This is a genomic window from Proteiniphilum sp. (assembly GCF_040307845.1).
Lineage (GTDB): Bacteria > Bacteroidota > Bacteroidia > Bacteroidales > Dysgonomonadaceae > Proteiniphilum.
This window is the reverse complement of record NZ_JAWRIS010000008.1, coordinates 1-44,560: the sequence shown is the minus strand read 5'-3', so window position 1 is coordinate 44,560 and position 44,560 is coordinate 1. Positions and strand designations below refer to the sequence as shown.

Below are 44,560 nucleotides of genomic sequence, written 5' to 3'. Positions count from 1 at the left end.
TGCTACTGCCAGAATAATTACTACACCTATCCATCCCCAGAGCAGCGGTGTTTTCACGGTCATCCTGAAACTGGCACTTTTGTTTACCTCAGGCGTATTAGCACTGATATTCAACACATAATCGCCGGGGATAGCTTTTTTAGAAGCCCTGACAACCGCTTGGATATTGGCGGTCTCACCGGCCTTTAACGTCTCCACAGAAGCCGGTTCAAAGCTCACTTCCCAATCGACGGGTTTGTTCGACGACAGTTTTATATCCTTCAACTCTGCCGATCCGGCATTGTTTACTACCAAATCAATACGTTTTGTATCTCCGGCCGTGATGTCCGAACTTAACAACCCCCTGGGAGTAGTAAGCTCCATATCGTAAGACCCGGTCACCACAACTTCGAGTTCCAATTCGTCGGAAGTGCTTCCGGTGGTCGCCTGCACAGGGATTTTATAGGTTCCCGCCTCCACGTTTCCCGGCGGTGTGATCTCAATGCTGATATTCTCCGTGGTGTTCGGCTCCACCTGTGCCGACGTGGCCTGTTTTCCTCCTGCGCGGAAAACAACATTCCACCCCCGTGGCGCGGTCGCCATCAAGGCATAAAGCTGCGTTTCCGCAGTCTTGTTGTTCAGATTGGCATTGAAGTTGAAATTCGACTTGGCATTGCCCTGCATATTGGGTTGACCAGTGGTGAACTCGGTTTTAAAAGTCCCTTGCGAGGATACCGTCACCGAGAGAGGCAGTTCAGCTTCTCCCGCACGCACCATAAAACGATAGGTTCCCTTGTTCACCTGCAGGGGGACTGTCACCTGAAGGTTAAACGATTTTTTATCATTGGGCATGACGGCAAGCTGTGTGACGATATAACTGCCCGATGTCACTTCCCATTCCCATCCGCGGGGTATGCCGCTGACGGAAATATCGGGATTTTTGAGACGCTCCGTCTCATTCACAATGTCGATACTGTAATTGATGGTTTCTCCCGGCGGAACAGAAATCCTGGTGTAAGGTGTGTAGAGTAGCATCTGCTTTTCAATCTCTTCCGCATGCATGAGGGCCGTGAAGCCCATAAAAAAAATCATCCAAAATTTCAATCTACATTTCATCATAGCTCATTCACAATTACGATATATTATAATAGAATTTTATTGCCTATACCGCAAAAATATTAATGCAACGCCCCCAAGGGCATGCATCAAAAAATACTGATCAAAGAGAACCAGTCAAAAAATAAAACTGTTATTCAGAATGAAAGCTGCGAAAACAGCGATACAAAGTTAAGAAGAAGAAAAAAGCGAAGCTGTTATTTTTTACAAAAAAGGTCCGTGATGACATTTAAATATTTCTAAAAAACAGAAAGATAAGGAGGGGAAGCGTCATGCCGCCTATCATGACAGGAGGGAATCGGATATATGGGTTTTGGCTGTTTTAAAACTTATATTAACTTTGCGTGATTAACTGGATAAAATCACATAAAAATATTCTCTTATGAAGTCTATCGCGATTATTTACGGTTCGAGCACCGAACACACCAAGAATGCGGCGGAAAAGATGGCCGAACTGTTGGCTGATTACTCTCCCACCCTTGTAGATATCTATGAAGGCGATGAAACGCCGTTCCTTACCCATGACGTATTGATCCTGGGTGTGTCCACCTGGGGCGTACAGGACTTACAGGACGATTGGAATGATTTCTATCCCAAGTTTGAAAAGCTGGATTTGTCAGAAAAGACCATCGCCATTTTTGGACTAGGTGACGCATCTATTTATCCCAGTTCATATGTGGATGCGATAGGCATATTGTATGAAATCGTCGTTCAGAAAGGGGCTACCGTCATAGGTGAGGTATCTCCCGAAGGATATGATTTTGAATACTCCAGAGCATTCAAAGACGGGAAATTTGTAGGACTGCCGTTGGATGATGATTATGAGCCTGAGTTGACCGAAGAGCGTATCGTCAACTGGCTGGAAACTCTGAAACCCTATTTCGAGTAGACCCTGTATTCCCAGGGGTTCAGTTTCATTTCATCCACGGGAAGTGCCTTGGAATCACCGGGAAAAGAAGAAAAGCCTTTGCCCGGCACTTTCCCGTTAAATTTCACGTTTACCGTTTTCCCGCTGAGATTGAAAACACAAACCACCTCGTTTTCCTTATTCACACGCCTGAACGACCAGACGCTTCCGGGAGAGTCGTTGGCTATTTCTGTCATCTCTCCGTCTTGCTCCTGGGCTAATAAAGCCTTATGTTTCTTTTTGAACGAGTTCAACTCTCTATAAAATCCGCTGAATCCACCCTTATCCTTCCATTCGATAAGGTCTTTTTCGAAAAATTCCAACCGGTGATCCAATCCCACTTCCTGCCCACTATATATTAAAGGCATCCCGGGAAGCATATAGGTCAGTACGGCAAACGATCTTGCCGCTTCACCCATCCGTTCGAACTCGGTGCCGTTCCAAGAATTCTCATCATGATTAGAAGTAAAATACATCGGTATGGCATGGGATGAAAAACGGTCGTTCATCCTTTGCAGGGCAACCCGCAATGAATCGACCGGCTCTTTCCCTTGTGCCACTCTATTCATCTTGTGATGGAAATCCCATGCATAGTATGCATCGAACACCGATTCGTTCAGTTCCGGCTTTTCCGCTTCGGCCAGCATGAAAATATCGGGATTAAGAAGAATCAGTGAATCTTTTGCCGCCTCCCAGAAATCGGTGGGGATTTCACCGGCCACATCACAACGGAACCCGTCGATACCGGTCTCCCGGATCCAGAATTTCATCGCCTCTATCATTGCTTCCCGCATCCCGGGAACAGAATAATCCAATTGCGCGATATCAGTCCAGTCATACATGATATTCAAGTTACCCAGACTATCCCGCACGTACCAATCGGGATGGGCATCCACCCATACGGCATCCCGGGAAGTATGGTTGGCTACCCAGTCGAGGATCACTCTCATCCCCCTATCCTGCGCCTGTTGAACGACTGACTTAAAATCCTCCAACGTTCCAAATTCGTTGTTTACTCCGGTATAATCCTTGATGGAATAATAACTGCCCAATGTTCCTTTCCTGTCTTCTTCTCCAATGGATTGTATTGGCATAAACCAAAGGATGTTCACCCCCATCTCCTGTAACCTGGGCAGATGTTCCGAAAAAGCCCTGAAAGTACCTTCCGGCGTATATTGCCGGGTATTCACTTCATATATTACCGCATTGTACGCCCATTCCGGATGCGCGCTTTTGGCTCCGGTTACGTTCCCCTGCCGCCGGTTTTGATTACCGCACGCCATCAACAGTGCCGGCACAAGCAATAATAGAAATATTTTTTTCATCTGTTTTTTATTGAGAGACAAGACTATTAGAACAAAGAATCAAGATTTTTAGAACTAAAAATGGAAAACTAAGAATGGAAAACTAAAAACTAAGAATAAAAAACTAAAAACTGGAAACTGGAAAGTGGAAAGTGAAGAAGTCTGAAGTCTCCCAGTCCTCCAGTCCTCCAGTCCTCCAGTCCCCCACTGTTCTGCCTAATCACTTCTTCAGTCGGTAGACATCATCCCTGTCCTGTACAAAGAATACGGAAAGTCCTCCCAGGATAAGGGAAAAACCGGCAAGCACCATAGTCAGTATCACTTGTCCATGAAACAGGTCCCGGGTAATAGAACCCAAAATACTTGCCGCCAGTATCTGTGGAATCACGATAAAGAAATTGAATATGCCCATGTAAGTACCCATTTTAGCTGCAGGCAAAGCCCCGGTAAGGATCGCATAAGGCATACAGAGGATGCTACCCCAGGCGAATCCCACTCCTATCATCGGGATAAGCAACATATTGGGATCTGTGATAAAATAAAGCGATATGAAGGAAATCCCTCCCAATGCCAATGCCACTGCATGGGTAGCTTTCCGTCCTATCTGGCGGGCAATCAGGGGTAAGAGAAAGGCGCTTAAAGCCGAGACTGCGTTATACACGGCAAACAACACTCCCACCCAATTAGCACCCTGATTGTACAATTCCGTTGTGGAATCGGTCGTACCGTACACATGTTGCGTAATGGCCGGTGTAGTATATATCCACATGGCATAAAATGCCAGCCAGGAAAAGAATTGCACCACCGCCAATTGTCCCATCGTCCTGGGCATATGCAACAGGTCATTCATGATCCCCACCAGTCCGGCCGGTTCGCCCGACTTATCCCTGATAAGGCCGGAGATAATCAGTATAAGGCCAAAAATAAGCAGCAGCCCTCCCACGATATAAAGCTGTCCGTTTTGATTTCCCAAATCGGTAAATAGGATCAGCAAAGTGGCGGCAAGACCTATTGCCGTCCATATAACTCCGTTTTTTAAAAATTGGGATGAGGACACCGGAGTTTTTATTTCTGCTTTCACCCCGGAGACTCTCTCCTTCTCCTCCTCAAAGGCAACCAATTCTTCCGGAGAATATTCTTTCGATGTAAAAACGGTATAAAGCACTGATAAAAGGAGTACTACGCCGCCAATGTAGAATGAAAGTTTTACCGACTGCGGGATGCTCCCCTCTTCAGCTATATTGGGGACACCAAACCAGTTGGTCAGCATATAGGGTAATGCCGAAGCCACTACAGCCCCGGTACCGATAAAAAAACTCTGCATGGCAAATCCCATCGTCCGCTGTTCGGTAGGGAGATTATCTCCCACAAACGCCCTGAATGGCTCCATGGAGATATTGATGGAGGCATCCATGATCCATAGCATCCCGGCAGCGATCCACAGGGAGGGGGAGTTCGGCATAAAGAACAGCGCCAACGTAGTGAAAAGAGCACCTATCATGAAATAAGGGCGTCGTCGTCCGAAACGGTTCCAGGTCTTATCGCTCAAATGCCCGATGATGGGTTGCACGATCAATCCGGTGATGGGTGCCGCAATCCACAGGATGGGTATATCTTCCACCCTTGCTCCGAGTGTTTCAAAAATACGGCTCACGTTCGCGTTCTGCAAAGCAAAACCGAATTGAATACCCAAAAACCCGAAACTCATGTTCCAGATCTCCCAAAAAGATAAATGCCTTTTCTTCATGTTATCAATGATATAAATTTAGAGAAGTAAATGTACACTTCTACCGGTAGCGATAAACAATTCTTCTGGAAAATTACCCATTTTTTTTATGCAATCGATTGTTATCCGCTGCGCCGTTTCTATTCAATCGTTATTCGGCTACGCCGTTATTCTATTCAATTGTTATTCGGCTGCGCCGTTATTTGCACTTCGTGCGTTATTCGCTTCGCGTTATTCAATTGTTATTAGATCGCTTCGCTCACGTTATTCAGTTGCGCTGTTATTTCCCGCTTTGCGGAATAGTACAATCGAATTACCACTGAATAACAATCGAATTACCACTGAATAACAATTGAATAACCACTGAATAACAATCGAATTACTACCGAATAACTACCGAGTAGATCCCTTAATCACCAGGTCGGTCTTGATCACCCGACTAACGATACCGGGTTTTGTTTCTTTGCCTTCAATACGGTTAATCAACAATCGGGCAGCGACTTTTCCCATCTCGAATCCATGCTGGTCCACCGAAGTCAGCGTGGGATCCGTCACTTCGGTGATATAACTGTTGGTAAAACCGCACACCGATATCTCCTCCGGTATTGTATAACCGGCAGATTTTGCGATTTGGACACAATAGGCAGCCACCTCGTCATTCACACAGAAGAAGGCATCCGGATGCGGGTTGAGTTGCAACATCTGAGGAACCACTTCCTTTGCCATATCAATGGTATCACAAACCCGGCTCATCTCTTTTGGGATAGGAAGTTTATGTTTGCGTAACGCATCTTCATACCCCATACGCCGATTGTTGGCGATAGGCATCGACGGAGAAGAGCCAAGAAAAGCAATCCGCTGACACCCGGTTCCTATGAGATGTTCCACTGCATGAAAGGCGCCCGCATAGTCATCCACAACCACCTTGTCCGTATTGATCCCCGTACAGATCCGATCAAAAAAAACAAGATGAATGTTATTATCGATGATCTCCTGAAAATGCCCATATTGCTGTGTTTCTTTCGACTGTGAAGCCAAAATACCACACACCCGGGCATCAAGAAGAGTTTCCACGCTTTTCACTTCCCGTTCATAATCTTCCTGTGAATGGCAAAAAAGAAGTTTGTATCCTTCACTCTCAGCCTCCTGCTGAATTCCTGAAAGTACTGTAGAAAAAAAATAATGCACGATTTCAGGCACAATGACTCCGATGGTATTATTACGCTTTGTACGGAGTTGCATAGCCAGGGCATTGGGTTTGTACCTGTGTTCTTCCGCATATTTCTGCACAAGCCTTCTTGTATCCACACTGATAGCAGGATGATTTTTCATCGCCCTTGAAACGGTGGATGGAGAGAGATTAAGAGCCTGGGCAATATCTTTCAGGGTTATTTGTCCCATACAAATATCTTTACAAAATAGTTCACCTCAAAAATAAACAAAAAAAGGATAGAAAGCAACAGATATTTCCTACTTTTGTCTTAATAATGAGTTTATGGATATGACCGAGAACAGAAAATGCACACTCCAGATCCAGTCCGAGACGGGAAAACTGGAAGCCGTACTGGTTCATTACCCCGGTGCCGAGGTGGAGAATATGACTCCCCGGCATGCACAGAGGGCTTTATACAGCGACATCCTGAACCTTTCCATTGCCCGCAGGGAATATGACCAACTGCTGGCCGTATTGAAAAAAACATCAGCTGTTTACGAAGTGGCGGACCTGCTGGCAGAGGTATTGGAACAGGAGCATCTGAAAGACGATCTGGTCCGCAGGGTATGTACCACGGAACAGGCAATGGAATATATTGATTACCTGATGGATCTCCCTGTCCCCAATCTCACCAAAGTACTGATTGAGGGACTTCCCCTCAGGGTGAACACCCTGACCGATTTCCTGCGTGATGAATATTACGCGCTGAAACCGCTCTACAACTATTATTTCACGCGCGACCCCTCGGCCGTTATCGGGAATAACGCACTGGTCTGCAAGATGGCCAACAGTGTTCGTATACGGGAATCACTGATTATGGATGCTATTTTCAAAAGCAACCTCTTTTTCAATGGAAATGTGGTGAATGGTTATGACCTGTCACAAAACGACCCTATGGCAAAAATGGAAGGTGGAGACATCCTGGTAATACGGGAAGATATCCTATTGATTGGCAATGGGATGAGGACAAGCACCCAGGGGATTGACCTGCTGACACGGGAATTCTGCAAAACCGGTTCGGGGAAAAAACATATTATCGTGCAACAACTACCGGAATCACCTGAATCGTTCATCCATCTCGACATGGTCTTCACGATGCTTGACGACGACAAGGCGATGGTTTACAAACCGTTGATCATGAACAACACTCCCTATCAGACTGTACACATGCAGATTGACAATGGCAAAGTGACGAAAATCTCTTCAGCAAGCGGCATCCTGAGCCTCCTACGGAAATTGGGGATCGACCTGCTGCCGATAGTATGCGGCGGCAAATCCGACGATTGGGATCAGGAACGGGAACAGTGGCATAGCGGTGCCAATTTTTTAGCACTTGCTCCCGGCAAAGTGATTTCCTATGCACGGAATATCCACACATTGGAAGAGTTGAACAAGAACGGGTTTGAAGTGGTGAAAGCCGCCGATATCATCAACGGTCAGCGGGATATTGCTTCCTCGGGCAATTGCGTGATTACCCTGGAAGGATCGGAGCTGCCCCGCGGTGGGGGTGGCCCAAGGTGTATGACCATGCCGCTACGGAGGACAATTGAATAACAACCGAATAACCACTGAACAACAACTGAATAACAACTGAATAACAACCGAATAACTACAGAATCTCCTTTATTTCTTCCAGTGTCCGCACGGTATAAGTAGGTTCAAAACCATCCGGGGATATCCCTTCGGGATTAAACCATATCTGTGCAATCCGGCTTTGATATGCCCCTATGATATCGGCATCCCAACTGTCGCCGATCATCACTGTCTGGTCGCGCCGGGAATTGGTATTTTTCAGTGCATAGGTAAATATATCGGGGTGTGGCTTATTGATGGCTGCATCCTCAGAAAGGATTATCTTATCAAAATAGGACTTTAGTCCTGAATTTTCGATCTTTTTGAATTGCACCTCCCTGAATCCGTTAGAGAGAATATGCATCCGGTATTTAGGTTTCAGGTAATCCAACAGTTCCAGTGTTCCATTGATCAGCCTCGTTTTGCGGGTGGTCCTTTCCAGAAAATCGTCGCTCAATCTCTTTGCATAGTCCGGGTCTTCAATCCCGAACGCCCTCACCGGTGCCAGGAATCGCTCCACAATAAGTGCTTCTTTGGTGATCTCCCCCTGCCTGTATAATCCCCACAGGTGGTGATTGCCGGGCATATAGACATCATAATAAGCTTCGAACGTAGGATAGAACTCTTCGTATCCGTAATCACGATAAATCTCCTCCAGACACTCTTTCCCGTTTCTATGGATATCCCAGAGGGTATCGTCCAGATCTATAAAAAGATTTTTATATTGCATTCGTAAAAGATCACGGAGTGGCCTGAAGCCACTCCGCGACGTTTATTTTTTTAAATTTATTGTTATCAGTTCACTTCAATAATCAGGTATTTCGTGAGGCTCCAGAAACGCTGGGTATCGGTAATCAGGAAAGTGAGATTTCCATCACTCCCTTTTACAAACTCATAGGTCCCTTCAGGATGGGTAGACCAAAGTTTTCCTTTCGAGGAGTACAATGGTATTTCAGTGACCTCACGCACATCTATCTTCAGGAAATAATCCTTATTGAATGTATCCTGCAACACACGTGTCTGCTGGAGAAATCCACCGGACAGTATCTTCTGGTCTTTCAGCTCGCTGGCCGTACCAAAAACGTAATACGCGGTATGCAATGAGCGGTCCTGTTCCCGGATAGTGTGTGATTGCTGTTCAGCTTCCACGGCAAGGGACGCAATATCCTGCGAAAGTTGGGTGATTTGCTCATCTTTCTGCGCCAGTTGGGTCTGCAATTCTACCAGACGTGCTGAACTCTCCTTCATCTCGTTATTCAACCGGTTAATGGTATTCTTCAACGAAGCTATCTCCTTGTTACTTCCGCTATATTTCCTATTCAGTTCATCCAGCTGGGTCTTGTTCCGTTGAAGGATCTCGTTAATCATCTTGAAATTATCATTCACCTTGTCGCGGGTAGCCTGATTCATTTCCCCTCCCTGCGCCGATTGTGTGGAGATATATTTTTCCGCTTCCCTGATCCTGGCGAAATTGTCCTCCACCTCGCTGATCACAGCCATCATTTCAGCGGCCTCAGCTTCCGTCCCTGCAGACTGCTGCAACAAAGAATCACGCTGCGCCTGAAGCTCTTTATACTCCTTCGATTCTCTTACATTTGTACATGAGACAATGAGTCCGATGACAAAAAACAGTATTCCAATCTTTTTCATACGATTAAATAATTTTTCTTCTTTAATTAACGATTGACTCAATAAAATAGTTTGATTTGTAGATGTTACTTTTATTTTCCTGCCACTACAATAACAAATTCTCCCCTTGGTTCATTCCCGGTAAAATGGGAGATTAACTCACCAAGAGTACCTCTTAGCGTTTCCGCATAGAGTTTCGATATCTCTCTCGACACCGAAGCCGGACGATCATCGCCCATATTTTCGGCCAGTTGGGAGAGCGTTTTCACCACCCGATACGGTGATTCATAGAAAATCATAGTACGGCTTTCATCCGACAATTGCTTCAACCGGGTTTGTCTTCCTTTTTTCTGTGGAAGAAAGCCTTCAAAGCAAAAACGATCGGATGCCAACCCCGATTCCACAAGGGCAGGCACAAAAGCGGTCGCCCCGGGAAGACACTCAACCTCTATCCCTTCCTGCACACAAGCACGTACAAGCAAAAAGCCGGGGTCGGAGATGGATGGCGTACCGGCATCCGATATCAAAGCGATACAATCTCCTGTTTTTATCCTCTCCACGATATGCGCCACCGCCCGATGTTCATTGAATTTATGGTGAGACTGCATGTGAGTTTCTATACCGAAATGCTTCAACAGTTTACCGCTGGTGCGTGTATCTTCCGCCAGCAGCAGATCACATTCCTTCAGTATTCTGATCGCTCTCAGCGTCATATCTTCCAAATTACCTATCGGTGTGGGCACTATATACAGTCTTCCCATGTTCACTGCTTTTGCACTCACTCAAACCCTTTTTTAATAATCAGGAGGAACTCCTTTACTGTTTGATTTTCGAAATTCCAATTCTTCTCATTCTTCAAATAGTTTTCAGCTTCGTCAAAACTACCCAGTTTATTTAACGCCTCCACTACGCTATCCATCTCCGACCGACTGTTATTGAACAACTCCCTCTGGAACAGAAAACGATCGTTAAGACTGATTCCCCGTTTCAAATCCAGTAAAGCAGGAGGTACCTGGATTGTATCATTCAAAGAACGTGTGATCTGCTTTTCCCCCATTTCACTTATTCGCGGATCGCGGTATTCAGGCAAAATGATTTTTCCTGTAAAGCTCACTCTTTCTTCTTTTATAGCTGTCTCACACGTTTCCTGAGAAGGTATTTCCGGCAATTCGGATTGTCCGGGTTGCATCGGCACCTCCGATTGATACGCGTGGCTTGGCCGACTATCCATCATTCCTTCCCTGTTTTCAGATACTTCTGATTCTTCTTTCGGTGAGGGTTCCGTCTCTTTTTTCGGTGAAGGCTCCGTCTCTTTTTTCGGTGAGGGCTCCGTCTCTTCTTTCGGTGAAGGTTCTGCTTCCCTGACAGGATTGCCCCGTCCGTCCGATTCTGACAAGAATTGTACTAACCGCTCCATCTGTTCTTTCATCTCCCCGATCTGCATTAGCTCCAGTTCATGAAGCGACCGTGAAATCTTCTCTACCCGGTCGAAAGAGGCACTGAAAAATGAGAAAGGCAGCGTATCGTTTTCTTTGACAGAAAGGAGGCCTTGTTCCAATAATTTCAGATCACTCAAAAGCTGATCAATATATTCATTCCTTTTTATCGACATCTGACATCTTTTTTCTGTGACTTCCACTACAGGCTCACTTGAGTAATGAGCCCGTTTTACAACTCACAAAAGTAATCATTATTTGGCAAGTGCCACAAAATCATCCGGCAAATTCACAAGAAATAACTTCCTTGCACTACGGGTAATAGAGGTATAAAGCCACCGGTAAAAGTTCTCACCCATATAAGATTGCTGGATATATCCCAGATCAAGGAATACATTCTTCCATTCTCCTCCCTGCGCCTTATGGCAGGTAACGGCATACCCGTACTTCACCTGTAAGGCATTGAACCATGGATTCAATTTCACCTTCTTATATCTTTCCCGCTTACGGGGTATATCGGCATAATCTTCCATCACATTAAAAAAGAGTTGGTCATTCTGTTCCCGCGTAAGGCCGGGAACTTCGGTATGTAACACATCAAGAATGATTTTCGCTTCAAATTCAATTTCATAATCCCGATGATACAATAACACATTACAGAACCTGAACCCATACATCTCTTCCTCACCCCTGACACGCTGTACTTCCACAAACTCACCGTTCGCCAGAAAATCAAGATGTACATAGTCCTCTATCCAGAAGTAGTTATTCTTGGTGATCATGAGGATGTCTCCCGCAGAGATCTCCTCTTCACGGTACAATACCCTATTCCTGATTCCATTATTATAGGCATTCACCCGTTTATTGGAGCGGGATATGACAATGGTCTCCTCCATACCATCGCTTTGATAAGCGGAGGCTATCTCATCGATCAACTCTGTCCCGGTAATGCGCGCTACATCGGCAAAACCGTCCACCTTCAATTTCGGATACCCTTCCGTCAACTGAGCCCTCAGCGCATTCCTTAGCATGGTTGCATTATACAGTATACCCGACTCTTCCTGCTGGCGTACGATTTGGGTGAGTGTCGCCTCCGTTACCTGCAGGGAATATGAACGTAGCATATCCCTATCGAGTGCCGGACTGTTTTCCTGTTTTACCGGTGGCAACTGGGCACTGTCACCCACAAACAGTATCCTGCATCCTTGTGCGGAATAGACATATTCTATCAGGTCGTCCAATAATCGACCTGTTCCGAAAACAGAGAAATCGGGCGATTCATTACTGATCATCGAGGCTTCATCCACAATGAAAAGAGTATGCTTATGCAGATTCTCGGAAAGCGAAAAACGGGGTGATCCTTCCGCAAATTTCTGTTGACGGTATATTTTTTTATGGATAGTAAATGCTTGCTGGGCAGCATAACCCGAAAAAACCTTAGCCGCCCTGCCGGTAGGGGCCAGTAAGACGGTCTTTTGCCTGAACTCGTTCATCGTCTTCACAAGACTACCGATCAGTGAGGATTTTCCCGTACCTGCATACCCTGTCAGTAAAAAAACATGATCGTCGATCCCTGAAAAAAGAAAACCTGCAATCTTTTCCAGCGCTTTCTCCTGGTCATCCGTGAAGTTAAACGGGAAATTCTCTCCGATTTTCTCAATAAAAAACCGATTTACCATTTTTTTTGGTATTTTTTCCCGTAAAAGTAGCACAATTATCATTCTTTTTCTAAATTTGTAGTCTAAAATCAGAAAATCAGAATTAAAACAGTATAAATATTAAAAAGGAAAAGTCCATGAAAGTTGTAATGAGAGTGCTTTTAGCAGTGGCCATTATTCTTTTGGCTTATGTCAGCTGGAGAAGTATCCAAGGACAGGTTGATTTTGATGCTGAAGTAGCAAAACGTGACAAAGCAGTTATCCAGCGCCTGGTGGATATCCGTACTGCACAGGTTGCCCTGCGCGCCCAATCCGGTTCTTACACAGCCAGTTTTGACACACTAACCCAGTTCGTAAAAGATGGGAGAATTGCTACTGTAGTAAAAGCAGGGGATCTCACCGAGGCTCAGTTGGAAGCAGGTATGACAGAAGCAAAAGCTATGCAGATTATCAGATCAGGAAACGAAAAAGCCATAAAGGACGCCGGTCTTTGGGATGAAACAAAGAATGCACCCCAATTAGTGAGAGATTCTATCTACTCCCCTGCCAGTGGGGTCTTGTATCCGAATCGCCGCAATTTCTCCGCCGATTCTCTGGCATTCGTACCTTATGGGAATGGCGTTAAATTCGAGATGGGAGTCGACTCACTGATTACAGCATCAGGTTACCCCATCCAGGTATTCGAAGCAAAAACACCCTACTCGGTCTATTTAGAAGATCTTGACAAAAGGTTAGTGGATCGGAAAATCCAGGAAGTGCTTGATCGTCCGGGTAACAGATATCCCGGAATGCAGGTAGGCTCACTTGAAGTGGCCAACAATAATGCAGGTAACTGGGAATAAAAACCTCCCGGCATCAATCTATGTTTTTACCTGAAAATATCGATCTGGCATATTCGGAAAGATACAATTTATCCATTCGGCTGTTGCCGAATGGATTTTCTTTTTGTATTTATTGTCCGGGAGACCCTACTATTTTTCATTTTCAGGAAACCGGACTAAGCGGCAAACTCTCCTATATAGATAATATCAAGAAGCTGATTTTTGACTTCGGCTTTTTCAGCCAGGCATTCAATCAGATTAGAGTGATAGTCGTTTCTCCTTTCCATACACTTGTTCCCGAAGCATACTTTGAAAAGAAGCGGGTTGAAGAGCTCTTCCGTTTCAATTTTCATGAAGCAAAGGGGATTGTTCTCACAGATAATACACCGGGCAATGATCTCCAAACCCTCTTCAATATCGATGAAGAGGTATATTCATTCCTTTCACGGAATTTATGGAACCCCGCATTCCATCATCACTCTTCTCTTCTCACCCAACTATTTATGTATCAAAGGGATAATGAAACCGGAAAGTGTTGCTTCGCCGATTTTCACGACAATTATGTCACTATTATCTCTTTCTCAGGGAAACAACTACTTTCTATAAATACGTTTCAGGCAATAGACCCATACGAGGCCATTTATTTTATCGCAAGTGTATGGGAAAAACTGGGCTTCGATCAATCGAGGGACAGGCTTATCCTTTCCGGTGACACCGATTCCCAAAGGGCTACAGTTGATATGCTCAGAAAACTGATACGACAGGTAGAATATTTGGAGTTGAGTCCAAAAGTGATATTGACAGAAAAACAGAAGAGCACGCTTCCCACTGATATATTAGCAGGCTTATGCGTATAATCGGAGGAAAATACAAATCCAGGAGAATCCAGGTTCCCTCGAACCTGAAGGCACGCCCTACTACCGATTTCGCGAAAGAGGGGCTTTTTAATGTGCTCAACAACCTCCTTGACTGGGAAGAAATAACGGCCTTGGATCTCTTTTCCGGCACAGGCAGCATCGCTTTTGAATTGATTTCGAGGGGATGCCCCTACGTGATGAGTGTGGAGCAGAACCAAAATCACTTTAACTTTATCTGTCTGGCACAGGAAAAACTCGGAGCAAAGGAATTGTTTCCGGTAAAAGCGGATGTTTTTAAATTCCTGCCATCAGTCAAACAACCATTCGATTTCATCTTTGCCGATCCTCCTTATGATCTGCCCGCCGCGGGAAATATTCCCGAAATCATTATCAATCAACAATTGGTCAAGGAGGGGGGATTTTTTGTCATGGAACATTCCAAAAACCTCAATTTCTCACATCTCCCGCATTTCAAAGAAGAACGTAAATATGGAAATGTACATTTTTCCTTCTTTGAGTTTTAATCCTGCTTTGTTTTAATCCTGCTTTGTTACACAGACCAAAGAAAAGAGGCATTTTATCTTTTTTCGCCCGCCCTTTGCCGCCCATTCCAAAAAAATAGCGTATATTTGCCACACTTTAATAACAAATTGTCAAATGGACGAAGATTCCCGAAAATATAATCAATGTAAAATCTTTGACCTGTAAGTGAATACCCTCCTTTCAGGCAAAGTAGAAAGGAGAGTGTGATGACAGATACCCAATTCAATTTTCAGAAGCTCATAAAAGAGAGGGCATGGACTACCCTGAAAACGGAACTCATTAAACTGGATGTTCCCGATATTACCTATCTCATTGAGCATAGCAACCCATTTCAATCCATCATTCTTTTCCGCCTTCTTCCCGGGAAAGAAGCTACAGAAGTCTTCAGCGAACTCCATCCCGACAAGCAAGTTGAAATCATCGACGGGCTGGCGCACCATGCATCACGCCTTACCGACCTGATGAATGACATGAATCCGGATGACCGTACTGCACTGTTTGAGGAGTTACCCGGCAAAGTGGCCCAACAATTGATGCAGTTGCTGAGCACCGAAAACCTGAAAAAAACCACGCAGCTTCTTGGATATCCCGAAGAGAGTATCGGGCGATTGATGACTCCCCAGTATGTGGCAGTGAAGTCCCACTTTACCGTCGCGGAGACATTGCAACATATCCGCCGCTTCGGGAAAGAGGCCGAGACCCTGGAAGTGGTTTATGTGGTAAACCAGCACTGGAGATTGATTGCCGACCTCCCTATCCGCGATATATTACTCGCCGGCCAGGATGAAAAGATAGAGGACCTGATCGATCATAAAGTTATGGTACTAAACGCTTTTGATGATCAGGAAACAGCCATACAGGTCTTTAAGGATTACAATCGTGTAGCTTTACCCGTTGTGGACAGTACCAATACACTACTCGGTATTGTTACGATTGATGATATTTTTGATGTGGCAGAAGAAGAAGACACGGAAGATTTCCACAAATTTGGGGCAGTTCAGGATGCCATTATCAATCCTGTGTTGGCTACCGTCTCCTTCCTTTACAAGAAACGGGTAGGATGGTTGATGGTGCTGGTGTTTATGAATGTTTTCTCAGGGTATGCCATGTCTCGATTTGAGAATGTAATTGAAACAGTCGTTGCTTTGGTATTTTTCCTACCTCTCCTGATAGACAGCGGAGGGAATGCAGGATCACAATCCGCCACGCTAATGATCCGTGCCCTGGCCATGGGCGACGTCCGACGGCAGGACTGGATACGTTTGCTGAGCAAAGAGTTTACAGTTTCCTTGATGCTGGGGATAACTATGGCGGCCGGAGTGTCTCTCATAGCCTCCTTCCGGGCACCGGACATTATTCCTGTGGTGGCCATCACTATGGTTGCCACAGTAATGGTGGGCAGTGTGATAGGTATGATGTTGCCGCTTATCTTTACACGGATGAAATTAGACCCTGCCACGGCCAGTGCACCCATGATTACCACCATCGCCGATATAATGGGTGTACTCATTTATTTCTCTATGGCTAAATGGTTCTTTGGGTTGTAGTGTTTTTATTCTTATTTTTGCACCGCATTCTTACAAAATCAAATAGAATATGCTTAAAAAACAATTCAAGACGACCAGGGTATTTCGTTTCAAACGGTTCGCCCGCAAGTCGTACAGCGTTTTCAACAGCCTGCACAAGACAGTCACGATAGGTGTGCTCTCCGGTTGTGCGTTGATAAGCGCCCATGCGACTACGGTAGAGCCTGCGGAACGGGTATATACCCAAACATCCACAGATTCCATTCCTCCCACGGAATTGGACGAAGTGGTGGTTACCGCTTCAAAGGTCGACCTGCCATTGAACCTGGCAGCGAAGCAGGTAACCGTTATCTCGAGACAGGAAATTGAGCGGGCACCCGTTCGCAGTATTGAAGACCTCCTGAATTATGTGGCAGGCGTAGATATCCTGCAACGCGGACCGCACGGCGTACAGGCGGACATCTCCCTCCGTGGCGGGTCATTCGACCAGACAGCCATCCTCCTCAACGGTGTAAACCTCACCAATCCTCACACAGGACATTACAGTTTTGACATTCCCATCAACCTTTCCGACATCGAACGCATCGAGATCGTACAGGGGCCATCCTCATTGGTCTTCGGTGCCAGCGCCTTTTCCGGCGGGGTGAATATCATCACCCGGAAAGACCCCGAGTCAAACGGTTTTGCCAAATTAGAAGGCGGTATGTATGGGCTTTTTGGGGCAGAGGCAAGAGGTGCTTATAAAACTGAAAACTCCTTGCACAGCTTATCCGCAGGATATAAACACTCAGACGGATATATCGCGAACAGTGATTACAATATCGTCAACCTGCTCTGGCAAAGCCGGTTCGATATCAACGGTTCAAATCTCGACGTCATGGCGGGACTGAATGACAAAAAACAGGGAGCCAACACTTTTTATTCGGCTGCCCATCCTAACCAGTTTGATGATACGCAGGGCATCTTTGCTTCCATACGTGGTGAGACCGGCGGGCGACTCAAATTTATCCCACACATCTATTGGAGTCGCCACTATGACGAATTTCAACTCTACCGCGATGGCACGCCTGATATACCCGCCACTTATAAAGGTCATAATTATCACCGGAGCGACGTCTTTGGCATGAACCTCAACATGCAATACGCTTCACGATGGGGGATTACCAGCTTTGGAGGTGAGTTTCGCAATGAAGGTATTATGAGCAACGTGCTGGGTAAGCCGATGGATGATACTATCGGGAAGTACACCAAATCCGATAGCCGCACCAATATCAGCTATTTCCTGGAGCACAATTTCATTTTTAACCGGTTCACTCTCTCGGTGGGTGGCTTGCTGAACTACAACACGGCGGTAGTGGATAAATTCAACCTCTACCCCGCACTGAACGCGTCATATAGACCGTCAAAGTCGCTGAAACTTTACGCATCCTGGAACAAAGCCACCCGTATGCCCACTTTCACCGACCTCTATTATACAACTTCCACCCATACCGGCAACAGTAATCTTGAAGCCGAAACGTCGGAAGCATTCGAGACCGGACTGAAATATATCCATCCCGTCATCAAGGGTAGCATTGCCGCTTTTTATATGAAGGGGAGGAATATGATCGACTGGGTAAAAACGTCTTCCGATGCCCTGTGGGAATCGAGAAACCACACGAAGATCAATACAAAAGGATTGGATGCCACGTTGGGGCTCGATCTCAAAGAGTGGTTCGGCGCAAACCAGCCATTCCATTCCTTCAGTATGGGATTTATGGTTCTCGACCAGAATATGGTGGAAAGCGGATTGATATCCAATTATGTCCTGAATCCTCTTCATTACAAGTTCACCGCCGCACTGCATCACGATGTGCTGAAAAACCTCAGCCTGTCGTGGAATTTTCGCTGGCAGGAGAGAGAGGGATCTTATGTGCAGTATGTAGATTCACAGCCCGGGGAACGGGTAGATTTCACACCTTTCTCCCTTTTGGACGTGAAAGCCAGTTACAGGTTTCCACATGTGGATCTGTTTGTCAATGCCAACAATATTTTCAATACTACTCATGTAGATTTCGGGAACATTCCCCAGCCGGGATTCTGGTTGTCGGGAGGAGCAAGTATACGGTTTTAAATTAATTTTTCAACAGTAAGAATGCATTGCTGCTGCAGGAGAGATAACCGCCCGACCGTGGTGGGATATCCGCTCCTGTAGCAGCTTTTTTTGGTTTTTCACTCGGCTTTCACTATATTTGTAGAATTAAACAATATCTGTTATGTTCCAAAAATTAGTCGCTATAGAACCCATCAGTTTAATTCCATCCGCAGAACAAAAATTGCATTTATTCGCAGAGGAGGTGATCCTCTATCGCGACATACCCAGGAATGATAACGAGATTGCAGCACGAATCGGAAATGCCGATGCTGTATTGGTTAGCTATACGTCTCAACTTGGTAAATCCGCTCTGGAACAATGTCCTAATGTAAAATACATCGGTATGTGCTGCTCCCTCTACTCCCCGGAAAGCGCCAACGTGGATATCCGTTATGCCAACAGCAGGGGAATCACCGTCACGGGTATCCGTGATTACGGAGATGAAGGCGTCGTTGAGTATGTGATCAGTGAGTTGGTGCGCTGCCTGCACGGGTTCGACCAGGAACCCTGGGACGGTATGGCACGTGAGATCACCGGACTCAAAGCGGGTATCGTGGGTCTCGGCAAGTCGGGGGGTATGATCGCGGACGCGCTTCATTTTTTCGGGGCAGAAATCTCCTATTTTGCCCGGAGTGAAAAAGAGGATGCCAAGGCAAAGGGATACCGTTTCATGCCGTTGAACGATTTGCTCTGCGAATCGGAAGTGGTCTGCTGCTGCCTCAACAGGAATACGGTATTATTGCATGGCCCCCAGTTTAAAAAATTAGGGAATAACAAGATACTGTTCAATACAGGACTCTCTCCGGCATGGGATGAGGCCCCCTTTCTGCAATGGCTCGAAGGGGATAACCGCTGCTATTGCGACACGGTCGGGGCATTGGGCGGCGAACATCTTCTCAATCACCCGAATGTGCGCTGCATGCAGGTATCTACCGGACGTACACGCCAGGCGTTCGACCGACTGAGTGAAAAGGTACTCTGGAACTTGTCTGATTTTACAGGAATAAATATATAATCAAAAGATTGAGACTACCTTCCATATCAATCCCCATCCAATAAACTGTCTAAATATTGTACACAAAACGTTTTTCAAAACACAATAGGAGAATTAATATTCCGGAGGGTACTCACCACCGACCAAGCGGCAATTTCCGGTGTAGCGCTGTAGACATCCACCACGGCATGCACCTGTTCATTTTTGATCTCCACCCGCTGCCTGTCTCCCACAAAGTCGGGAGTCGACTCCATCGTGACTTGCAATTTCTCAGGGCCTACTGTTGCCAATGAAGCGGCCACAGCCACATTGAGTCCGGTCGGAAAAGTATTGATCGCCTCCCTGGCTGTCCCGGAAAAAACGATTCTATTGGCTGTTTCCATCTCAGAAGTATAAAAAGGTGATTTTCTCAGTGCCCTCACTCCTTTCTCGTTAAGAAATCTCGCAGAAACATTTCCCATCAACGTAGCCGTTCTGAGTACATCGAATCCGCCAGTGGCACCGGAAGCGATATAGACACGCGCACCGTGGCTGGCAGCAGTTTTTTTCACCTCCTCATAAAAATGGGTATCGGCTAAAGCTCCTATTGACAAGGTAACAATCGATATCCCGTTTTTAAGTGTAGCCAATGCCAACTCTTTCATTGCCGCCGGAGAAGCAGCCTCGACCAGGAAATCCGGCTTCAAATCCAACAGTTCTTCCAATGTTGGGCACACTTTACAGGGACAGCCACCAGCCTCCATTTTAGAAGCAAGCCGTTCAGCCTTTGAAATCGTCCGGGAATGTATACCTACCAGATCATAACCGGGTAATAACCCCTGCAAAAGAGCGCCTGCCACAATATCTGCCAGATAACCGCAACCAACAATCACTAATTTCTTCATGCCCGCAAAGGTACTCACTTTCTGATGGAAATCCAATAATCGATCCTTGTCGTTATTCGCATCTACATATATTCGTTCCTAAAAATGCAACCTATCACACTTTTTTCGTTCCTAAAAATGTAAATTCATACAATTTTCCGTTTCGGTTGATGCAAAAAAATAAAATTCTTTATTCCGATATTTTTCACTTAATTTGTATTTTAGTCGGATAATGCCTGCTACAAACATCAGTGAAAAAACAAAACGACATTGCTGCCATTTACATCCTATATGTGGACGATCTGTTCACGTATGGTTGTTATCTCGGTTTTGAAAGAGAAACCGTAAAAGATGCCATTCATGATGTTTTCGTAAAGATCGCCACCCACAGTGATAACCTTGATAATATATCCAACATCAAGTTCTATCTTTTCAGATCGTTGAAAAACAGGCTTCTCGATATCTACAAAAGCCAAAAGGAACATATTGAACTGGAAAATATAGATCCTTCCCTTGGAATACCATTCAATATAGAAGTAAATGTGGAAGAGCTGATGATTGAAAAAGAGGAGCAGACAGAGATAAAAACGGAGATTGAACAACTATTAGGATCTCTCACAGACCGTCAGCGTGAAATCATCTATCTCCGATATGTCCAGGAATATGATTACCCGCAGATTGCCGAACTACTCCAGATTTCCATACACGGATGCAGAAAATTGGTATCAAAAGCCATCCTCAGCCTAAGGGAAAAATATGGCATCTTTTTCTTTCTCCTCCTATCGTAACCCCTCGCCTACCAGCACACCCGAAATGCACCAGTAACTCCGACTATTTTCAGCAGGGTCACCTACCGGAATAGCCACCTTGAGTTGGTGATTACCCGCCTTCATGTCACCCACATGAATATATACCGGATAGCTCACCGTTCCCGGACACCATCCCGACCGGCTCAGGTCGGATGAGGAAAGTCCGTTTGCGAAATTACCGGAAGCAGGATTGCGCTCGCGGTAACTGCCGCAATCTTCCCGCCATGGGGTATAGGCGATGATTCGTTCTCCGTTCAGGAAGATCTCGTTCAGTTTCGGGTTGAACTCGTCACCACCGCCCCAACCTCCATGTCCTGTGGAGATATAACGAATATATCCATCCTTCAAATCCTTGTCGACTGTAAAATTGACCGTCAGCGAATCGTTCCGGAACATATTTTCGGGATAAGCCTGGCCGGCCATCTCCATAATATTGACTGTTGTAAAAAGGGGATAAACCTCCTTAGGTGTACTTTCCTGTTGAGGATAATATTTTATATCGAGGGTGACATTGTGTCCGTCGTGTGAATAATTGCCAATCCATGCACCTACCCATACCTCACCTTTGAGGACGGAGGCATAATCGGTAACTTCCTGCCTGAAAACAACCGAATCGGGCCAATTGTAATCCGCCACTTCAATATGATTATATCCCCGCACTCCAAAGGAGGTGTAGAAGCGCATCAATTCAAGAGGAGGGAGATAATCATTGGTAACTACCATCCCCTCATAAGGATTTCTCTCTTTATCGTGATATATAGGGAGACTTTCTTTGCCATAAAGCAGGCCATCAAAGAAAGAACGCTCTCTGGCAGTAGGAATGACAAAGATTGATCCGGTGCGGTCGTAGGCATCCCCCTCGGAGTAGTGAGACAACTCTGCAAAGATGGAATAACCGGCATTCTCTTCGGGCAGTTCTACCTTTTTCATGAGGATCGATCCGTTGGCAAACCGGAGGACTTTGCCTTCCTCCAATTGTGGAACTTTAGGAATATCCCTGAAATAAATGCTTTCATGATCAAACACGTTGACCGCAATCACCCGGCTCTGCTGGATTTTGTAATTAAAAGCCGATGCTTTTAGCTCGGCACCTTTGAGCTCAGGCTCCAGCATCGTTTCCCTTTTGATGAGCTCCACCTCGTTTGCCACCGCCATAGGATTACCGTTCCTGACCACTTTCAGCACTACTCCCTCCGGAATAGCCACTCCCGGCTGTACGGAACCGTACATTCCCAATTCTGTGGTATACCATATCTCCATCGTATTGGAATTAATGATTGCCTTTGCCTTCTTGCATTTGTAACCGGCGATCATCTCCGTCTCATCGAGAAATTCAAGGCCATCGTTCATCGTAAACGCACGTACGGTATAGATTGATTCATCTCCTTTCAAGGTAGCAGTTTTAATCTCCCTGTTGGAATTGTAGTCGAGATAAGTCGCTTGTACCGGAGCCTCAGGATCTATCCGATTGGAGACAGTGGTAATACGCACCCACCCTCCAGATATCTCCATCACTGTTTTTGGAGCGGAAGCATTCTCCCTTGGCCCCATCGGATAGGTGACCCTGATCGTTTTATAATCTCTTTTACTTGCATCCACTTGTGCGGTGGTCGTTTCAGACGCGATTGCAGCCACAACCGCAAGAAACCCCGTTAAGAATATGGATATTGCCCGTTTCATCTGTCATCCTTTTTATAATGCAAATTTAGGGAAAAGTTCGGCAGTCACCACTTGATTTTTTACCATTTCTTCATCCCATAATGTTAAATTTAAAAGATTTTACTAAAACAAGGGGATAAACAAAAACCGGAATCGTCGTATTATAGAGGGTACCTTTGAAATACTGAGATATCCTTTAGCATACGACAACAAAATACTTAAATGAATGCGGACAATACTTATACCAGTTATACGGATTTTTTTAAAGATAAAAAATTTATCCAATGGCAATTGATGCCCGATGAGAGTTTAGATACCTTCTGGCAAAATTTCATTGGACAACATCCGGAACAGAAGAAAAATATAGATAAGGCAATCACCTATCTCAAAAGGAGCGGAATGAGTAAAAGCGACTTAACTAAAGATGAGCACATAGTACTCCTTGAAAGAATTCAGAAGACTATCCGGCAAGAGAAAAAGATATCGCATCGCAAATACTTTTGGTATGTAGCCGCTTCCACTGCCGCAGTTGTATTGATCATCCTTGCAATTGGATTATTTTCCCCTTTATCGGAACAGGTTACTTCCCGCGATAAGGAATTGATTATCGGAGAATTGTTGGATAACGAAGATGTTCAACTTATTACCAGCGAGGAAGCTATTATATTTCAGAACGATGTGGAGGTGACACTCAATAATGAAGGTACGGCTGAAATTGTACAAGCCAATAATGAAACCAGCAAAGTAAAAATCGCCCAAGATAAGTTGAATTCCCTGATTGTTCCTTATGGCAAACGCTCCACAGTTACACTTGCCGATGGGAGCAAAGTATGGCTCAATTCCGGATCAGTATTCGAGTTTCCGTCCCAATTCAGTGGTAAGAAACGGGAAATACGTCTGCTGTCGGGAGAGATGTATGTTGAAGTATCCCACGACAAAGAAAAACCATTTTACGTGCAGACTGGCAATTTCAATGTGAGGGTATATGGCACCAAATTCAATATCTCCAACTATTCAGGCACTCCACAATCAGTCGTATTGGTGGAAGGGAGCGTTAGTCTGCAATTATCAGATAAAAAAGAACTGTTCTTAAAACCGAACGAACAAGCCGTTTACTCGGAAAATGGCACATTCGACATGCAAAAAGTCGATGTGAGTCAATTTATCAGCTGGAAAAACGGCTATCTCTCTTTCGACAAAACGCCGATGACCGAAGTATTACAGCAGGTCAGCAGATATTATAATCTTTCTTTTGATTTTGAAAATGACGTAAACCTTCAAAAACGTACATGTACGGGAAAAATATATTTATCCGACAACTTGGACAACGTAATGACAATTATAGGATTATTATCCTCCACGACTTACACGAGAACCGATAATAAAATCCTTATCACAAATAAACCCGCTTAAATGAATATGCCTATGGATAGATAAAGTGAAAAATTAAGAATTAAAAACTGACAAAAAAGGTCGAACGATACTGCGAATACCGTCCGACCGGAGATAATTTAATTTTCTTAGTGCAATAATAATTAAATCATACAAATATATGAATAAACATTCTATTGGGGAGAAAAAGAACTCCAATAATTACAAACGTATTCTAAGAGTCATGAGAATAACTGTTTTTTTGTTCTTTTTCGGTATTATGTTTTCTTATGCGTCTCCAAGTCACTCTCAGGAGACGGAACTGTCACTTCACCTGAAATCCACAACCATCAAGGAGGCTTGCAGAGAGATTGAAAATCAAACCGGACTCGTATTTGTCTTTGCCGACAATGCAGAGGAAATTTTGATGAAAAAAGTAAATATCCGCGCAAACAGCAAATCTATCAGTAATGTCTTAGACAATTTGCTGTCCAACACGGGATTGAAGTATAGAATAGTGGACAAACAGGTCGTTATATATAAAGAAGATAAAAAAATCGACTTACTGGAAATCCATAGTGCTATCCCCGATGAAGTTGTCCAACAACTGAAAAGGATGATTACAGGAAAAGTAGTCGATGAAAAAGGTGAACCTATAATCGGAGCTAATATTATAGAAAAAGGGACAACAAATGGCACGGTGACTGATATCAATGGGAATTTCAATTTGAGTGTTGAAGAGAATGCCATACTGCATATCTCATATATCGGGTATCTAATGCAAGAGATCAATACTATAGGTAAAAATGCTATGCAAATCATTTTGCAGGAAGACATGCAATCACTGGAGGAATTAGTGGTAATAGGGTATGGAAGTATGACACGCAAAGATGTGACCAGTTCTATCACAACCATTTCTTCCGAAAAATTGAATGTAGGGGTTTTCTCTAACCCTGCTCAATTATTACAAGGTAAAGTGCCGGGATTGACTGTCACGCAAAGTAGTAATCCAAACGGCTCCCCTTCCATTACGCTGCGTGGCGCATCTACGTTCCGTGACGGGGCAGCACAGGAACCCTACTATATAATCGATGGAGTGCCGGGGGTTTCTTTGGCACTGGTTGCCCCAGATGATATCGAGAGTATTGATGTGTTACGGGATGCTACGGCTACGGCCATCTACGGTTCAAAAGCTGCCAACGGTGTGATCATCATTAATACGAAAAGGGGGCGGGCTGGTCATACAAGCATCAATTACAGCGCCTATATCGCTTCAGACGAAATACTGAAGAACTGGGATGTGATGGATGGAGAACAGTTGCGTCATTACGCCAGAGAAAACAACATCGTCCTGGTGAATGATTTGGGAGCCAACACCAATTGGCAGAAAGAAGTTCAAAGGACTGGATGGAGCCATAATCATAATGTTTCCATCAGCGGTGGATCGGAACAGACTTCCTATAACTCGAGTATCAACTACATGGAACGTCAGGGAGTTATCAAAGGTACCAAGATGGATCGACTGACTGGTCGTGCTTTTTTGGAATCGAAAGGGCTGAACAACCGGCTTACAGTATCATTCAATATTAACACGAGTGTCACAAACCGGCATAGTGTGCCTTTTGACGAGCAGGGTCAGAGCGTGCTGGATGCGATGAATTATTACTCTCCACTTGTTCCTGTCAGAAATGAAGATGGCTCCTGGTATGAAAATAGTGGTATCTCTCAGAATTATAACCCTGCAGCATTAATTCACGAAAACATGTATGATACAGAAAATAAGCAGATACAGGGTAATGCCAAAGCCTCCCTCGAGATAGCAAAAGGTCTTCTGTACAACATGAGTCTGGCTTATCAAAATGAACAGTATATTTTCAGTAATTATAATACCACCCAGTCTTTAGTTGCTTTGGGTATGAGTGGAAAAGCCGACCGATCTACGGTAAACAACAAGAGAAAAGTGTTAGAAAGCTATTTTAACTATGACCATATTTTTGGAGATATTCACAAACTGGGATTGATGGCTGGTTATTCATGGGAAGAAAGTAATGATAACGATGGATTCAAATTGACCACCTATAATTTTTACAATGATGTGCTCTCTTATTACAATCTGGGAATGGGAAATAAAGTAGATATCAATGGCCTTGGCTTAGGAGATGGTCGCTATATGCTGTCGACGATGAGAATGATCTCTTTTTACGGCCGTGCCAATTACTCTTTTAACAGCAAGTATATGTTTCAGGTAACCCTTCGTCGGGATGGGTCCTCTGCTTTCGGTAAAAATAACCAATGGGCTACATTTCCATCGGCCTCTGTAGCCTGGCGTATTTCAGAAGAGAGTTTTATCAAAGACTTAGGTCTGTTTGATGATTTAAAACTGAGATTGGGATATGGGGTAAGTGGAAATGCCCTTGGTTTTGACGTTTTTACTGCCACACAAGTGTATGGTGCGACAGGATGGTTTGACTATGTAACCTCTTCCGGAGAGACAGAACTGGTGCATACGCTCGGGCCCACACGCAATGCGAATCCTGACCTGAAATGGGAACGTACCGGCATGTTTAATGTAGGTATAGACTTCACTCTCTTCAACAGCCGATTGAATGGTACCATTGAGTATTACAAAAAAAATACGAAAGACCTGATTGCCGACTATCAGGTGTCCACAACAAGGTATCCCTATAATTGGCTGACTGCCAATGTGGGAGAGGTAAGCAACAGAGGTGTTGAATTAAGCCTTAACGCCATTCCTGTAAAAACGAATAATTTCAACTGGGAGACTTCCCTAAACCTTTCTCACAATAAAAACCGGGTAGAAAGACTTTCTAATGACACCTATTCCGTCGACTATTTTGACCGTGCCAACCTTAATGCCGCGGGATTTGCCACAGCAACCCAGCAACGAGTTATGGAGGGTTATCCTATCGGGCAATTCTACACATGGAAATGGGCAGGTTATAATGAGGGTGTATCGCACTTCTATGTGTACGGTGAAGGGAGCCTAAAAGATCTATACGGAGAAGATTTTACTTCAAAGGTGAGTAAACAGGCTGACGGCCGATACCTTGACAATCAAACCGGGAAATTGGTTACCACAGCCAAGCCTCTGTATGATGACCGCACTGCTTCCGGTTCGGCACAACCAAAACTCACTCTGGGGTGGAACAATACGTTGAATTATAAGAACTGGAGCTTGACTGCATTCTTCCAAGGTGTTTTCGGTCATAAAATCATGAATGGTACCCGTGCATTTCTGAGCAATTACGCCAGTGTAGGAACCGGTAAGAATGTGTTGGCTTCCATGTTTAATGACAACTTAGCCACAGACTACAACTCGCATGCACCTTCAGACCGCTATCTGGAAAAAGGTGACTATGTACGGCTCTCCTCTCTTACATTGGGATATAATTTTGGCGCAATCAATGAATATATCAAAGAACTTCGTCTATTCGTAACCGGCAATAACTTGATGACCATTACCGGTTATAAAGGAATCGACCCGGAGATGAGTCTGGGAGGATTGGAACCCGGTATCGATAACCGTCAAACCTATCCACGTACCCGCACCATCATGCTGGGAATAAATGTTAATTTCTAAAAACTGAAATAATATGAAATTCAGATATATAAAATTATCCTTGTCGTTTTTATTACTTTTTGGGGCTGTAAGTTGTACAGACCTCGACGTGGATGTGAAATCGCAATATACTGCTTTCCCCGATTCGGAAATCGCCGCGGAAGCAAAAACGGCCGATGTCTATTATATGATGAGAGAGCCGCTGGGACGAGACTATCACCATGCCCAAACCCTCTCTTCCGATGAGGTAACCGGTGTTTCATTAAGCGGTGATTATTATGATAATGGTCGCTATGCGCATATGTCCCTTCACTCTTGGACACCGGATGACGCGACTATCGGATACTTCGAGACATTGACAGGGGGTATTACCAGATGCAACAGGACAATTATAGAGCTGGGAGGCGAGGAGGTCGCCATTACTGCACCCGTACGAGCTGTCCGTGCCTACTATTTTTGGGTATTGATGGACAGTTATGGAGATGTACCTTTACTGAACCGGCTTCTTGAAGAGGACGAGGCGATAAATCGTGCTCCTCGTGCCGAGGTGGCAGAATTCATTGAAAAAGAGTTATTGGAAGTACTCGATTTACTCCCCACGAATGTAGACGCATCTACCTATGGCAAGCCAACACGTTATATGGCTGAGGCCCTTCTGGCAAAGCTCTATCTGAATTGGGCAGTTTATACCTCTACGGATGTGGCAGCATACTCTCCCAACATGGCTAATCCAAAATTAAATAATGTGGTGGCTATGTGTGATGATATTATTGTATCGGGCAAATTTGACTTTACCGATCCCTATCTCTCTAAATTTTATCCTGAGAATGGCCTACATATCAAGGACTTCATTTACGTGATGCCATTCGACCGCCAATCACAACAAGGAATGACCTATGGCCGCTTTTGGACACACAGGAGCGCCAACAGTGGTTTCTATGGGGTTAATCTTCCCAGCAGTGTAGGAGGTAACTTTGTCTATAACCCGGAATTTGTAGATAAATTTTCACTGGAGGGAGATGACCGGAACGAGCAAATAATCGGCGGCCCACTTTATGTGCGTGATCCTGCAACTTACAAGGCCACCTCAACTCCCTGGATTGTGAATGGTGTGCATGTGACACTGACTAAAGAGATAGAATTGATTGATCAACAAACTCTTGATGTAGGGAATGATCTGAAAGGGCGATCACAGGGATATCGATCCATCAAGTTTTATATGGATCTAAAAACAACCAGTGCCCAAAGCCGTAACCAGAGTAATGATGTTCCTATCTTCCGCTATGCAGATGTATTATTGATGAAGGCTGAAGCGATCATGCGTGGGGCTTCTGCCACCCAAGGAGACACGCCGGCTTCACTGATGAATCAGATACGTACCTATGTGCATGCTCCTTCGGTAACCGGTAATCCAACGCTGGATGATCTGCTTGACGAACGTGCTCGTGAATTTGCTGATGAAAGTTGGCGCAGAAACGATTTGATCAGGTTTGGCAAATTTGAAAATGATTGGGGATTCAAACACATCGTCAATCCTAATGCTAAAAACCAGAAATTCCGTCGCATCTTTCCTATTCCGACATCTGTGCTAAACACCAATACTAACTGGTCACAAAATGCAGGATATTAATATGACTTATTTTTAATAAAATGAGACAGTCGAAAGTTAAAATCTCAAATCATTTTCGACTGTCTCATTCAATTTTCCTATCTAATTGGGTTATTCCAGATATAAATCCTTAAAAGTAGAATGGTTACTCTTCATAGGTTTATTTTGCCCCGTAAGCAAAATACTTTCAAGATTTGTTTCGGAGCAAAAAACATTGTTACTTTATGATGTAAAATTATTTTTTCAATAACATATTATAAAACTCTGTGAAAAATATATATTTTACTACACTTTTTTGTTTATTTATTTCGCAATTTTCAAATTCTCAACAATTTGAAAATTGGGTCAATCCCCTTATTGGGACCGATATAAGAATTGTGGAGGGAAAAGATAAAAACTCTACAGAAGAACGAGGACAAGTAATTCCGGCTGTGGGTGTCCCGCATGGAATGACAAACTGGGTTGCCCAGACACAACCGACAGAACAGAAATGCCACCCACCCTATTATTATTTCCAACTCCATTTTCAAGGTTTCAGGGCCAGTCACTGGATGAATGGATCCTGTACCCAGGATTATGGGAGCGTAACCATTATGCCTCTGAGCAATACACTGGAGTTTGATCCGGATAAAAGAGCGTCTCTGTTCTCACATGATGATGAAACTGCAACTCCTTCGTATTATTCTGTAGAATTGAATGAATATAATATTAAAGCGGAAATTACGGGATTATCACGTTCCGGAATTATGCAATTTGATTTCAGGCAGGAAGGAGATCATTACATTGTCATTGAACCCAATAGCGATGAGGGAGCAGGTTATATCAAAATAATTCCTGAGAAAAGAGAGATTATAGGATATAATCCGGTCCACAGGATCTATCAGGGATATGGTATGCCTGCAGGTTTTTCGGGTCACTTTGTAATCCAGTTAAATAACGATATTGAAGAGTTCGGAATATGGGAAGGACAAAAAAGTTATAAAGGAAAAGAAGAAGCAAAAGGCGATAACTATTCTGTTGCCGCATGGATCAAGCTCCCCTCCTCAAAATCAAAAAAAACCGGTGTAAAAATCGGAACATCTTTTACCAGTATTGAAAATGCAAGAAAAAATCTCCAGGCTGAAATTCCAAGCTGGGATTTTAACAAGGTAAGACAACAAGCTTCTGAGATCTGGAATAAAACATTAGGCCAAATTGAAGTGGAAAGCAATATCCATGAAGATAAGATAAAGTTCTATACGGCTTTATATGAAACTCATTTCCTTCCACGTGTATTCAGCGATGTCGATGGATCTTACCCAAAATTCGACGGGGCAGAATCAATTTTGAAAATAGAAGATGGAGAATACTATTGCGATTTTTCACAATGGGATACTTATCGTGCGGTACATCCTTTATTTTCCATTCTTAACCCAACCCGTAACGGGCAAATGGCCAATTCTCTTGTCTTGAAAGCCAAACAAGGAGGATGGTTGCCTATTTTCCCATCGTGGAACAGCTATACTGCCGCTATGATTGGTGATCATTGCATCTCTATGATTGGTGACGCCATCATAAAAAATATACCCGGATTTGATTACGAAGAGGCGTATGAGGTTATGCGTAAAAATGCTTTTGAAATAAATGCCGATTCAATAAGTTACCGAGATGGGAAAGGCAGACGGGCAATGGAATCCTATCTGAAATATAACTATATACCTCTGGAAGATCCAGTAAGGGAGGCATTCCATAAACAAGAACAGGTCTCAAGAACATTAGAATATGCTTACGATGACTTTGTCTTATCACAAGTGGCTAAAAAATTAAATAAAACAAATGATTACACTCAACTTAAGGAGAGAGCACTCAATTACAAAAATGTAATTGATCCTGCAATAGGTTATGCTCGTGGCCGCCATAGCGACGGACGCTGGATTGAACCTTTCGACCCATTTGCTTTTAGCCCGTTTATCTGTGAAGGAACACCGTATCATTACACATGGTATGTACCGCAGGATGTTGCCGGCCTTATAGAACATATAGGAGGAAAAGAACGATTTACAACCCTGCTCGACAATTTTTTTGAAGGTGGTCACTATTGGCACGGAAATGAACCTGGGCACCATATCGCTTATCTTTTTGCATATGTACAGGAACCCTGGAAAACCCAGAAATGGATTCACAATATCATTGAAAGTGAATACTTCACTACTCCCGACGGATTATCCGGTAATGAAGATGCCGGGCAGATGTCTGCATGGCTGGTATTCAGCATGCTTGGCTTTTACCCTGTCTGCCCGGGGATGCCTTATTATGTAATCGGAAGTCCATCCTTTGAAAAAATCTCCATAACAATGGAGGACGGTAAAAAATTTATCATTCAAGCTAATAATTTCAACAAGGAAAATATTTATATTCAATCCGCTACATTCAATGGAGAGACTTATAATAAAAGCTATATCCATCATAAAGATATTATCAGCGGGGGTAAATTAATTTTCGAAATGGGAAAGACTCCCCACAAACAATGGGCCTCATCAGACGATTCTATTCCGGCATCAATTAACTTTTAAAACTCAATAATGAACCGATAAAATTTCTTGTGTAAGTTGGCTTTTCTCTCGGCTTTCACTACATTTGCAAAAGCAGTTTAATAAGTCCTGTAATTCTTGTAAGGCAGAATAAAATTTAATGTGTATTTAACATGAAAACATATTTTGGATTAATAACATGGCTGGTTACAATCTGCTTATGCGCCCAGCAAAACGTGAATTACGATGAATCGAAAGTACCGGCGTACGTACTTCCCGACCTATTGCAAGCCAATAACGGAGAGAAAATCACCAGCACGACACAGTGGGAAAAGCAGAGAAGACCGGAACTCCTGGAGTTGTTCGCCTCACAGATGTACGGCCACACCCCGGAAGAGAAGATCGATATTGCCTACGAAACAGTAACGGAGAATCCGAATGCCATGAACGGGAAAGCAACCTCCAAGCAGGTGAGATTTATTTTCTCGAACGGTAATAAAAAAATAGAGGCTCTTTTATTGATGTACATACCCAACAAAACGAAGGGTAAAGTTCCTGTCTTTGTAGGGTATAATTTCAAAGGAAATCATAGCACTACTTTAGATACAACAGTACTGTATTCGCCCGTTTTCCATCTCGTGAAAGAACCGGATCATCCCGACTGGGAAAGAGGGAATCAAACAAGCCGGTGGAGTTATGATAATATTATCGATCGTGGCTATGCCGTGGCAACCATGTGCTACCACGATATTTATCCCGATAAACCGGAATTAAGGGATCACAGTATTGTCTCTCTTTTCGAGGGGTATGATCCTGAAAATATTGCTCCCGACGAATGGCAGGCTATCGGTGCATGGGCATGGGGATCGAGCCGCATAGTCGACTTTCTGGAAACACAGGAGAGAATAGACTGCGATAAAATAGCCATCATGGGACATTCCCGCCAGGGAAAGGCTGCCCTATGGGCGGGTGCGCAGGATGAACGCTTCCGTATTGTCATTTCCAATGATTCCGGATGTGGAGGCGCCGCACTTTTCCGAAGGAAATTCGGGGAGACCGCAGCCATCATCAACAAGAACTTCCCTCATTGGTTCTGCGAAAATTTCCGGCAATACAACGATAAGGAAGAAACCCTCCCGGTGGATCAGCACCAACTTATCGCCCTGATCGCACCAAGGAAGGTGTACGTTGCCAGTGCACAGGAAGATCTCTGGGCAGACCCCAGGGGTGAATTCTTATCCGCTTATCACGCAGGACCGGTATACCGGCTATATGGATTAACGGCTATTGAATCTGATGGAATGCCCGATTTGTATAAACCGGTCATGGGAGACGTCGGCTATCATATAAGGACAGGCAAACATGATGTAACTGAATACGACTGGGAGTGCTATCTGGATTTTGCCGATAGACATTTCAAAAATTAATTTGTGTTCATCCATTTCAACAGCAAAATGAAACATATTTCACCCGTTATTTTTTTCCTGTCAATTGTCTTATCGGGCTGTACAGGCACAATAGAAAAGCAACTCAGCGATTATGTAAACCCTTTTTTAGGTACAGCCACCTTGTGGGAACCGGAAGACCTTGGATATGTACGCACCTGGGATGTACGCACCTGGGGGGCAGAAGTCTTTCCGGGGAGTTCCCTTCCCAACGCCATGGTGCAACTGAGTCCGGTCACTCAATTCCGGAGTGGGGCCGGCTATCAGTATGAGGACACGGTGGTCTATGGCTTTTCACATACCAACAAAGGACACTGGAACCTGCTGCATATCCCGTTACTACCGGTAACCGGAGAGATCACACCCGGGAATTATGTGTCTACTTTCAGCCATGATAACGAATCGGCTCACCCGGGATATTACCGGGTATTTCTCGAGACTTATGGTATCAATGCAGAGTTGACTACCACGCTACGTTGCGGCTTTCATCGGTATACCTATCCCAAGGGAGCGGATAAAAAACTGGTGGCCGATATGACCCGTTCCAACAACCATGTAAAGGATTGGGACATCCAAAAGGTAGACGAGTACGTCTTTTCCGGTTTTCAGGACGCCGAAGGTAAACTGTATTTCTATGTAGTCTCTAACTATCCGATAGAAAATATTCAACAAGTGGAAGATGAGAAGCATGAAATTTCTCTGGTAGACTTCGGCGAGAGTGCAAACGGTGGGATGCAGGGCGAAAACAATAAAGACAAGGAAAGTGGAAAAAATGAGCCGCTGGAACTCAGGATAGGGTTCTCTTTCGTCAGTATCGAAAATGCAAAAATGAACCTGGAAGCAGAGATGCTACACAAAAGTTTCGACCAGGTGCGTGAGGAAGCCGATGCCGAATGGAATAAGCTGCTGTCGAAGATTAAAGTTTCGGGCGGCACCGAACGTGAAAAAGGCCTCTTCTACTCCACCCTCTACCGTTCATTTCTTTGGCCGGCCTTACGCAGTGATGTAAACGGTGATTTCACCGATGAGAAAGGAGAGGTTGTCAATGAGGGATTCCGCTATTACACCAATCCCTCATTCTGGGATGACTACCGCAATAAACTGGTATTGCTGGCAATGTTGTCCCCAGATATCACGACCGATATCATCCAATCGATTACCGACAAAGGGGAAAAGAGAGGAGGCTATATGCCTACCTTCTTTCATGGCGACCATGCCTCGGTATTTGTGGCAGGTAGTTATCTGCGGGGCATCACCGGTTTCGATCTGGAACGTGCTTATAAATTATTACTGAAGAACGCCACTGTACCCGGCCGCGGCGGCAGGCCCTATCTCGATGAATACATCGAAAGGGGCTGGATTGCGGAAAAAGATACCACCAACGTACCCACATGGGATGAATACAAGGCGGCCGTCACCAAAACGGTGGAGTATGCCTATGATGATTACGCAACCGCATTGATCGCAAAAGAATTGGGTGATGAGAAAAATTACTCGCTGCTGATGAAACGCTCCGGCAACTACAAGAACCTGTTCGATCCATCCACCGGCTTTTGGCGCGGAAAAATCGACAATGGGAATTGGATAGAAGACTTCGATCCCTACTATCCCTATTTTGCCTATATGTACCGGGAAGCGAATGCATGGCAGTCGCTCTTCTTCGCACCGCATGATCCGGAAGGGATGATCGCATTATATCCGTCTCCGGAGGCAGTGGATCAAAAGCTTGATTCTCTCCTCACCGAGCCCTGGAGAGGATATGAAGCACACAACATGACCGGATTTATCGGTAATTACTGCCATGGGAACCAGCCCTCCCATTCTATCCCCTACACCTATTATTTTATCGGCAGGCAGGAGAAAGCGCAATGCGTGCTCGACAGCATCATGGACCGCTTCTATGATATGGGAGCCGAAAAACTGGCTTACGCAGGCATGGACGATGCGGGGGAGATGTCGGCCTGGTACGTTTTCAACGCCATCGGGTTGTATACCTACTCACCTGCCGATCCGAAGTATATCATCTCTGTGCCCCTGTTCGATGAGGTGAAGTTTTCCCTGGGAAAAGGGAAGGAATTCACCATCAAAAAAGAGGGCGCCGGGAAAAAAATCCGGCAGATCAAATACGATGATGAACCCATAGATGGATGGTTTATTCAACACGCCCAACTTGAAAAAGGTAAAAGACTGATAATAATCACTGAGGAATAAAATAACGGCAGACTATATCTTTTTAAGAATAACCGTTTTTGCCTGGAAATCATTCGTTTTCTTGGCGATTAGAACTATCTCATTCCATTTGTCAAGTGAAATATAAGGTTTTTCATATATCTTACTTGCCGATACGAATAACTTATTCCCTTCGAGTTTATAATCTGAATGAAATCCCCCGTAATCATTCGAATATTCAGAAGATAATGCCTCCAACCCTTCAACGGCATACCCCTCGGGTATCTCTATTCCGATATGATAATTCAAACGGATGGCAGTCGGGAGATAAGCATCCATATTACGTTTCTCATCCCGCTCGTCAGGTTCCCATTGTTGTCCTATGAGTCGGCCAATTTCAAGGATAAGGTTTTCCCCGGCATTCTTCACCAATCCTTCCATGGTATAGGTCACCGTATAATCCAACGCGGGACTGTCAACAATGGTACCTGTCGCACTGAAAGAATAGCCGGTTATCTCATCCGGTTTTTGTCCGTAATAATCTGTAAGTTCCAGTTCAACGGTCTCTTTTTGATTTTTCTTACGTTCCTCTAAGGCTGAAAGATATTCATCGATGTACTTACGGGTCGATTTGTCTTCCTGCAATTCCTCCATCAATGTTTGCCCAATGCCCAGCTTCTCCCTCATCTCTTTATCCCAATCTTCATACATCACCAATGGCCAATAGTCCTCTTTCATACTACCGGTGCTTCTTAGATTCCGTTTTATGTCCAAACGAAGTGGGTTATTCCCTGAAAAGCTCACCTCAATACTGGCATTCAAAATATTATCATCTGATTTTGATTCCGGAATTTCATAGTGTCCCGCGTTGCCTTCCATGCCATACTTTTTATTGGCGGCATATTTCACCACCTCCATCGTAGAGACGGCCTCCCCCTGGTACACCGCGGGAATCTCCCCGGCATACCGGTATCCATTCCTGAAAAAGAAGAGCTGATGATCGTTTGCCAACAAGCCGGTAATGATATCATCATCGGTAACTACCTCTTCTTTTCCCGGACCGAAACGGCTGGTCACAAACAGGAATTTGTGCGGTATATTATGCTCTTTGAAGAGTTGCTGTAACCGGACCACAAACTTCAACCCCGGATAATTGGCGTAATTGCCCGGCCAATGGAAACGCAACGCGTCATACACCAGTACAGCTTGTTCGTCATCAGTCATCGAGGGGTGTTTTTCTATATATTCCGATATGGTCTTCTTCACTTTTTTATCGGTATCCTTCATCCAGAACATTTGCTTTTCCTGCGCCGCCAGGAAAGTTTTGGAATCGTTCAGATACTCGTCATAGGGCAGATTTTCATATACTCCGGCCTTTCGGGCATTGGGCGATTTAAAAATCAATTTGGATGCATTGTTCAGTACATACATACGGATCATGGGAAGACTTCTGTAGGGAGAGATCCAACGGGTTTCATCCAGAGGGAATATTTTCATAAGATTTTCCGCTTCGGCATCAAGCACATAATTATTATCGGCATCAGTGGACAGCTTCATCTCGGGGGCACCATTCACCGAACGGTATTCCACCGTCAGTTTATTCCCGAATTCGCAATGGATGGAATATTTTAATATCGGATATTGTCCGAAAAAGGCAAATATCTCGGGCGGCACATTATAGGTCTCCAGTTCCATCTCGTCACAAACAAAATAGTCCAGGATATCTCCCACCTGCAAGCCGGGTATGGCTACTTTTTTTTCCAACTTTTTATCTTTCTTCCCTTCCGTCACGTTTACCGCTTCCTCATCGATGGCCACCTCCGTCACACTGCCATCAGGCTTGATCACGCGCGCGCCGACGATCGTACGAAGTTTGTTCGACCGCAAATACCCGCTTAGTTTTGCCTCTTCCCTGAAAGACAATTCCGAGAACTCGGTCAAAGCCGACAGGTCGTTGATCTTCACCAACTGCCGGTCTATATTGGTATAATATAACTCCCGGTTGATATCCCCGAACAGAAGGGCATTTATCCTGAACCGGTTCTTGCTGGTTGCTTCGATATGTTGATGACGCGCAAGGATAATTGCTGATTCGTTTTCATATCCTTCCGGCAATTCATAATTCTCAAACTCGGGTTTATCCCATGCCCACACTATTTCCCTTATACTTTTCGCACGTGCCTGAAGGTCATCGGCAAAAGCACCAGTGGAGAACAGGAGGAAGAATAATAAGACGGTAGAGGAAACTTTTTTAATCATATATCTTCAATTTCATTAGTCGTTTTCCCGAGAGTAATTTGTCTTACATAGGCTTTTCTCAATAAACTGATGTCTTTGTTCCATTGATCAAAACCGGTTTTCGGTAAGATTGTCTTTTTTATCGTGATTTCCTTATGATACACCACACTGTCATCATTTACGGTATAGCGGATGGAAAATTGGTAATCATCTGTTTCTATTTCCATATCATCGGGTATATTCTTTATCCGGTAGCCTTCGGGAATTACCACACGGATGCTGGTCACATGGTTTTGACTGAAGGGAAAAGCATAATCGTTCTTTCTTTTAAGTGTATCGATGGACAACTCCGAGAAATCTTTGAAAGCATCCGGATCGATATACACTTCATCAGAGAAAGACCGCAGGCAAGAAGGACGCAGTTCCTGATAGGATATGAGTAGGCTTTTTGAGTTGATATCTATCCCCTTGACATCTATTTCAAAAATCGAATCGGCAGGATTATTCCTTTTCAGGTAATTTTTCAGGTGCATATCGGTATCGCTCTTCGCGGTATAGCGGATTAAAAAGGTCATGGCATATTTGGCTTCTCCTTTGAAAGACAACTCCGACCGTCCTCTTAATTTTCCCTCTTCAATCACATACTCACTGACCAACCGGGTTCTGTTATGTGAAGGAGGAAAAGAGGGGGTCCGGAGCATCAGGTATTGATCACCATCCTCTACCATAGCCATCTTACCCTGGATGGAATAAGCGATTTCACCAAAAGGCATAAACTTCACAGTAGGATCCAAGAAATGAAATTCTCCGTTATGTTGCAAGCCACAGATCATGTGATCGGCGGAAGGGACGGGCAGCGTCCATTCACGACCGGTTTCGGTTGTATTTATCCATACCAGCCGGGCATCAAATCCTTCTGCCTGCAACAGGCATTTCAACAGGTTCGACATCCCCTTGCAATCGCCATATTTCTTTCTTACCACCGATTGTGCCTCGTCGGGTTTAAATCCCTGAATCCCATATTCAAAAGCTATATATCTTATATTATTCTGCACCCAATTGAGCAATGCATTGATCTTATCTTCATCGGATCCGCTGTTTTTAGTTAGTTCTTTTGCCAATTGGGCTATTACGGCATGGTCATTATCCACGAGATCGACCTTGCTTTTACACCATTTATACATATGGTCGAAACTATCGAAAAACTCTTCCGTCTTTTTATTGATGAGGGCTTTCCGGGGAATAATCTGAATGGTAGGGAACGTAAGCAGATAATCAGGCATAGCATCCTCGTACTTATATGCCGGCTGATTTTCTATCCGATAGGTGTATATGGTGCTACCCGACTTGGGATCTGCGTTCACCGACTTACTGATCCCCGGGTTGAAGCTATTCTCGATGATATCTATCTCCATCCACTCGGGCACGATGATACGGATCGTCTTATTTTTGATAAAATGGTTTTCAATAATATTAATGAACGAAAATCCATATACATCCTTATATTTTTTTTCGTAAGTGACCGTACCTGCCGCATTTTTATCCTTGAAGTATAAATCGAGGTGACAAACCTTACTATCGTCATAGAAGATATTCTCCTTTGTATAAGTCCCATATTGGGGAGAAGAAGCCTTCACCCCTTTCACTTTGATTTTGGTTATCTCTGAATTGACATCATAAAACCGGTAAAATTTAACCGGTTGCACATTTTTAGCACATGAATAGGTTACGTCCTGGTTCTCCCGGACAACCACCCTGTTATTTTCCATCACATAAGTATAGGTAGATTGCTGGTCGCTGATGACCATATTATCATCCTCATCCTGAGACAAGAGGGAAATAGGCAGGAAAATGATTAACAACAGCAAAAAATACTTCATAGTGATAGCATAATTCAAGCAATAATTGAAATAAATATTTTATTGCGCAGCAAAAATAATAAATTAACTTCAATTACATTTCATTTATACAATTAAAAATTTCGCCCCTTATTTTTATATATATTCTTTCTTCCTCCCGCCGTTCCACAGTGATGACTGTTGAAAATAAAATATGTAACTTTGCCAGTTCAATTCTCATTTAACAACCGATATCAGGAATGAAACAATTTCTACTCTTTACATTGAGTTGCGTAATGGTAAGCGCAAGCTTGCAAGCTCAACAGCTCAAAGGTGTAATTGTGAATAAACAAGGGGAACCGGTTCCGAATTCAACCATCTATATTTACGAAATAGCTAAAGGAATTGCCGCCGACAACATGGGGGAATTCCAGACCGCCCTTGCACCGGGGAGTTATACCTGTGAATTCCGTTCCCTCGGATATGAGAGTATCAGGAAAAGTATTACTATGGGAAAGGACAATCAGACTATCCGGGTGGAACTTCAGGAAACATCCTATATGCTGAAAGAGGTGGTGGTGTATGCCACTAAGAACAACGAAGATCCGGCTTATCGTATCATGCGGAAAGCAATTGCCCATGCGCCTTATTACCGTTATCAGATAAAAGAATACACGTCGGAAGCCTATATAAAGGGAAGCCTGACCATCGACAAGATCCCGGGAATTTTCAAACGCGCCATGAAGGTCAACGACAACGATTTCGACATCAACTCCCTCATAGGAAAACCATTGGTTATGGAATCGAAAAGCAATATCCGGTTTACATCGCCTGAAACTTACCAGCAAGATGTGATTGCGCTGAAGAGCTCCATTCCCAGGGAATTCAATGCGGACAAGGGGCTGAGCATTGTGACGTCGAGCATCTATAACCACAAACTGAACGGAAGGGTATCCCCGCTCTCACCGGGTGCTTTCAGGTTTTATGCTTTCAAGCTGGAGAATGTGGACTATCAACCCGACCATACCATCAACAAGATCAAAGTAATTCCAAGAAAGAAAAACCCGGATCTTTTTTCAGGTTATATCTACATTCTGGAAGATACATGGAATGTATATATTGCTGATCTGGTCGCCAGTGAATTGGGCACTACGCTGCACTACCGCATCAACTACCACCAGGTACAGTCGTCGGTTTATTTGCCCACCACCTACGATGTGAGCATGACCATGAATACGATGGGTGTAAAAGGATCGGGGAAATACTATGCATCGATGAAATACAACTCGGTGCAGATCGATAATACCCGAAATCCTGTTGCCGTCAATCATACAGCATTGCCGGATGCAACAGACGAATCCGGAAAATCAGATATATCCAACGGACAACCAATGTCCCCCAAACAGCAAAAAATATCGGATGAATTAGACAAGTTAACCCAAAAAGAGGACCTTTCTACCAAAGAAGCCTATAAGATGTCGAAACTGATGAGCCAAATGGTGGAACCGGAAGAGGTAAAAAACCAACGCGAGTCGCTCGAGATAAAAGACATTGAAAGGGTAAAAATGAAGGTGGACACGCTGGCATGGAAAAAGGATTCTACTTTCTGGATAAGCGTCCGGGAACTACCGCTTCGCGAAGACGAACTGAGAAGTTACCAGACAAAAGATTCACTGTCGGGTAACGACTCTATGGCCGAAACCGACAGGGATAGGAACGGGGTAGTAATATCGATCGATGAAAACCCGAAAACCGTATTCGGAAAGATCATCCAGGGAGGCGTGTGGAAAATAAAACCGGACCTTTCGCTCCGTTACGGCGGATTAATGGGTGGATTGAAAGAGTACAACTTTACAGACGGGTTTTGGCTGGGACAAACACTTTTCCTCAATTGGAACATCGACAAGAACCGGAATTTCTCGGTTTCCCCGTCGCTCTATTATGCTACCGCACGAAAAGAATTACTATGGCACATCTCCACTTCATTGAATTATGCACCCATGTCGCTCGGACGGTTTCACCTCTCCGCAGGGCATATCTCCCGGGATATAAATGGCGAGAACGGCGAATCCAGACTGATGAATACGCTTGCCACCATCGATCTGGGCCAGAATTTCATCCGGTTTTATGACAGCCGGTACATGAAAGGCGAACACTACATCGATATTGCCAACGGACTACGTCTGTATACCGGCATGGAGATAGATAAGCGATCAGCGCTACACAACCGGACCTCTTTTAATTTTATCGGCAAAGATGTACCGGAAAATATTCCTTCCGACGCCGCTTCATATCCTGATCACACGGCATCGAATATCACGCTGGAACTCTCTTATACGCCACGTTACCGGTACAGGGTAAGAGAGGGAAGGAAATGGTACGTCTCCAGCAAATACCCTACTTTTTCGGCGGCATATAAAAAAGGGGCCGGTCTTTTTGCCGACAATCCCGCCCCCCTCTACGGCCGGATTTCCGGTGCTGTTTCACAAAATATCAAGGTCTCTCCTTTTGAAGAGATCGATTACCTGTTTTCGGGCGGTACTTTCCTCTCGTCCGACAGGTTATACATGAATGATCTCAAATATTTCAGGAATAATCAAATGTTGTTTACCGCATCCGATTTTAACCGCAGTTTTAACTTGTTGGAACCCTATACCGCTTCAGGCGAGTGGTGGGTGGAAGGACACCTGAATTATCAATCGATGTATCTCTTTTTGAAAAATCTCCCTTTCCTGCAGCGCTTCTCATTCGACGAAGCTATTCACTTACATGGACTCTCTACCGAAAACAGGAAATTGTATCTGGAAGGCGGTTATTCCATCGGCTTCTTAGGCCTGGGCAGGGTAGGAATTTTTACTGGTTTTACCGATAAAAAATTCGACCGTTTCGGTGTAAGGTTAAGCTATCCGCTATGGAATATTATGGAAAGGCCTCTTAAATAAATTAGCTAATCCTACCCCACTCGTAGCGGTTACCACCCAAGCGATCCAGTTGCTGTTTCAATACCAGATGCTCCGGCTGTTCCAGTTGGGGGTCTTTTTCAATCAGCCCTTCTGCGATCTCACGTGCACGGTAAAGAATATTGTTGTCTTTTACCAGGTCGGCAATCCTGAGATCAAAAGGAATGCCACTCTGCTGGGTCCCTTCCAGGTCACCCGGACCACGCAGTTTCAAATCTGCTTCGGCGATGACAAACCCGTCGTTACTCTCTGTCATGATCTCCATCCGCTTGCGGGTATCGGATGATATCTCATAGGGCGTAATCAGTACGCAATAGGACTGGTCTGCTCCACGTCCTACCCTGCCCCTTAACTGGTGCAACTGCGAGAGACCGAACCGCTGCGCACTCTCGATCACCATCACACTGGCGTTGGGCACATTCACTCCCACCTCGATCACGGTGGTCGATACCATAATCTGTGCTTCATTGGCCACAAACCGGCGCATCACTTCGTCCTTTTCAGCCGGTTTCATCCGCCCGTGCATCTTGCAGACACTGAATTCGGGAAAGGCTTCCTTGATATGCTGATACCCTTCTTCAAGGTTTTTCAGATCCAGTTTTTCACTCTCTTCAATCAACGGGTAGACGATATAAGCTTGTCGCCCTGCGCGAATCTGCCCGCGGATAAAATCATAGAGCGCCCCCCGCTTCTTTTCATATCGATGGAGCGTCTGCACCGGTTTCCTGCCCGGCGGCAGCTCATCGATCACCGACACGTCCAGATCACCGTAAACCGTCATGGCCAAGGTACGGGGAATAGGCGTGGCGGTCATCACCAGCACATGCGGCGGCCGGTCGTTTTTCGTCCATAATTTGGCCCGTTGCGCCACCCCGAAGCGATGCTGCTCATCGATCACCACAAACCCGAGGTTACGGAACTGCACGGTATCTTCAATCAACGCATGCGTACCGATCAGGATATCTATTTCTCCTGATTGTAACCCGGCATGGATTCTCTCCCGCTCCTTTTTTTTCGTGGAGCCCGTCAACAACTCCACTTTCAGGTTCATTCCCGAAAGCGTCGCGGTAAATGTCTCAAGATGTTGCGATGCGAGAATCTCAGTCGGCGCCATCAGGCAGGACTGGAAGCCATTGTCAAGCGCAATCAGCATGCACATAATGGCCACCAGTGTCTTACCGCTGCCCACATCGCCCTGTAACAACCGGTTCATCTGCTTTCCCAACGCTGTGTCTTTCCTGATCTCTTTGATTACCCGTTTCTGCGCATTGGTCAAAGGAAACGGAAGCTTCTGCTTGTAAAAGGAATTGAGATGATCTCCTACTTTTTTGAAGATAAACCCGTTCAGCTTTCCTTTTCTTTCAGCGGCATAACGGACAATATTGAGCTGGATATAGAAAAGCTCTTCAAACTTCAGGCGAAATTCCGCATCACGTAACAGGGGTGCTGATTTTGGGAAATGGATGTTCTCGATAGCATCGTGGAATGGCATCAGCTTCGCAGCCTCTACCACATCAGATGAAAGTGTCTCCGGAAGCCGTTCTTTGACTAACCCGAAAGCGTTTTCGATGATCTTTTGCATCGCCCTGGAGTTGAGATAATGGTTCTTCATCTTCTCCGTGGTGTTGTACATTGCCATCAGTCCTTCGGGACGGTCCGACTCATTCATAAAAGGATCAAGCTCGGGATGGGCAATATTCCACTTGTCATTGAATAGCGCAGGCTTGCCAAAAACCACATATTCCTGATTGAGCTTGTATTTCCCTTCGATAAACCGTATTCCCTGAAACCAGACCAAATCTACAAAACCCGTCCCGTCGGTAAAATGCGCCACCAGCCGCCTACGACGCCCCTCTCCAAACGATTCAAAAGCAATGATCTTTCCTTTCAATTGGATATAGGCCATCGAGTTATCGATCTCATGGATATAATAGATCCTGCTCCTGTCGATATAGCGGTAGGGATACCACCTCAACAGGTCGCCCAACGTAAAGATATTGATCTCCTTATTAAGGATATCAGCCTTTTTTGGTCCTACGCCGGGCACGAATTGTATTTCGGTTTGAAGGACATTCATTTTTTAATATTAGGACT

The 44,560-nt window shown here is 44.6% G+C and carries 30 protein-coding genes; 16 read left to right on the top strand and 14 right to left on the bottom strand.

From position 1 onward, the window contains the following. A partial coding sequence (locus ABV001_RS01710) for an NEW3 domain-containing protein (protein ID WP_352421212.1) occupies positions 1-1,059 on the bottom strand: 1,059 nt, incomplete at its 3' end. Positions 1,060-1,477: 418 nt separating this feature from the next. Between ABV001_RS01710 and ABV001_RS01705 the strand changes: the two genes are divergently transcribed. Beyond that, positions 1,478-1,984 carry a flavodoxin gene (locus ABV001_RS01705; protein ID WP_352421211.1) on the top strand — a complete coding sequence of 169 codons (507 nt, stop codon included), beginning with the start codon at positions 1,478-1,480 and terminating at the stop codon, positions 1,982-1,984. Here the strand turns inward: ABV001_RS01705 and ABV001_RS01700 are convergent. The 3 genes from ABV001_RS01700 to ABV001_RS01690 form a co-directional block, all read right to left on the bottom strand. Continuing rightward, positions 1,972-3,327, bottom strand: coding sequence for an alpha-amylase family glycosyl hydrolase (locus ABV001_RS01700; protein WP_352421210.1), 1,356 nt, complete (start codon positions 3,325-3,327; stop codon positions 1,972-1,974). The genes ABV001_RS01705 and ABV001_RS01700 overlap by 13 nt on opposite strands. A gap of 199 nt (positions 3,328-3,526) precedes the next feature. Continuing rightward, entirely contained in the window at positions 3,527-5,053 is a 1,527-nt protein-coding gene (locus ABV001_RS01695; RefSeq protein WP_352421209.1) for an MFS transporter, read from the bottom strand. Positions 5,054-5,425: 372 nt separating this feature from the next. Continuing rightward, the gene (locus tag ABV001_RS01690) at positions 5,426-6,433 is read right to left on the bottom strand and encodes a LacI family DNA-binding transcriptional regulator (protein WP_502929817.1); all 1,008 of its coding nucleotides are present in this window, start codon (positions 6,431-6,433) and stop codon (positions 5,426-5,428) included. 100 nt (positions 6,434-6,533) lie between these two features. Between ABV001_RS01690 and ABV001_RS01685 the strand changes: the two genes are divergently transcribed. After that, complete coding sequence (locus tag ABV001_RS01685; RefSeq protein WP_352421208.1) at positions 6,534-7,799, top strand: arginine deiminase; 1,266 nt, start codon at positions 6,534-6,536, stop codon at positions 7,797-7,799. 55 nt (positions 7,800-7,854) lie between these two features. Here the strand turns inward: ABV001_RS01685 and ABV001_RS01680 are convergent, their stop codons facing one another. The 5 genes from ABV001_RS01680 to ABV001_RS01660 form a co-directional block, all read right to left on the bottom strand. Beyond that, the gene (locus ABV001_RS01680) at positions 7,855-8,547 is read right to left on the bottom strand and encodes a YjjG family noncanonical pyrimidine nucleotidase (protein ID WP_352421207.1); all 693 of its coding nucleotides are present in this window, start codon (positions 8,545-8,547) and stop codon (positions 7,855-7,857) included. A gap of 65 nt (positions 8,548-8,612) precedes the next feature. Next, the gene (locus ABV001_RS01675; RefSeq protein WP_352421206.1) at positions 8,613-9,467 is read right to left on the bottom strand and encodes a Cbp1 family collagen-binding glycoprotein adhesin; all 855 of its coding nucleotides are present in this window, start codon (positions 9,465-9,467) and stop codon (positions 8,613-8,615) included. 71 nt (positions 9,468-9,538) lie between these two features. Then, entirely contained in the window at positions 9,539-10,207 is a 669-nt protein-coding gene (gene rsmI / locus ABV001_RS01670; protein ID WP_352421213.1) for a 16S rRNA (cytidine(1402)-2'-O)-methyltransferase, read from the bottom strand. 17 nt (positions 10,208-10,224) lie between these two features. Beyond that, the gene (locus tag ABV001_RS01665; RefSeq protein ID WP_352421205.1) at positions 10,225-11,058 is read right to left on the bottom strand and encodes a DUF8457 domain-containing protein; all 834 of its coding nucleotides are present in this window, start codon (positions 11,056-11,058) and stop codon (positions 10,225-10,227) included. Positions 11,059-11,136: 78 nt separating this feature from the next. Continuing rightward, a complete protein-coding gene (locus ABV001_RS01660; RefSeq protein WP_352421204.1) occupies positions 11,137-12,561 on the bottom strand; it encodes an ATP-dependent DNA helicase in 1,425 nt (474 codons plus the stop codon). Positions 12,562-12,677: 116 nt separating this feature from the next. Between ABV001_RS01660 and ABV001_RS01655 the strand changes: the two genes are divergently transcribed. From ABV001_RS01655 to ABV001_RS01630, 6 genes are all read left to right on the top strand, one after another. Next, complete coding sequence (locus tag ABV001_RS01655; protein WP_352421203.1) at positions 12,678-13,382, top strand: hypothetical protein; 705 nt, start codon at positions 12,678-12,680, stop codon at positions 13,380-13,382. A gap of 20 nt (positions 13,383-13,402) precedes the next feature. Then, positions 13,403-14,218 (top strand): DUF3822 family protein, encoded by an 816-nt coding sequence (locus ABV001_RS01650; protein ID WP_352421202.1) that lies wholly within the window; start codon positions 13,403-13,405, stop codon positions 14,216-14,218. Further along, positions 14,209-14,742: an RsmD family RNA methyltransferase gene (locus tag ABV001_RS01645; RefSeq protein ID WP_352421201.1), complete on the top strand. Its 534-nt coding sequence runs from the start codon at positions 14,209-14,211 to the stop codon at positions 14,740-14,742. Before ABV001_RS01650 ends, ABV001_RS01645 begins: the two co-directional genes overlap by 10 nt. A gap of 225 nt (positions 14,743-14,967) precedes the next feature. Beyond that, a complete protein-coding gene (gene mgtE, locus ABV001_RS01640; protein ID WP_352421200.1) occupies positions 14,968-16,308 on the top strand; it encodes a magnesium transporter in 1,341 nt (446 codons plus the stop codon). Positions 16,309-16,357: 49 nt separating this feature from the next. Further along, positions 16,358-18,400, top strand: coding sequence for a TonB-dependent receptor plug domain-containing protein (locus ABV001_RS01635; protein WP_352421199.1), 2,043 nt, complete (start codon positions 16,358-16,360; stop codon positions 18,398-18,400). Positions 18,401-18,542: 142 nt separating this feature from the next. Further along, positions 18,543-19,436 (top strand): NAD(P)-dependent oxidoreductase, encoded by an 894-nt coding sequence (locus ABV001_RS01630; RefSeq protein WP_352421198.1) that lies wholly within the window; start codon positions 18,543-18,545, stop codon positions 19,434-19,436. A 74-nt stretch (positions 19,437-19,510) separates the two neighbouring features. Here the strand turns inward: ABV001_RS01630 and ABV001_RS01625 are convergent, their stop codons facing one another. After that, complete coding sequence (locus ABV001_RS01625) at positions 19,511-20,299, bottom strand: aspartate dehydrogenase domain-containing protein (protein WP_352421197.1); 789 nt, start codon at positions 20,297-20,299, stop codon at positions 19,511-19,513. A gap of 230 nt (positions 20,300-20,529) precedes the next feature. Here ABV001_RS01625 and ABV001_RS01620 point away from each other — a divergent pair, with 230 nt between their 5' ends. Further along, positions 20,530-21,066 (top strand): RNA polymerase sigma factor, encoded by a 537-nt coding sequence (locus tag ABV001_RS01620; protein WP_352421196.1) that lies wholly within the window; start codon positions 20,530-20,532, stop codon positions 21,064-21,066. Here the strand turns inward: ABV001_RS01620 and ABV001_RS01615 are convergent. Continuing rightward, a complete protein-coding gene (locus ABV001_RS01615) occupies positions 21,058-22,767 on the bottom strand; it encodes a PNGase F N-terminal domain-containing protein (protein WP_352421195.1) in 1,710 nt (569 codons plus the stop codon). The genes ABV001_RS01620 and ABV001_RS01615 overlap by 9 nt on opposite strands. Positions 22,768-22,968: 201 nt before the next feature. Between ABV001_RS01615 and ABV001_RS01610 the strand changes: the two genes are divergently transcribed. From ABV001_RS01610 to ABV001_RS01585, 6 genes are all read left to right on the top strand, one after another. Continuing rightward, the gene (locus ABV001_RS01610; protein ID WP_352421194.1) at positions 22,969-24,159 is read left to right on the top strand and encodes a FecR family protein; all 1,191 of its coding nucleotides are present in this window, start codon (positions 22,969-22,971) and stop codon (positions 24,157-24,159) included. 139 nt (positions 24,160-24,298) lie between these two features. Further along, positions 24,299-27,718 (top strand): TonB-dependent receptor, encoded by a 3,420-nt coding sequence (locus tag ABV001_RS01605; protein ID WP_352421193.1) that lies wholly within the window; start codon positions 24,299-24,301, stop codon positions 27,716-27,718. 13 nt (positions 27,719-27,731) lie between these two features. After that, a complete protein-coding gene (locus ABV001_RS01600) occupies positions 27,732-29,327 on the top strand; it encodes a RagB/SusD family nutrient uptake outer membrane protein (RefSeq protein ID WP_352421192.1) in 1,596 nt (531 codons plus the stop codon). Between the two features lie 254 nt (positions 29,328-29,581). After that, positions 29,582-31,858, top strand: a complete 2,277-nt coding sequence (locus tag ABV001_RS01595; RefSeq protein ID WP_502929818.1) for a GH92 family glycosyl hydrolase — start codon at positions 29,582-29,584, stop codon at positions 31,856-31,858. 131 nt (positions 31,859-31,989) lie between these two features. Next, entirely contained in the window at positions 31,990-33,243 is a 1,254-nt protein-coding gene (locus tag ABV001_RS01590) for a glucuronyl esterase domain-containing protein (protein WP_352421190.1), read from the top strand. Between the two features lie 27 nt (positions 33,244-33,270). Next, positions 33,271-35,472: a GH92 family glycosyl hydrolase gene (locus ABV001_RS01585; protein WP_352421189.1), complete on the top strand. Its 2,202-nt coding sequence runs from the start codon at positions 33,271-33,273 to the stop codon at positions 35,470-35,472. A gap of 12 nt (positions 35,473-35,484) precedes the next feature. On the opposite strand, the gene ABV001_RS01580 is transcribed toward ABV001_RS01585, so the two are convergent. After that, entirely contained in the window at positions 35,485-37,689 is a 2,205-nt protein-coding gene (locus ABV001_RS01580; RefSeq protein ID WP_352421188.1) for a DUF3858 domain-containing protein, read from the bottom strand. Continuing rightward, complete coding sequence (locus ABV001_RS01575; protein WP_352421187.1) at positions 37,686-39,548, bottom strand: transglutaminase-like domain-containing protein; 1,863 nt, start codon at positions 39,546-39,548, stop codon at positions 37,686-37,688. Before ABV001_RS01575 ends, ABV001_RS01580 begins: the two co-directional genes overlap by 4 nt. Before the next feature lie 218 nt (positions 39,549-39,766). Here ABV001_RS01575 and ABV001_RS01570 point away from each other — a divergent pair, with 218 nt between their 5' ends. Continuing rightward, positions 39,767-42,448 (top strand): DUF5686 and carboxypeptidase regulatory-like domain-containing protein, encoded by a 2,682-nt coding sequence (locus ABV001_RS01570; RefSeq protein ID WP_352421186.1) that lies wholly within the window; start codon positions 39,767-39,769, stop codon positions 42,446-42,448. Between the two features lies 1 nt (position 42,449). On the opposite strand, the gene recG is transcribed toward ABV001_RS01570, so the two are convergent. Further along, positions 42,450-44,543: an ATP-dependent DNA helicase RecG gene (gene recG / locus ABV001_RS01565; protein ID WP_352421185.1), complete on the bottom strand. Its 2,094-nt coding sequence runs from the start codon at positions 44,541-44,543 to the stop codon at positions 42,450-42,452. Positions 44,544-44,560 lie beyond the last annotated feature (17 nt).

Excerpts from the sequence above, each read along its gene's own strand:
- ABV001_RS01625 (WP_352421197.1), bottom strand. The coding sequence starts at position 20,299 with ATGAAGAAATTAGTGATTGTTGGTTGCGGTTATCTGGCAGATATTGTG.
- ABV001_RS01590 (WP_352421190.1), top strand. The coding sequence starts at position 31,990 with ATGAAAACATATTTTGGATTAATAACATGGCTGGTTACAATCTGCTTA.
- recG (WP_352421185.1), bottom strand. The coding sequence starts at position 44,543 with ATGAATGTCCTTCAAACCGAAATACAATTCGTGCCCGGCGTAGGACCA.
- ABV001_RS01645 (WP_352421201.1), top strand. The coding sequence starts at position 14,209 with ATGCGTATAATCGGAGGAAAATACAAATCCAGGAGAATCCAGGTTCCC.
- ABV001_RS01580 (WP_352421188.1), bottom strand. The coding sequence starts at position 37,689 with ATGATTAAAAAAGTTTCCTCTACCGTCTTATTATTCTTCCTCCTGTTC.
- ABV001_RS01610 (WP_352421194.1), top strand. The coding sequence starts at position 22,969 with ATGAATGCGGACAATACTTATACCAGTTATACGGATTTTTTTAAAGAT.
- ABV001_RS01650 (WP_352421202.1), top strand. The coding sequence starts at position 13,403 with ATGTTTTTACCTGAAAATATCGATCTGGCATATTCGGAAAGATACAAT.
- ABV001_RS01665 (WP_352421205.1), bottom strand. The coding sequence starts at position 11,058 with ATGTCGATAAAAAGGAATGAATATATTGATCAGCTTTTGAGTGATCTG.
- ABV001_RS01600 (WP_352421192.1), top strand. The coding sequence starts at position 27,732 with ATGAAATTCAGATATATAAAATTATCCTTGTCGTTTTTATTACTTTTT.
- ABV001_RS01585 (WP_352421189.1), top strand. The coding sequence starts at position 33,271 with ATGAAACATATTTCACCCGTTATTTTTTTCCTGTCAATTGTCTTATCG.
- ABV001_RS01675 (WP_352421206.1), bottom strand. The coding sequence starts at position 9,467 with ATGAAAAAGATTGGAATACTGTTTTTTGTCATCGGACTCATTGTCTCA.
- rsmI (WP_352421213.1), bottom strand. The coding sequence starts at position 10,207 with ATGGGAAGACTGTATATAGTGCCCACACCGATAGGTAATTTGGAAGAT.
- ABV001_RS01570 (WP_352421186.1), top strand. The coding sequence starts at position 39,767 with ATGAAACAATTTCTACTCTTTACATTGAGTTGCGTAATGGTAAGCGCA.
- ABV001_RS01660 (WP_352421204.1), bottom strand. The coding sequence starts at position 12,561 with ATGGTAAATCGGTTTTTTATTGAGAAAATCGGAGAGAATTTCCCGTTT.
- mgtE (WP_352421200.1), top strand. The coding sequence starts at position 14,968 with ATGACAGATACCCAATTCAATTTTCAGAAGCTCATAAAAGAGAGGGCA.
- ABV001_RS01690 (WP_502929817.1), bottom strand. The coding sequence starts at position 6,433 with ATGGGACAAATAACCCTGAAAGATATTGCCCAGGCTCTTAATCTCTCT.
- ABV001_RS01615 (WP_352421195.1), bottom strand. The coding sequence starts at position 22,767 with ATGAAACGGGCAATATCCATATTCTTAACGGGGTTTCTTGCGGTTGTG.
- ABV001_RS01605 (WP_352421193.1), top strand. The coding sequence starts at position 24,299 with ATGAATAAACATTCTATTGGGGAGAAAAAGAACTCCAATAATTACAAA.
- ABV001_RS01680 (WP_352421207.1), bottom strand. The coding sequence starts at position 8,547 with ATGCAATATAAAAATCTTTTTATAGATCTGGACGATACCCTCTGGGAT.
- ABV001_RS01575 (WP_352421187.1), bottom strand. The coding sequence starts at position 39,548 with ATGAAGTATTTTTTGCTGTTGTTAATCATTTTCCTGCCTATTTCCCTC.
- ABV001_RS01630 (WP_352421198.1), top strand. The coding sequence starts at position 18,543 with ATGTTCCAAAAATTAGTCGCTATAGAACCCATCAGTTTAATTCCATCC.
- ABV001_RS01655 (WP_352421203.1), top strand. The coding sequence starts at position 12,678 with ATGAAAGTTGTAATGAGAGTGCTTTTAGCAGTGGCCATTATTCTTTTG.
- ABV001_RS01695 (WP_352421209.1), bottom strand. The coding sequence starts at position 5,053 with ATGAAGAAAAGGCATTTATCTTTTTGGGAGATCTGGAACATGAGTTTC.
- ABV001_RS01635 (WP_352421199.1), top strand. The coding sequence starts at position 16,358 with ATGCTTAAAAAACAATTCAAGACGACCAGGGTATTTCGTTTCAAACGG.
- ABV001_RS01685 (WP_352421208.1), top strand. The coding sequence starts at position 6,534 with ATGACCGAGAACAGAAAATGCACACTCCAGATCCAGTCCGAGACGGGA.
- ABV001_RS01705 (WP_352421211.1), top strand. The coding sequence starts at position 1,478 with ATGAAGTCTATCGCGATTATTTACGGTTCGAGCACCGAACACACCAAG.
- ABV001_RS01700 (WP_352421210.1), bottom strand. The coding sequence starts at position 3,327 with ATGAAAAAAATATTTCTATTATTGCTTGTGCCGGCACTGTTGATGGCG.